The organism is Haloarcula hispanica ATCC 33960 (assembly GCF_000223905.1).
GTDB lineage: Archaea > Halobacteriota > Halobacteria > Halobacteriales > Haloarculaceae > Haloarcula > Haloarcula hispanica.
The window spans coordinates 384,504-439,304 of sequence record NC_015948.1 but is presented as its reverse complement, the minus strand read 5'-3'; the positions used below and the strand labels follow the sequence as shown (position 1 = coordinate 439,304).

The 54,801-nt window shown below is 64.3% G+C and carries 59 protein-coding genes (1 of these 59 cut by a window edge); 23 read left to right on the top strand and 36 right to left on the bottom strand.

What is annotated here, in order from left to right; genetic code table 11:
- Positions 1-501, top strand: partial view of a ribonuclease HII gene (gene rnhB, locus HAH_RS02265; protein WP_014039450.1) — the 3' portion only. The gene continues 135 nt to the left of window position 1, outside the view; the window shows 501 of its 636 coding nt (coding positions 136-636); its start codon lies beyond the left edge, outside the window; its stop codon occupies positions 499-501.
- Positions 502-556: 55 nt separating this feature from the next.
- Here rnhB and HAH_RS02260 read toward each other — a convergent pair whose 3' ends face one another.
- Both HAH_RS02260 and secF read right to left on the bottom strand, forming a co-directional pair.
- On the bottom strand, positions 557-2,191 hold the full coding sequence (locus HAH_RS02260) for a preprotein translocase subunit SecD family protein (RefSeq protein ID WP_014039449.1): 1,635 nt from the start codon (positions 2,189-2,191) through the stop codon (positions 557-559).
- Positions 2,188-3,075 (bottom strand): protein translocase subunit SecF, encoded by an 888-nt coding sequence (gene secF / locus HAH_RS02255; RefSeq protein ID WP_014039448.1) that lies wholly within the window; start codon positions 3,073-3,075, stop codon positions 2,188-2,190. The genes HAH_RS02260 and secF overlap by 4 nt, the downstream gene beginning before the upstream one ends.
- A gap of 101 nt (positions 3,076-3,176) precedes the next feature.
- Here secF and HAH_RS02250 point away from each other — a divergent pair, with 101 nt between their 5' ends.
- Positions 3,177-3,491 (top strand): hypothetical protein, encoded by a 315-nt coding sequence (locus HAH_RS02250; protein WP_014039447.1) that lies wholly within the window; start codon positions 3,177-3,179, stop codon positions 3,489-3,491.
- Between the two features lie 26 nt (positions 3,492-3,517).
- On the opposite strand, the gene HAH_RS02245 is transcribed toward HAH_RS02250, so the two are convergent.
- Entirely contained in the window at positions 3,518-3,985 is a 468-nt protein-coding gene (locus tag HAH_RS02245) for a DUF5812 family protein (protein WP_014039446.1), read from the bottom strand.
- 85 nt (positions 3,986-4,070) lie between these two features.
- A complete protein-coding gene (locus HAH_RS02240) occupies positions 4,071-4,619 on the bottom strand; it encodes a hypothetical protein (protein ID WP_014039445.1) in 549 nt (182 codons plus the stop codon).
- 126 nt (positions 4,620-4,745) lie between these two features.
- Here HAH_RS02240 and HAH_RS02235 point away from each other — a divergent pair, with 126 nt between their 5' ends.
- From HAH_RS02235 to HAH_RS02225, 3 genes are read left to right on the top strand one after another with little or no spacing between them, the layout of a single operon-like run.
- Entirely contained in the window at positions 4,746-6,056 is a 1,311-nt protein-coding gene (locus HAH_RS02235; RefSeq protein WP_014039444.1) for a hypothetical protein, read from the top strand.
- A 23-nt stretch (positions 6,057-6,079) separates the two neighbouring features.
- Positions 6,080-7,222: a CPBP family intramembrane glutamic endopeptidase gene (locus HAH_RS02230; RefSeq protein ID WP_014039443.1), complete on the top strand. Its 1,143-nt coding sequence runs from the start codon at positions 6,080-6,082 to the stop codon at positions 7,220-7,222.
- 56 nt (positions 7,223-7,278) lie between these two features.
- Positions 7,279-7,425 (top strand): CopG family transcriptional regulator, encoded by a 147-nt coding sequence (locus HAH_RS02225; protein WP_014039442.1) that lies wholly within the window; start codon positions 7,279-7,281, stop codon positions 7,423-7,425.
- Here HAH_RS02225 and HAH_RS02220 read toward each other — a convergent pair.
- Together HAH_RS02220 and HAH_RS02215 are read right to left on the bottom strand one after the other, a co-directional pair.
- Positions 7,422-7,880 carry an NOB1 family endonuclease gene (locus HAH_RS02220; RefSeq protein WP_014039441.1) on the bottom strand — a complete coding sequence of 153 codons (459 nt, stop codon included), beginning with the start codon at positions 7,878-7,880 and terminating at the stop codon, positions 7,422-7,424. The genes HAH_RS02225 and HAH_RS02220 overlap by 4 nt on opposite strands.
- A complete protein-coding gene (locus HAH_RS02215) occupies positions 7,881-8,120 on the bottom strand; it encodes a PRC-barrel domain-containing protein (RefSeq protein WP_004518435.1) in 240 nt (79 codons plus the stop codon).
- Between the two features lie 176 nt (positions 8,121-8,296).
- On the opposite strand from HAH_RS02215, the gene HAH_RS02210 reads away from it, so the two are divergent.
- The 3 genes from HAH_RS02210 (at position 8,297) to HAH_RS02200 (ending at position 10,989) form a co-directional block, all read left to right on the top strand.
- On the top strand, positions 8,297-8,824 hold the full coding sequence (locus HAH_RS02210) for a plastocyanin/azurin family copper-binding protein (RefSeq protein ID WP_014039440.1): 528 nt from the start codon (positions 8,297-8,299) through the stop codon (positions 8,822-8,824).
- A 94-nt stretch (positions 8,825-8,918) separates the two neighbouring features.
- Positions 8,919-10,724, top strand: a complete 1,806-nt coding sequence (gene infB / locus HAH_RS02205; protein ID WP_014039439.1) for a translation initiation factor IF-2 — start codon at positions 8,919-8,921, stop codon at positions 10,722-10,724.
- Between the two features lie 70 nt (positions 10,725-10,794).
- Positions 10,795-10,989 carry a hypothetical protein gene (locus tag HAH_RS02200; protein WP_014039438.1) on the top strand — a complete coding sequence of 65 codons (195 nt, stop codon included), beginning with the start codon at positions 10,795-10,797 and terminating at the stop codon, positions 10,987-10,989.
- A 56-nt stretch (positions 10,990-11,045) separates the two neighbouring features.
- Here HAH_RS02200 and HAH_RS02195 read toward each other — a convergent pair whose 3' ends face one another.
- The 6 genes from HAH_RS02195 to truA all read right to left on the bottom strand — a co-directional run bounded on the left by HAH_RS02195 (position 11,046) and on the right by truA (position 17,511).
- Complete coding sequence (locus tag HAH_RS02195; protein WP_004518427.1) at positions 11,046-11,399, bottom strand: DUF5811 family protein; 354 nt, start codon at positions 11,397-11,399, stop codon at positions 11,046-11,048.
- Between the two features lie 84 nt (positions 11,400-11,483).
- Positions 11,484-11,954 carry a pyruvoyl-dependent arginine decarboxylase gene (locus HAH_RS02190; RefSeq protein WP_014039437.1) on the bottom strand — a complete coding sequence of 157 codons (471 nt, stop codon included), beginning with the start codon at positions 11,952-11,954 and terminating at the stop codon, positions 11,484-11,486.
- 42 nt (positions 11,955-11,996) lie between these two features.
- Positions 11,997-13,211, bottom strand: a complete 1,215-nt coding sequence (locus HAH_RS02185) for an outer membrane protein assembly factor BamB family protein (protein WP_014039436.1) — start codon at positions 13,209-13,211, stop codon at positions 11,997-11,999.
- A 260-nt stretch (positions 13,212-13,471) separates the two neighbouring features.
- Positions 13,472-14,692 carry a proteasome-activating nucleotidase Pan2 gene (gene pan2, locus HAH_RS02180; protein ID WP_023843116.1) on the bottom strand — a complete coding sequence of 407 codons (1,221 nt, stop codon included), beginning with the start codon at positions 14,690-14,692 and terminating at the stop codon, positions 13,472-13,474.
- A gap of 148 nt (positions 14,693-14,840) precedes the next feature.
- Positions 14,841-16,631: an oligoendopeptidase F gene (gene pepF, locus HAH_RS02175; RefSeq protein WP_014039434.1), complete on the bottom strand. Its 1,791-nt coding sequence runs from the start codon at positions 16,629-16,631 to the stop codon at positions 14,841-14,843.
- 52 nt (positions 16,632-16,683) lie between these two features.
- On the bottom strand, positions 16,684-17,511 hold the full coding sequence (gene truA, locus HAH_RS02170; protein WP_014039433.1) for a tRNA pseudouridine(38-40) synthase TruA: 828 nt from the start codon (positions 17,509-17,511) through the stop codon (positions 16,684-16,686).
- A gap of 95 nt (positions 17,512-17,606) precedes the next feature.
- On the opposite strand from truA, the gene HAH_RS02165 reads away from it, so the two are divergent.
- A complete protein-coding gene (locus tag HAH_RS02165; RefSeq protein ID WP_014039432.1) occupies positions 17,607-18,113 on the top strand; it encodes a GNAT family N-acetyltransferase in 507 nt (168 codons plus the stop codon).
- Between the two features lie 122 nt (positions 18,114-18,235).
- Entirely contained in the window at positions 18,236-18,442 is a 207-nt protein-coding gene (locus tag HAH_RS02160; protein WP_014039431.1) for a hypothetical protein, read from the top strand.
- Between the two features lie 63 nt (positions 18,443-18,505).
- On the opposite strand, the gene HAH_RS02155 is transcribed toward HAH_RS02160, so the two are convergent.
- Entirely contained in the window at positions 18,506-18,928 is a 423-nt protein-coding gene (locus tag HAH_RS02155; RefSeq protein WP_014039430.1) for an SHOCT domain-containing protein, read from the bottom strand.
- A 61-nt stretch (positions 18,929-18,989) separates the two neighbouring features.
- Positions 18,990-20,297, bottom strand: coding sequence for a histidine--tRNA ligase (gene hisS / locus HAH_RS02150; protein ID WP_014039429.1), 1,308 nt, complete (start codon positions 20,295-20,297; stop codon positions 18,990-18,992).
- A gap of 246 nt (positions 20,298-20,543) precedes the next feature.
- Between hisS and HAH_RS02145 the strand changes: the two genes are divergently transcribed.
- Positions 20,544-21,209 carry an RAD55 family ATPase gene (locus HAH_RS02145; RefSeq protein ID WP_014039428.1) on the top strand — a complete coding sequence of 222 codons (666 nt, stop codon included), beginning with the start codon at positions 20,544-20,546 and terminating at the stop codon, positions 21,207-21,209.
- A 37-nt stretch (positions 21,210-21,246) separates the two neighbouring features.
- Here the strand turns inward: HAH_RS02145 and HAH_RS02140 are convergent, their stop codons facing one another.
- The 4 genes from HAH_RS02140 to HAH_RS02125 form a co-directional block, all read right to left on the bottom strand.
- On the bottom strand, positions 21,247-21,864 hold the full coding sequence (locus HAH_RS02140) for an alpha hydrolase (RefSeq protein ID WP_014039427.1): 618 nt from the start codon (positions 21,862-21,864) through the stop codon (positions 21,247-21,249).
- The gene (locus tag HAH_RS02135) at positions 21,865-22,209 is read right to left on the bottom strand and encodes a DNA-binding protein (protein WP_014039426.1); all 345 of its coding nucleotides are present in this window, start codon (positions 22,207-22,209) and stop codon (positions 21,865-21,867) included. It abuts the gene before it with no gap.
- Between the two features lie 87 nt (positions 22,210-22,296).
- Entirely contained in the window at positions 22,297-22,758 is a 462-nt protein-coding gene (locus HAH_RS02130; protein ID WP_008311072.1) for a 30S ribosomal protein S19e, read from the bottom strand.
- Between the two features lie 113 nt (positions 22,759-22,871).
- Positions 22,872-23,903 (bottom strand): lysylphosphatidylglycerol synthase transmembrane domain-containing protein, encoded by a 1,032-nt coding sequence (locus tag HAH_RS02125; RefSeq protein ID WP_014039425.1) that lies wholly within the window; start codon positions 23,901-23,903, stop codon positions 22,872-22,874.
- A gap of 95 nt (positions 23,904-23,998) precedes the next feature.
- Between HAH_RS02125 and thiL the strand changes: the two genes are divergently transcribed.
- Positions 23,999-24,865 (top strand): thiamine-phosphate kinase, encoded by an 867-nt coding sequence (gene thiL / locus HAH_RS02120; protein WP_014039424.1) that lies wholly within the window; start codon positions 23,999-24,001, stop codon positions 24,863-24,865.
- 30 nt (positions 24,866-24,895) lie between these two features.
- On the opposite strand, the gene HAH_RS02115 is transcribed toward thiL, so the two are convergent.
- Both HAH_RS02115 and HAH_RS02110 read right to left on the bottom strand, forming a co-directional pair.
- Positions 24,896-26,143 carry a site-2 protease family protein gene (locus HAH_RS02115; RefSeq protein ID WP_014039423.1) on the bottom strand — a complete coding sequence of 416 codons (1,248 nt, stop codon included), beginning with the start codon at positions 26,141-26,143 and terminating at the stop codon, positions 24,896-24,898.
- Between the two features lie 178 nt (positions 26,144-26,321).
- Positions 26,322-26,570 (bottom strand): DUF7123 family protein, encoded by a 249-nt coding sequence (locus HAH_RS02110; RefSeq protein WP_004518404.1) that lies wholly within the window; start codon positions 26,568-26,570, stop codon positions 26,322-26,324.
- Between the two features lie 419 nt (positions 26,571-26,989).
- Between HAH_RS02110 and pyrH the strand changes: the two genes are divergently transcribed.
- Together pyrH and lysS are read left to right on the top strand one after the other, a co-directional pair.
- Positions 26,990-27,676, top strand: a complete 687-nt coding sequence (gene pyrH / locus HAH_RS02105) for a UMP kinase (RefSeq protein ID WP_014039421.1) — start codon at positions 26,990-26,992, stop codon at positions 27,674-27,676.
- Positions 27,677-29,314, top strand: a complete 1,638-nt coding sequence (lysS, locus tag HAH_RS02100) for a lysine--tRNA ligase (protein ID WP_014039420.1) — start codon at positions 27,677-27,679, stop codon at positions 29,312-29,314. It abuts the gene before it with no gap.
- A gap of 53 nt (positions 29,315-29,367) precedes the next feature.
- Here lysS and HAH_RS19835 read toward each other — a convergent pair whose 3' ends face one another.
- Positions 29,368-29,544, bottom strand: coding sequence for a hypothetical protein (locus HAH_RS19835; RefSeq protein WP_014039419.1), 177 nt, complete (start codon positions 29,542-29,544; stop codon positions 29,368-29,370).
- Between the two features lie 62 nt (positions 29,545-29,606).
- On the bottom strand, positions 29,607-30,503 hold the full coding sequence (locus HAH_RS02095; protein ID WP_014039418.1) for a universal stress protein: 897 nt from the start codon (positions 30,501-30,503) through the stop codon (positions 29,607-29,609).
- A 96-nt stretch (positions 30,504-30,599) separates the two neighbouring features.
- Here HAH_RS02095 and HAH_RS02090 point away from each other — a divergent pair, with 96 nt between their 5' ends.
- Both HAH_RS02090 and argS read left to right on the top strand, forming a co-directional pair.
- A complete protein-coding gene (locus tag HAH_RS02090; RefSeq protein WP_023843115.1) occupies positions 30,600-32,366 on the top strand; it encodes a site-2 protease family protein in 1,767 nt (588 codons plus the stop codon).
- 72 nt (positions 32,367-32,438) lie between these two features.
- On the top strand, positions 32,439-34,178 hold the full coding sequence (gene argS / locus HAH_RS02085; RefSeq protein WP_014039416.1) for an arginine--tRNA ligase: 1,740 nt from the start codon (positions 32,439-32,441) through the stop codon (positions 34,176-34,178).
- Between the two features lie 65 nt (positions 34,179-34,243).
- Here argS and HAH_RS02080 read toward each other — a convergent pair whose 3' ends face one another.
- On the bottom strand, positions 34,244-35,035 hold the full coding sequence (locus tag HAH_RS02080) for an alpha/beta fold hydrolase (RefSeq protein ID WP_014039415.1): 792 nt from the start codon (positions 35,033-35,035) through the stop codon (positions 34,244-34,246).
- A gap of 94 nt (positions 35,036-35,129) precedes the next feature.
- Between HAH_RS02080 and HAH_RS02075 the strand changes: the two genes are divergently transcribed.
- Positions 35,130-35,864 (top strand): helix-turn-helix domain-containing protein, encoded by a 735-nt coding sequence (locus HAH_RS02075; RefSeq protein WP_044951653.1) that lies wholly within the window; start codon positions 35,130-35,132, stop codon positions 35,862-35,864.
- Positions 35,865-35,931: 67 nt separating this feature from the next.
- Here the strand turns inward: HAH_RS02075 and HAH_RS02070 are convergent, their stop codons facing one another.
- Positions 35,932-36,750 carry a MinD/ParA family ATP-binding protein gene (locus HAH_RS02070; RefSeq protein WP_008311088.1) on the bottom strand — a complete coding sequence of 273 codons (819 nt, stop codon included), beginning with the start codon at positions 36,748-36,750 and terminating at the stop codon, positions 35,932-35,934.
- Between the two features lie 272 nt (positions 36,751-37,022).
- On the opposite strand from HAH_RS02070, the gene prf1 reads away from it, so the two are divergent.
- Positions 37,023-38,279, top strand: coding sequence for a peptide chain release factor aRF-1 (gene prf1, locus HAH_RS02065; RefSeq protein WP_014039413.1), 1,257 nt, complete (start codon positions 37,023-37,025; stop codon positions 38,277-38,279).
- Between the two features lie 27 nt (positions 38,280-38,306).
- Here the strand turns inward: prf1 and HAH_RS02060 are convergent, their stop codons facing one another.
- From HAH_RS02060 to ahaH, 11 genes are all read right to left on the bottom strand, one after another.
- Entirely contained in the window at positions 38,307-38,699 is a 393-nt protein-coding gene (locus HAH_RS02060; protein WP_014039412.1) for a DUF6276 family protein, read from the bottom strand.
- A gap of 56 nt (positions 38,700-38,755) precedes the next feature.
- The gene (locus HAH_RS02055) at positions 38,756-39,448 is read right to left on the bottom strand and encodes a V-type ATP synthase subunit D (RefSeq protein WP_004593983.1); all 693 of its coding nucleotides are present in this window, start codon (positions 39,446-39,448) and stop codon (positions 38,756-38,758) included.
- A gap of 108 nt (positions 39,449-39,556) precedes the next feature.
- Entirely contained in the window at positions 39,557-40,309 is a 753-nt protein-coding gene (locus tag HAH_RS02050; protein WP_023843114.1) for a bacteriorhodopsin, read from the bottom strand.
- Positions 40,310-40,402: 93 nt separating this feature from the next.
- A complete protein-coding gene (locus tag HAH_RS02045) occupies positions 40,403-41,821 on the bottom strand; it encodes an ATP synthase subunit B (RefSeq protein WP_014039410.1) in 1,419 nt (472 codons plus the stop codon).
- A 2-nt stretch (positions 41,822-41,823) separates the two neighbouring features.
- A complete protein-coding gene (locus tag HAH_RS02040) occupies positions 41,824-43,584 on the bottom strand; it encodes an ATP synthase subunit A (RefSeq protein ID WP_014039409.1) in 1,761 nt (586 codons plus the stop codon).
- A gap of 2 nt (positions 43,585-43,586) precedes the next feature.
- Positions 43,587-43,910: a V-type ATP synthase subunit F gene (locus HAH_RS02035; protein WP_014039408.1), complete on the bottom strand. Its 324-nt coding sequence runs from the start codon at positions 43,908-43,910 to the stop codon at positions 43,587-43,589.
- A complete protein-coding gene (locus HAH_RS02030; protein WP_014039407.1) occupies positions 43,907-44,980 on the bottom strand; it encodes a V-type ATP synthase subunit C in 1,074 nt (357 codons plus the stop codon). Before HAH_RS02030 ends, HAH_RS02035 begins: the two co-directional genes overlap by 4 nt.
- The gene (locus HAH_RS02025; RefSeq protein ID WP_008311110.1) at positions 44,977-45,561 is read right to left on the bottom strand and encodes a V-type ATP synthase subunit E; all 585 of its coding nucleotides are present in this window, start codon (positions 45,559-45,561) and stop codon (positions 44,977-44,979) included. The genes HAH_RS02030 and HAH_RS02025 overlap by 4 nt, the downstream gene beginning before the upstream one ends.
- Positions 45,562-45,583: 22 nt before the next feature.
- Complete coding sequence (locus tag HAH_RS02020; protein WP_008311113.1) at positions 45,584-45,847, bottom strand: F0F1 ATP synthase subunit C; 264 nt, start codon at positions 45,845-45,847, stop codon at positions 45,584-45,586.
- Positions 45,848-46,065: 218 nt separating this feature from the next.
- Positions 46,066-48,318: a V-type ATP synthase subunit I gene (locus HAH_RS02015; protein ID WP_023843113.1), complete on the bottom strand. Its 2,253-nt coding sequence runs from the start codon at positions 48,316-48,318 to the stop codon at positions 46,066-46,068.
- Positions 48,305-48,637 (bottom strand): ATP synthase archaeal subunit H, encoded by a 333-nt coding sequence (ahaH, locus tag HAH_RS02010; RefSeq protein WP_014039405.1) that lies wholly within the window; start codon positions 48,635-48,637, stop codon positions 48,305-48,307. Before ahaH ends, HAH_RS02015 begins: the two co-directional genes overlap by 14 nt.
- A gap of 115 nt (positions 48,638-48,752) precedes the next feature.
- On the opposite strand from ahaH, the gene HAH_RS02005 reads away from it, so the two are divergent.
- On the top strand, positions 48,753-49,373 hold the full coding sequence (locus tag HAH_RS02005; RefSeq protein ID WP_008311118.1) for a methyltransferase domain-containing protein: 621 nt from the start codon (positions 48,753-48,755) through the stop codon (positions 49,371-49,373).
- A 185-nt stretch (positions 49,374-49,558) separates the two neighbouring features.
- Here the strand turns inward: HAH_RS02005 and HAH_RS02000 are convergent, their stop codons facing one another.
- Positions 49,559-50,791: a DUF7096 domain-containing protein gene (locus tag HAH_RS02000; RefSeq protein ID WP_023843112.1), complete on the bottom strand. Its 1,233-nt coding sequence runs from the start codon at positions 50,789-50,791 to the stop codon at positions 49,559-49,561.
- 154 nt (positions 50,792-50,945) lie between these two features.
- Between HAH_RS02000 and HAH_RS01995 the strand changes: the two genes are divergently transcribed.
- From HAH_RS01995 to HAH_RS01980, 4 genes are all read left to right on the top strand, one after another.
- On the top strand, positions 50,946-52,043 hold the full coding sequence (locus tag HAH_RS01995) for a helix-turn-helix transcriptional regulator (protein ID WP_014039403.1): 1,098 nt from the start codon (positions 50,946-50,948) through the stop codon (positions 52,041-52,043).
- Positions 52,044-52,128: 85 nt separating this feature from the next.
- Entirely contained in the window at positions 52,129-52,920 is a 792-nt protein-coding gene (locus tag HAH_RS01990) for an electron transfer flavoprotein subunit beta/FixA family protein (RefSeq protein ID WP_008311121.1), read from the top strand.
- Positions 52,920-53,870: an electron transfer flavoprotein subunit alpha/FixB family protein gene (locus tag HAH_RS01985; protein WP_014039402.1), complete on the top strand. Its 951-nt coding sequence runs from the start codon at positions 52,920-52,922 to the stop codon at positions 53,868-53,870. Before HAH_RS01990 ends, HAH_RS01985 begins: the two co-directional genes overlap by 1 nt.
- 61 nt (positions 53,871-53,931) lie before the next feature.
- Positions 53,932-54,774 carry a polyprenyl synthetase family protein gene (locus HAH_RS01980; RefSeq protein WP_004594002.1) on the top strand — a complete coding sequence of 281 codons (843 nt, stop codon included), beginning with the start codon at positions 53,932-53,934 and terminating at the stop codon, positions 54,772-54,774.
- Positions 54,775-54,801 lie beyond the last annotated feature (27 nt).

The following is a 54,801-nucleotide window of genomic DNA, read 5'->3' as shown; positions in this document are numbered from 1 at the left end:
CGACTGGCCGGCGACATCCGCGAGTCGGCCGACGCCGTCGGTGTCGCCGAGATTCCGGTCGAACGTATCGATGCCGACAGGACGGATATGAACACGCTGACCGTCGACGGGCAGGCAGAGGCGCTATCGGCAGTAGCCCGAGACGGTCTATCGGGCACAGTCGACGCCGGCGACACCGACGCGGCGCGGTTCGGTCGCCGGGTCGCGGACGCGGTCGATACTGACGTGGCGGTGACCGCGGAACACGGCGCAGACGAGACGGACCCACTGGTCGGTGCCGCCTCGATTGTCGCGAAGGTCGCCCGCGACGCACACGTCGCGGACCTAGCCGAGGAGTACGGCGATGTGGGGTCGGGCTACCCCAGCGACCCGACGACGCGGGCGTTCCTGGCGGACTACGTCGACCGCCACGGCGAGCTACCGGCGTGTGCTCGCCGCTCGTGGTCGACGTGTGACGACGTGCTGGCGGCGGCAGAACAGGCGTCGCTGGGCGACTTTTGAACGGGTACAGTTCGACAGCGAACGTGGGGTGTGTCAGTCAGAAAGCAAGAGCCGCTCAGTCCTCGTCCAGCACGAGGTTTCGCAGGATATCACCGTAGGCCGGGCGCGTCACGAGTACGCCGATGAGGACGCCCACGATGGTGATAATGGCGAACCCGGAAAGGTCCCCGAGTGGTAGGACCATCAGCGGACTCATCGCCATGATGGTCGTCGCCGCGGCCGCGCCGATGACCCAGAACGCCTTGCGGAAGCGGCTCTGGAACACGCGTCCCGTCTCGACCTCTCCCTGCTGGAGAATCTCGTCAGCGATGATAATGAGGTCGTCCACCCCCGTGCCGATAACCGCAATGAACCCGGCCAGATGCGAGAGGTTCAGCGGATACTGGACGAAGGCGACGAACCCGAGGAGGATGAACACCTCCGACAGCGCCGTGACGACCATCGGGACGACGACCTCAACCCGTTTGTATCGCACGTAGACCACGAGACTGACTGCGAGGACAGCCAGCAATCCGGTCAACAGCGAATTCTGCTTGAACCGCTCTGCAAGCGCCGGGTCGAGCGACGAGCCGGAGTCTTCAGAGAGGTCGAGCGGCGCCGGAAGCTGTCCAGCACGAAGGTTCAGCTCGATTTTATTGGCCGTCTCAGCGGGGTTTTCCGAGCTTCCAGTTTGCATCACGTACACAGGGTCGTTGGCGAACTCGCCACTGGCGAAGCTCTCGCCGAGGCCCGGCGTCACACCCCGGGCTGTGACAACCTCACCGTTTAACGTATGGACCAGACAGCCAGGTTCGTCGTTTGCGAGTGCTGGGTCTGCCGACCCACCGGCAGTCGTTTGCTGAATATCCGAATGGTTGTAGTTTCCACACGGAGCCCCGTCGCCGAACCCGGCATCGACCATTCGTTGTGAGAACTCGTCGGCGGCATCCGGGCTGACTGTGATGTACACAGCCCAACCGACGCCTTCCCTGTCCGCAGCCGAGATATCACTCATCTGAGACCGCTTGAGCACTTCTTCGCGGACGAAGGTCCCGTTTTCACCGCCGGGATACACGGCGTATATTTTGACGGTCCCGCGCTCGTTCAGCAGGTCGACGAGCTCTTCTCGGTCCCGGTCTGGGGCAGTAATACTGACGAAGTGTTGGCCACCGGGAACGTTGACGATCTGGACTGACGCACCGCTGAGCGCTGAGGTCCGGAGTTTCTCGTCAACAGCTTCGACCATCTGTTGACGCGTCTCCGGGGTCACGCCGTCACGTACGGTAGTCGGCTGATACCCGTTGTTCTCGAGTGCCGTTCGGAGTTCTTGATGCGTGACGTTCTTTGTAACGACCTCCACAGCCCCCGTGCTTCGCTCGGAGGTGATAGGTCGGACTCGGACGTCTACCGTGTCGAGGTCAAGTTCGTCGGCCACTGTTTGCTCAAGCTGTGTCGAATCCGCCTGTGTCACGTTGACGTTCTCGGCAGTGATGCCGACGATAGGGGCGCGAAGTCGGGTTCCGCCACTGAGCTGAATACCGTAGTTGAGGTTTGTCAACTGTTCGGCTTCGCCCGCTTCTGGGGCAGATTCGTCGGTCGGTCCATCGGCACTCGTTCCCGGCGGGACACCGGGAACGAATAGCGCGATAGCACTGGTCAGGAGAAGCACGACCAGTAGAGCGACTCGCCAATTTTCTCGAAGAGTACTCATCGGTTTACCCCCTCATATTTGTACCAGCGAAGCAGCGTAACGTTGAGTAAATACGTATTCATTAGGTCTGCCGTCAGTCCGAGAACCAGTATCAGACCGATATCGGCCATCAGGCCAATCCCGAATAGTGTCGCTGTGACCGCCATCACGGTCATCGCTGCAATAGACGTTAATGTCATCGTCACACCGGTTCGCATCGCACGGTACGTCGATTCGTAAAACCCGCCTGAACGTCTGAGAACATGGTTATTCAACAGAATATCCGAGTCGACAGAGTACCCGATCAGCATGAGGAACGCTGCGACGATTCCCAGTGAAAGCTTGATTCCAAGGAGGTTCATTATCGCGAGCGGAATCATGATGTCGGAAAACGCCGAAATAACAATGGCGATACTCGGGACGAATGTACGGAAGAAGGCGAAGGCGAGCAGGCTCATCCCGAGGAACGCAACTCCGACACCGATGACTGCGAGACGCTGGTTTTGTCCGCCAAACAGCGGCGATGTCGTTCCGCTCCCCAACAGCGTCAGTTCCTCTGCCGACTGGGCAGCGGACCGAACCGAAGACACGTTGGCCGAATTATCGAACGTGACGACATATTGATTCTCGTAGGTGGATTCCGAAGTCGTCGTGATACCCTGCACCGAAACAACCGGCTCATCGAATGTGGCTTTGATGTCTTCGTTTGTGAGCGTCGCGTTTGTCCCTATCGTTAATTCCGTCCCGCCAGTAAAGTCGATGCCCCGGTCGACTGGTGCCCCGGTGACAGCCCACCAGCCACCGATGACCGCGAGCGAGAGCGCAAGCACCACCAGCGGAACCGCCACCAGCTGGCGGTTCGAATACTGGGTGTAATCGACTTCCGGGACCTCGAACTCGAACATGACGGAACGGTGTGAGACGGGGGCGAATAAGCCTTCTCAATCACTGCCGCTGACATCCGCCGTGCCGTACATCTATGGCAGTTTATCACGTATATCCGACTATGCCCGAGAGCGCAACCAGGGTCGAACTCTCCTATCCGGCGGACCTCAGCGGCTGGGGTCGCGACAAAATAGACGGGTCGCCGTTCCGCGCGTACCTCCGGAAGACACACAACACCGCCACACCGGGCGACGTGTGGACAGAGTTTGTCGGCGTTGGCTGCTGTGGCGACACGCTAGATTTCCCGCTCCGGGTCGAATCCGTCGACGGCGGCTCCGCGGTGACCGAAGACACCGCGTTCGTCTACACCGAGCGCGAGGCCTGCGGAATCGCCGGCGGCTGGCAGGTCCAGAGCGCCGCCGGACCGACCGAATAGGAAACTGGAGCGGACGAGAGAACGCGTCAGTCCGGCAGGTAACGCACGCTGACGACGCCCTCTGCCGTCCGAACCTCGACGCGGTCGACGCCGAGCCTGGCCGCCCGCGAGAGGGTGGCCTCGTCGTCGACGACATCCGCCGCCGCCTCGTCCGTCTCGTCGTCCGGAACCGTCAGGACGTGAACCTCGCCCTCGCCGGCGCGTTCGACCGTCGTTAGCTCGCCGGGGGCCTGTTCGGCCGCGATTTCGGTCGTCTGCGCCGTCGGCGCGAGGTCGACCGTCTCGACGGGAATGCGTCGCCGCTCGGCGACTTCAGTGACGGTGTACGTGACCTCCATCGGCGGCTCCGGCTCGACTGTCCCCTCCACGACCTCGCCGGCCTCGACGCCGGGGTTGTCCGACAGTGTCAGCACTTGCGAGTCCGCGACGTTCCGAAGCGTCGCCGACGCGTCATCAGCATTCGTGACCAGAAATGTCCCTTCAGTGGCTGTCATAGAGATACGTTCGGCACGGGCGTTCTTGCCCGTTTCGACCCGGGGACGGACTGCAGTGTCGCCCCGTGGCAGTGGGCCGGCAGCGCTACTTCAGCAGCCGGTGGGTCAGATAGATCACCAGCGTCGCGAGCAGCGGCGGGGCCAGGCCCGCAAGCGGGGGCAGCGAGTAGAAGAACCCGACGACGGCGCTCTGTGTCGGCTCGCGAAGTTCCGCCGGCGCTGAGGTCAACAGCGCGAGGTATATCGACCCGATGAACAGGAACGCCGAGAGCGCGAGGGCGCGGTCGTAGGCGACCGAGGACGCGGTCCGTCGGTGGCGGCGCGCGACGGAGAGCACTGGGGCCAGCAGCGGCGCGACCAGCAACAGTCCGATGAACAGGAAGAAGCTCCGCGAAAAGGTGAACGTGCCGCCGCGGACGCTCCCGGTTTCGGCGAGTTGCGTTATCAGTCCGAACGAGAACACGAGCGTAATCGCCACAGACAGCAACAGCGCAACCGGGACGTAGGCTTTGAACAGCAGCGAGTCGCTGGCCCGGAACGCGTATGGGAACGCACCCGGCAGGCCGTTGTACGGTTCGGGCCGGTCGTCGTCGGCGTCGGCTGTGACGGACTGCTCTGCCGTCGCGTCTGTCATGCCGATGGGTTAGGCGAGCGCGTGGTTAAGCGCGGTGTTGTCCGACCGGCGGTGAGAGCGGACCCGCGTCCGCTACCCACCGCCTCCTTCGGGAGTTGTTTGTACCCGCCCGTCGACACCCCGAGTATGCACATCGATATCGGAGCCGCGCTTGCCAGTGCCGCCGACCCGGGCGTCGAGCGGGCGACACTTGACGACCTGGACGAGCGGGTGGCCGCGGCCCACGAGCGAATCGAGCAGGGACGGGAGGAGGGCGAGTTCGGCTACGCGTCGCTGAACCTCCCCGAAGCAACCGACGCCGAGACCATCCGCGACGCCGTCGCGCCAGTCGCCGACGCCGAGTCAGTCATCACCGTCGGTATCGGTGGCTCCGCGCTGGGGGCGAAAACCATCACGGAGGCACTGGCAGAGGACCCGGGCAGTCACGTCGTGCTGGACAACGTCGACCCGGAGCACGTCCGGCGGACGCTCGACGGCCTCTCCCTCGCCGACACAGCCATCAACGTCGTCTCGCGTTCTGGGACGACGGCGGAGACGCTGGCGAACTTCCTCGTCGTCCGCGAGGCCTACGAGGACCGGGGCGTCGACTGGACCGAGCGCATCGTCGTGACCACGGGCGAGTCCGGCCCGCTCCGGGCGCTCGCTGACCAGCACGACCTGCCGACGCTGCCGGTCCCCGAGGGCGTCCCCGGCCGCTTCAGCGCGCTCTCGGCGGTCGGGCTCGTCCCGCCAGCCATCCTCGGCATCGACATCGAGGGGCTGCTTGCCGGCGGTCAGCAGGCGGCTGACGACCTCGCGCCGTCGCTGTATGACTCGCCGGCCTACGCCTACGGCGCGATGGCCTACGCACTCGAAGAGGAGGGCGCGAAAGTCAACGCATTCATGCCCTACGCCGAGCGGCTGGAGTCCTTCGGCGAGTGGTTCGCACAGCTCTGGGCCGAGAGCCTGGGCAAGGACGGGCGGGGCCAGACGCCGGCGCGGGCGCTGGGCGCGACCGACCAGCACTCCCAGCTCCAGCTGTACCGCGCCGGCCACCGCGACAAGGTCGTCACGTTCGTCCGACCGCGCGAGCGCGCCGACGTGGCGATTCCCGACCCGGACCACGATGACCTCTCGTATCTCGCCGGAACCGACCTCGGCGGCCTCATCGACGCCGAGTACGAAGCGACGGTGGCGAGCCTGCCGGCGGCTGACCGGCCGGCGCTGGAAGTAGAGATCGACCGACTCGACGCAGAGAGCGTCGGCGAACTGCTGTACGCGATGGAGGCGGCCTGCGTCCTCGTCGGCGAACTCGCGGACGTGGAGACATTCACCCAGCCGGCCGTCGAGTGGGGCAAAAACGCCACGCGGGCGCTCATCCGCGGCGAAACGACGGACGAGACGGCGGTTATCGACGAGCGCGAGCGGCTGCGGATCGGCGAAACGGAGTCCCTTTAGGCCGGCGCAACGGACTGCCGATAATGGACGACACTGCCGCGAACTGGGGTGTTCTCGCCGCTGGCCTCGGTCTCGTCGTACTCGTCGCCACGGAAACCGGCGTCGTTAGCTGGATGACACCGGCGACGACGGTCGGCCCGGTCACCGCCCGACAGATAGCCGTCGCCGGCTTCGTCGTCGCGGCGCTCGCCTTCTCACTCGTCCGTCACGGCGCACTCGACCGCCGACAGGCGGGCCTGGGCGCGACGGGCGCAAGCGTCGTCGCAACGCTCGCGACGCTCGTCGCCTTCTTCGGACCGGAGTTCCGTACCAGCGTCGAAGCGACCGTCGGAATCGCCGTGTATCTCACGGTGCTGGCCGGCTGCGTGACGATTGCGCTGGGTTGGGCGCTGGCGTCCGACGTGCCGAACGACCGGCTGTACACGGTCGCCAGAGCGCTCTCGGTCGCGACAGGAATCGGGCTGGCCGGCTTCCTCGTGGGCACGCTGTTCGCCCAGTTCGTCGTGCTCGGAGCCGCGGCCGCAGGGCTTGTCAGCGCCGCGGCGCTCGACGGCGGAACCGTCACCGGCCCAGTGTACATCACGCTCACTATCGGTATCGGCGTCGGTTTCGTTGGTTTCGGGGCGGCCGTCGCCAACCGGCTAGACCGGACCTGGGCTGATCTCGATTTGCGGCGACCCAGTCTCCGCGACGTTGGCTACGGCGTCGGCGGCGTCGTCGTCCTCATGGTCGCGCTGTTTGGCTTCAGTTACCTCATTCAGGCGCTCGGACTCGAAGCGGCTCGGAGCAGCGTCGAAGAGCTAGCCAACAGAGACCCGTCGTTCCTGCTTGTGATGGTGCCGCTGGCGTTTCTCACTATCGCGCCGAGCGAGGAGTTCATCTACCGAAACATCATCCAGAAGTACCTCTACGACGATTTCAGTGATCTGCAGGCGATTATACTCACGAGCGCCGTCTTCGGCGTCGTCCACTTCGGACAGTACGCCGCTGGCACGCCGACACAGACCGCCCTCTCGCTGTTACTGGTGTTCGTCCTGTCGACGCTGCTGGGCCTGAGCTATCTCAAGACCGAGAACCTGCTCGTCCCCATCTTTATTCACGGGGCGTTCAACGCCATCCAGTTTCTCACATTGTACATCGAGATTACAGGGAATCTGGCAGTCTGAGCCGTCTGACTGCTGTCTGACGGGTATTTATGCGAACTACCGTTGTAGGCGATGGCATGGCTCGGCGGTTCACCATCGTCTGTGATGACGACCAAGCGCGGCTCATCGAAACGCTTGCGCGGCGCTACGGCATCACAGAGGAGGAAGTGCTTTCACAGTTGGTCGAGCTCGGACTCGAAGCCCGGGACGAACAGACCGTCTAAGCCGGGTTCTTCCGCGATAGTGAGCTGCCACAGATGGGACAGCGGTCGCGGTTCTCGTCGAACTCACGGCCGCAGCCGGCACACTGGAACAGCCAGTCCCGCTGTTCGGTGATACCGTCGCGGGCGATTACCTCGACGCTCACGTCGAGTTTCTCCGCGACGTTCTGCATCGCGTAGTCGTCTGTGACGAGTCGACTGTCGAGTTCGAACGCGGCCGCGATCAGCCGGATGTCGGTTTCCGAGAGTTCCGCGAGGTCACCGGTTTCGCTGGCAGCGCGCTCGATGCGCTCGACGGTGTTGTCCTCGGGAATGTGGAGGTGCATGCCCGAGCCTTCGAGGGCGTCGAAGCGATAGGCGGCCTCGTCTTCCAGTTCCTCTCTGACGAGCGGAATCGTTGCGATCTGCTCGTCGGTGTGATACTCGTTGATAAATGCCGAGGAGTCAAGAACGTACATCTAGCGTTTGACGATCATGTGGTCTTTCACCGCCTTGACCCGCTCAACCGGGACAAGCAGGCGGCCCTGGTCACTGTACTCGAAGTTCGTGTTGCGGAGCGACTCCGCAGGGTCAATAACGAGGTTGTGCAGCGCGCCCGACGAAAAGTCCATCGTGATGTTGTAGAGACTGCCGATCTCCGCGCCGTCAGTCCCCATCACGTCTTTCCCCGACAGGTTTTCTGCGAGTATTGCAGCCATACCCCCTTGTTCCGAACGAGGTTACATAAACGCCACGGGGATGTCCGACAGGTGAGCGGCGATGGGGACGGATGGATACCAGTATCGGCGGCCATGGTGCCGTCCTCGACCGTCCCACGCCCCGGAACATCTACAGCGAGCCACAACCCTATGCGAGAGGCGGCCGATGGGGACGTATGGACAGTAACAGGCGGCAGTTTCTCGGGGGCCTCGCGGCCGCCGTCATCGGTACCGTGGCAGGCTGTAGTGGCGACGGAACACCGTCACCGACAGCCACCGCCACAGAAGTGCCGACTCGAACCGCGACGGCAACTGAAACGGCGACACCGACTCCGACTGAGTCGCCGACACCGACTGCTACGGCCGCCCCGACCGAGACAGCGACGCCCACGCCGACCGGAACGCCGGTGGACGCCGACCAGGAAGTCGCCATCGCGCCGGGAAGCTTCAGTTTCGATCCGGAAACCTTCGAGGTCCCGGCCGGTAGCACCGTTCTGTGGGTCTGGAAGGCCGGCGGCCACAACGTCAAACCGACCGCGACGCCGGAAGACAGCGACTGGTCGGGGACGCCCGGCGACGATGGGACGACGTACAGTTCGGGCTACGAGTACGCCTATCGGTTCGAGGTCCCCGGCGAGTACGAGTACCACTGCGTCCCCCACCAGAGCGTCGGCATGACGGGGTCGTTCACTGTAACCGAGTGACGCCCGCTTAGCCCTACGTTCGGTCGCGCGCGTCTGATGACGACGAACTTAACTGCCACCGACGACTCGGTTCTGACAACTTCTGGAGCCATCTATGTCTGACACGGACCCCACCACAGCCACCGACGACACCCTGCGGACGCCCATCGTCGCCGTTTTGGGCCACGTCGACCACGGGAAGACGAGCCTGCTCGACAAGATCCGCGGTTCGGCCGTCACCGCCGGCGAATCGGGCGCGATTACGCAGCACATCGGCGCGACAGCCGTCCCGCTGGACGTGATTTCCGAAATCGCCGGTGACCTGGTCGACCCGACTGACTTCGACCTGCCCGGCCTGCTGTTCATCGACACACCGGGCCACCACTCCTTCTCGACGCTTCGCTCCCGGGGCGGCGCGCTCGCCGACATTGCCATCCTCGTCGTCGACGTCAACGACGGCTTCCAGCCACAGACGCTGGAGGCCATCGACATCCTCAAGCGAACCCAGACGCCGTTTATCGTCGCCGCGAACAAGATTGACACCGTCCCCGGCTGGAACCCCAACGAGGGACAGCCGGTCCAGCAGACGATGGACGCCCAGTCCGACCGCGTCCAGTCCGACCTCAACGAGAAGCTGTACGAGATCATCGGCGAACTCTCGGACAACGGCTTCTCGGCGGACATGTACTGGCGCGTCCAGAACTTCCAGGCTAACATCGGCGTCGTGCCGGTCTCGGCCGAAACCAGCGAGGGCATCCCCGACCTGCTGACGGTGATGATGGGGCTGTCCCAGCGGTACATGAAAGAGGAGATGGAGATCGACACCAGCGGTCCCGGTGTCGGGACCGTCCTCGAAGTGAAAGACACCCAGGGCTTCGGGACGACGCTCGACGCCATCATCTACGACGGGACCATCCGCAACGACGACACCATCGTGGTCGGCGGCCTTCAAGGGCCAATTGTCACTGACGTCCGCGCGCTGCTCCGGCCACGCCCGCTCGAAGAGATACGGACCGAACAGGAGTTCGAGCAGGTCGAGCAGGTCGCCGCCGCCGACGGCGTCAAGATCGCCGCGCCGGACCTCGGCGACGCGATGGCCGGTGCGCCGATCCGCGTCATCCGCGACCGCGACCGCAGCGAGGTCATCGCCGAGGTGGAGGAGGAACTCGCCGAGATCGAGGTGACGACCCAAGAAGAGGGGGTCGTCATCAAGGCCGACACGCTGGGCTCGCTGGAGGCGCTTTCAAGCACCCTCGAAGAGGAAGAGATCCCCGTCATGCGCGCCGAGGTCGGCGCGGTCGCACCGCGGGACGTGCGAGTCGCCGAAACGGCCGGCGAGCCGACCAATCAGGCGATTCTGGCGTTCAGCGTCGAGGTGCTCGACGACGCTCGGGACCTCGCCGAACAGGAGGACGTGGAGCTGTTCGAGGACGACGTCATCTACCAGCTCGTCGAGTCCTACGACGACCACGTCACCGCCATCGAGGAGGCCCAGCAGGAGCAGATTCTGGAGAACATCACCCGCCCGGCGAAGTTCCAGATTCTGCAGGACCACACCTTCCGCCAGTCCGACCCCGCCGTCGTCGGCGTCGAAATCCTCTCAGGTGAACTCCGTCGGAACGTCAACGTCGTCAGGTGGGAGAACGGCGAGGCAAACCGCGTCGGGACCCTCAAAACGATTCAGGACGAGGGCGAAGACGTCGACTCGGCTCGCGCCGGCGAGCGCATGGCCGTCTCCATTCAGGGGCCGACCGTCGGCCGCCAGGTCGAGGAAGGCGACGACCTCTGGGTCGAAATCCCCGAAAAGCACGCAAAGATTCTCGAACAGGAACTCAAGGAAGACATCTCCGTCGACGAGCGCGAGGCGCTGTCGATATATCTGGAGAAACACCGGAATCGCGACCCCTTCTGGGGCAAATAGGCGGTACTCGGTGCGCTGTTTGCGCGAGTAATAATATTTAATTAGGAGGCGTGTCTCCATACAGACACGAATGCCTGGGTCCCTGTCGATGCCTGACCTCGTGCTTGCCAGCATCGCCCTCTCGATGCTACTGGCGTCGCTCGGTGCCGTGGTTACTTCGCTTAGTTTCGTCACGGCGCTGAGTGCCGGCAGCCTCCCGGCGACCGGCTCCATCGGCTACGCGCTGTTCTACAATCCACCGGTCGCCAGCGGCGGTCGGGCTTGATATCAGCGACTACGCGTCACCACGACTGTTCTGCAGAAAACTGAGAGCAGCGACTGTTACTGCGCTGTCGGCGACGTGTCGTCGCCCATCACTTGCTTGACCTGCAGGGCGGCGGAGGCGGCGATGCCCTGCGCGAGGTCGTCGCGTTCGGCGTCGGAGATGCTCGCGCTCTCCGGGTCCTCGGGCGTGTAGTCGGCGCTGACAACCGATCCGACGGGCGGCTGGACCGCGATTGTGGCCCGCGGTCCAGTCGTGCTGTTGCTGATTTCCGAACCGACGACGAACTCGCCGGGCAGGAGTTCGCGGGTCCGGGCGGCGACGCTCGAGAGGTCCCGACGGAGCTCCTCACGCTGTTCCGCGGTCAGCGTCACTTCTTCCGTCTCCCCACCAAACGACGTATTACCGTACATGAACGTTCTCTGTCTCTATGGGGGGGAGGACTAAAAACCCAGGGTCGAACACAGTTCTGACCGGAACCGTCGGTGCAACGCCGCTTACACGACGGGGTGGCTCTCGCCGTAGGTGGCGAGCACGACGGCGCTGGCGTATTGGGCATCGTCAGTCGCCGACTCGACGTACACGTTCTCCTCGACGAACTCCCAATCCCGGAGGTCCCGGCCGGCGGCCAGTCCTTCGCGGATTTCCATCCGGACCGCGTCCTCGCTGGTGCCGTCGACCTCGTAGAAGATGCCCGGCCCGTCCTCGCTGCGGGCCCAGCCGATACCAGCGGCCACGCTCTCACCGGGCTCGGCTGTCGCCGAGGACTGGACGACCTCTAGCGCTTCGCCGGGCGGCCCCAGATCCGGTGCCGTCCCTGTCACCTCGATAGCCGGCTCGGTAGGAATGACCGACGAGAGCGAGATGAGGTTGTAGTTGTGGACGCCTGCCTCGGCGAGTGCCGCGTCGTACGCGGCCAGTGCGGTCGGGCCGGTCGCAGTCCCCCACACGACCCGGATGGTACTCATAGGCGATTCTCGACGGTCCGCGGGGTAAGGGGTTTCGCTTCGTTATGCCGGAACGAGTCTGTAGCACATTCCCGGTCGGTTCGGGTCGCCCTCGGCCGCACGCTCCGCGTAGTAGATGGCGTCGGCGGTCACCAGCGGAGCACTCGTCACATGGCCGCGGTTGTCGGTGGTCCAGGCCACTGCACCGGTGTCCCGCTCCAGCGCGTACAGTCGCCCGTCGTAGGACCCGACGAGGACGTGGTCTCGGGTGGCGACAACGCTCCCGATAATCCACCCGCCAGTGTCGTAGCGCCACTGCTCCTCGCCGCTTTCGAGGTCGAGCGCGTACACCCGGTCGTCGTGGCTGCCGACGTAGACGGTGCCGTCGTGGACCGCCGGCGCACACATCACGTCGGCGTCGGCCTCGAAGGTCCACTGCTCCGAGCCGTCGGTCACGTCGACGGCGGTGACCGTCTCGGCCCACGACGGCACGATGGCTGTCCCGTCAGCGACGGCGACGGGGGCTTTCACGTCGCCGCCGGTGTCGTATCGCCAGACTCGCTCTAAGCCCGGGAACGACCACGCGTAGCAGTAGCCATCGTTGGAGCCAAACAGCAGACGACCGTGTTCGCGGTCCAGCGCCACCGTCGAGTGCGGATGGTCGGCCGGCCGACTGTCCCGCCACTGCACGTCGCCGGTCGCGGCGTTCACCGCGACGACGCTCCCGCTCGGTGCGGCGTGTTCGACGGCGACGTACAGCGACCCGTTGTAGTAGGTCGGACTTGCGCCGATGGCATCACCGAGTTCCGTCCGCCAGCGCCGCTTTCCGGTTTCGAGGTCCAGCGCCGACAGCGCGCCGTCGTAGGCCCCGATGTAGACGGTGTCGTTGGCGATGGCCGGCGTGCCGTGGCTCCCGCGCGTCGCCTGCGTGATGGTCGTCGCCCACTGGACCTCGCCATCAGGTGCGATGGCCCGCACGCGGCCGGTATCGTCGGCCAGAATCAGGTCGCCAGTCGGTGCCAGCGCGGGACTCCCCTTTGCCGCGGTGTGGTCCCCGCGGTTGGCCGGGAGTTCCCAGGCCCGCTCGACAGCGTCCGGAACCGATACGTCCTGATACCCCTGGTTCAGGAGCCCCTGCCGGAACTGCGTGGCAGCGTGTTCGTCAAGCGCCGTCGACGCGAGCGGATTGAACTGTGACTGACACCCCGCGACCGACCCGACCGTCGTTGCCGCGAGCGTCCCCAAAAACGCCCGCCGCGTCCGTCCGCGCTCTGTCACGGGCGCTGATACCGGGCGGGGTGGCTTAAATCGCGTGGGGACGGGAGGCAGTCACGATAAGAACGGAAACGACCGAACACAGTTATCGCAGAATAGACAATGAGAATCGGTGCGGTTAGCATACCGCGGCCGAATGGCCGCGGTTTCCCCGGCCGCGAGCAGCGTGAGCGGCCGGCTTTTTCCCCCACGTTTTTCAAGGAGCCTTCCACAGCGCGCTCTACGAGCGCGCGAGGAAAGGCGACGCTAAAAAAGGTGGGTGGTTAGGCGAACGCGACGGGGACACTGCTGGCGTCGTCGTCGGCTTCGATTTTCTCGTAGGCGTCGTGGAGGTCGGACTGCTTGACCGTCGTCCGGCCGTCGCGGATGGCAAACATCCCGGCCTCTGTCGCCAGCGAGGCCAGTTCCGCGCCGGAGAGGCCGTCGGTCTCGGTGGCAAACGCGCCAAGGTCCACGTCGTCATCGAGGTTCATTTCCTGGGTGTGGATCTCGAGGATGCGCTCGCGGCCCTCGACGTCGGGGTTCGGGACTTCGATGAGGCGGTCGAAGCGGCCGGGGCGGAGGATGGCCCGGTCGAGCATGTCGAAGCGGTTCGTCGCGGCGATGATGCGGATCTCGCCGCGCTCGTCGAAGCCGTCCATCTCCGAAAGCAGTTGCATCATCGTCCGCTGGACCTCGGCGTCGCCGGAGGTCTTCGACTCCGTCCGCTTGGCCGCGATGGCGTCGATCTCGTCGATGAAGATGATAGCCGGTTCGCGCTCGGCGGCGAGCTCGAACAGGTCCCGGACCAGTCGCGCTCCCTCGCCGATGAACTTCCGGACCAGTTCGGAGCCGGCCATCTTGATGAACGTCGCGTCGGTCTCGTTGGCGACGGCCTTCGCCAACATCGTCTTCCCGGTGCCGGGCGAGCCGTGCAGCAGGACGCCGCTCGGCGGTTCGATACCGACCTCGCGGAACTGTTCGGCGTTGACAAGCGGCTCCTCGACGGCTTCCCGGACCTCGCGGATCTGTTCTTCGAGGCCGCCGATATCCGAGTAGGAGACGTCCGGCGAACCGTCGACCTGCATCGCCTGTGCGCGGGCGTCGGTCTCGGGGTCGAGGATCTGCTTGACGCCGAAGGAGTCGTTGATGGCGACGCGGTCGCCGGCCTCCAGGCCGTCACGGATGGATGGCGAGACTTCGGTCAGCACCTCCTGGTTGTTGCCGTGCTGTTTGACGACCACGCCGTCGTCGGTCAGCTCCTCGGCTGTGGCGATGTACAGCGAAGACGTCTTGAGCGTCTCGTTTTCCCGTTCAAGCTGGTCGACCTCGTCCGTGAGATCGTGCTGCCGGTCACGGGCGGCGTCCAGTTGCTCAGTCAGCTGTTCGTTGACCTGTACTATCTCTTTGAAATGTTCCCGGAGTGCCTCCAGACGCTCGTCAGGCGTCATATCGGGATCAAGTTCCAACCGTGGTCGTTCCGGAAGCGAGGGACTGCGCGACATTTGGATGGTCGGTACTATACGGTTGAGACACAAAGTGCCTTCGGGTCACAGGGGGTGAAACAGTTATCCGTGTCGAGACGGGGCTGTAGCGTTCGGTTAGACCGGTGGCTCGAACAGCCAGACAGGCACCGGATAGCTACTGGCCGCCCTACAGCAGCTCGGCGAACTCGTCGAGGTACTCGCTGTACGTCGAGAGGGCGGACTCGACGGGGTCAGGACTGGCCATGTCGACGCCGGCGTCGCGAAGCAGCTCCAGCGGGTACTGCCGCGACCCGCTCCGGAGGAAGTCGACGTACCGCTGGGCGGCGGGTTCGCCCTCATCGAGGATGCCGTCGACGAGTGCGACGGCCGCCGAAATCCCGGTCGCGTACTGGTAGACGTAGAACGCCCGGTAGAAGTGCGGGATGCGCATCCACTCGCGGGCGATGCGGTCGTCGAGTACCGCCGGCTCGTAGTAGTCGCCCTTGAGGTCCCGATAGAGGTCGTCCAGGCGGTCGGGGGTCAGCGGCTCGCCGGCCTCGGACATCTCGTGGGTGCGGTGCTCGAACTCGGCGAACATCGTCTGGCGGTACAGCGTCGACCGGAACCGCTCGAGGTACTCGTTGAGGATATGTCGGCGCAGGCGTTCGTCCTCGACGGTATCCAGCAGGTGGTGGGTCAGCAACGTCTCGTTGACGGTGCTCGCGACCTCGGCGACGAATATCTCGTAGCCGGAGTAGACGTAGGGCTGTTCCTCGCTGGTGTACTCCGAGTGCATCGAGTGGCCGAGTTCGTGGGCCAGCGTGTACATCGACTCCACGTCGTCCTGGTAGTTCATCAGGATGAACGGCTGGGAGTCGTAGGTCCCGCCGGAGTACGCGCCGGACTGCTTGTGCTCGGTCTCGTAGACGTCGACCCACCGCGAGTCCAGCCCGTCGGCGAGCCGGGACTGGTAGTCATCGCCCAGCGGCGCGACGGCCTCGGTGACGTACTCGCAGGCCTGTTCGTACTCGATTTCGGGGGATTCCTCCTGGACGAGCGGGACGTAGAGGTCCCACATCCGGAGTTCGTCGGCCCCGATTGACTGGCGCTTGAGGTCGGCATGGCGATGGAGCGTGTCGAGGTTATCGTGGACGGTGTCGACGAGCGTATCGTACACCTCGACGGGGACGTTCGGGCCGTCCAGTGCTGCCTCGCGAGCGGTGTCGTAGTCCCGGGCGTTGGCCATCTTCACGTCCGTTTTGACGGCGTTCTTGTAGGCCGTGCCGACCGCGTTTCGGACCGTCTCCCACTCGTCGTAGAACGCCCTGTAGACGCGCTGGCGGAACTCCCGGTCGGGGTGTTTCTGCAGCGTCGTGAAGTTGTTGAGCGTGATCGGCTGCTGGTCGCCGTCGGGGTCCTCGACGGTCGGGAACTCCATGTCGGCGTTGGCCAGCATGTTGTACACCTCGCCGGGCGCGCCGGTGACCTCACCGAGTTCCGCAAGGAGATTCTCGACCTCGGCCGAGCGAGTGTGGTCTTTCATCCGGAGCACGTCGTCGAAGTAATGCTCGTAGGGCTCCAGCCCCGGTTCCGCGTCGAGCATCGCCTCGATATCGTCGTAGTCCAAATCCTGCAGTTCCGGGTCGAGGAACGAGGCAGCCGAACTGGCCTCGGATGAGAGGGACTGCGAGCGGGCAGTCAGCGCCTGGTACGTGTCGTCTGTCGTGTCCTCGTCCCGGCGCATCCGGGCGTAGGCGGCGACGTTCGACACCGTCCGCATCAGTTCCTCGTAGGTCTCAAGGGTTTCTAACAGCGTCGCAGCGTCCTCGGTGGCCCGTCCTTCGTAGGCGGACAGGTCCTCGATCAGTTCCTCCGCCTCCTCGTAGGCGGCTTCCCAATCCTCGTCGCTGGCGTAGAGGGAGTCGAGGTCCCACTTGTACGCCTCGTCGATGTCGCTCCGTGCGGGTACCGAACTCATAGCCCGCTCTTGGGACGGGGCCGAAGTAAGCCTTCGTTTCAGCGACGAGGGACTACAGCCCGTCGGTTATGTGGTCGGCGACTCGCGCTGTCGTGCGGGCTTCGGTGCGTCGGTGTTCGAAGACCGCCCGTGCGTCCGCAGCGGCGTCCTCGTCCCGAGAAAAAGTCACATTCGGGTAACGGACGTCGGTCAGCACCAGTGGTTCGGGCGGGGCAGGCGGGACGCCGTCGGGGCCGCTGGCGGACTCCGGCGAGAGGATACGGTCGACCTTCGACAGCTGGGCGGAGCCGTCCGCGACAGCCGCCGCGAGCGAGACGAGCCGACGAACCAGCTGGCGGCAGAACCCGCCGGCCGTGAGCCGAACGACGAGGAACTGGCCGTCTCGCGTCCAGTCGATGTCCACCGTGCGCTCAGTGCCGGTGTCGTCGGACGTGAGATTGTGGAAGTCGTGGCTCCCGGCGAGTGCGTCGACGGCCTCGCCCCACCGCTCGTCGTTGACCGGTTCGCGTCCGAGTCGGTCTGCGTCCGTCGGCGCGTACAGGTAGTAGGTGTAGGTGCGTTCGGTGGCGTCGTGGGTCGCATGGAAGCCCTCGGAGACATCGACACTGGCCCACACACGGATGTCGTCCGGAAGTTCGCCGTTGAATGCCGCCGGTGAGAGCCACGCCGGCGCGTCGAAGGCGACTGTCTGTGCCCGCGCGGACACACCGGCGTCAGTCCGACCAGCGGCCGCGTAGCACTCGGGCAAGCCGTCGCCGCGCTCGCAGACGCCGAGGCGGACGAGCGCCGAGCGCAGTCGCCCCTCGACAGTGTCGACGTCGGGCTGGCGCTGGAACCCGTGATACGGTCGGCCGTCGTAGGCCACGCGATAGGCGCGCATACCGATTTGTCGACTGCGAGCCACTTGTCTCACCCGAATCTCAGTCGCTGGGAAGGATAGACGAACTTAGGCATGCTGAGAACAAAGGTGGGAGTATGTCCAACGCCGCCGCGGCGGATCACGACTTCCCCCGCCCGCCCGAAACGTTCACCGACAACGACGGGCGGACGGTGACAATCGAGGCCTATGACGGCGCCATCGACCCGCTGGTGGAGATGTATGTTGACTTCGGGCCCGACTCCCGGTCACAGGGCGTCCCACCCCGGACGGAAGCGGACATCCGCGACTGGCTGCCGAATCTCGTCGAAGACGGCCTGAACGTCGTCGCTTGGCACGAGGAGCAATCCGTCGGCCACGCCGTCCTCGTCCCCTATCAGGACACCTCGGAACTGGCGATTTTCGTCCATCCGGACTACCAGCACGCCGGGATCGGCTCACAACTCATCCGCGTGCTGCTTGGCTACGGCCAGGAGAACGGCCTCGAACGGGTCTGGCTCTCCGTCTCGAACACCAACCACGTCGCACGAGCGCTGTACGAGTCGGTCGGCTTCGAGACGATCGCCAAAGAGCGCGTGGAAATGGAGATGGAACGGGCGCTCTGACCGGGAAATTCACGAACAGCCGCACACAGCGATAAGTAGCGGCTACGCGAAGGCGGAGTTATGGACCCCCCTCGCATCCAGAGACACTGACCTGCACGGCGTGTGACACGGCAATCGAGGGCGTGGGCTACCTGCTGGCGACCGAGCGGGACGGCACTTATCACCGGCTGGTCGACGCGGTGATCTGTGGCGCCTATGGCTTCAACGACCTCGGAATGACCGGCTGTGCGCCCGAACTCGACGACGTGGTCGATCCGGGCCCGGACGATGCGCTTCTGCACGTTCGCCTGACCGACAGTGATCTCGAGGTCGTTAGCTCGAAGGAGTGAGGCCGCAAGTGCCTCGGCTGCACACGCACCCGCGGTACGGCCAGATGGCGATGACTCGCCAGTTCACTCGGTTTCGAGGCTGACTTCCCTGTCGGCCTCACCGGTCGTGTTCTCTGCCTCGCTGGTCGCTGAGAGCGATTCGGTCTCCAGCAGGCGGTCCAGCCGCCGCTCGAACTCGCTGTCTGTCAGTTCACCGCGGGCGTAGCGCTCTCGGAGGTGATCGACCGGGTCCACCGTCGGTTCCGTTGCGTTGGGTGCATCGGTTTCATCCTGGGCTGTCTCGTCTTCCGGGGACTCGATCATCGGTAGTTTCGAACCCAGAAGGGCGACGAGCGGGGCCAGAATGAACCAGCCGAGGATGATCGACACCGGTGCAATCGACCCGCCAAGGCCGGCCGCACCTGCGAGCATAGCAAGGCCCGTCGACAGTATCGCGATGGTCGCGACGAGCTTCCACCTCGGGAGGGCGATGGAGGGGAGCTGCATGTCGACTACTCGACACGGTGGTCGCAAAAAGCTACTGTCGCGGACCGATGGCTCGGTCGCGTTACTCCGCGAAGTCCTCGAACGTCGGCCGGTCGTGGTCGCCCGGGAACGCCGAGAGCGGGACGCTGATCTGCTCGCCGTCGTCCATCTCCTTGAGCGTCACCTCGTCGTTTTCGAGGTCCTGCTCGCCGACGATGACGACCGTCTCGGCGTTGATGCCGTCTGCGTAGCCCATCTGCGCGCCAAAGGAGCGGTCGGCGACGTCGCTCTCGACGACGTGGCCGCGCTCGCGCAGGTCGCGAGCGATGCGGGCCGCGGTCGGGCGCGTGTCGCCGACCTGCAGGACGTAGTAATCCGTCGATAGCTCCTCAGCGGGCCAGACGCCGGCGCGCTGGCAGAGCAACTGAAGGGTGGCGTGGCCGGGCGCGAAGCCGACGGCCGGCGTCGGCTGGCCGCCGAAGCCCTCGATGAGATCGTCGTAGCGGCCGCCGCCAAACACCGAGCGGGACACCTCGCCCGTCGAATCGAAGCACTCGAAGACGACGCCGGTGTAGTAGTCCAGCCCGCGCGCGGTCGTCAACGAGACGGTGAGGTGCTCGCGGACGCCGAAGTCCTCGGCGGCGTCGAGCACCGCCTGAAGATTGTCAGTCGCCGCGCGGACGTCCTCGGAGCCGGTGAGGTCCGCGAGCGTTTCGATTTCCTCGGCATCGATCTGCAGCATCTCGTCGAATTTGTCGGCCTGCCCGTAGTTGAGCCCCGCCTCGACGAGCGCGTCAAGGTAGTCGTCGTGGTCGACTTTCGCCCGCTTGTCGACTGCGCGAATCGCTTCGGGCACGTCCACGTCGGCCCCGAAGGACTCCAGCACGCCCGCGAGGATGTCCCGGTGGGAGACGCGGATTTCGAAATCCTCGGCGGTGAGCCCGAGGTCGGTGAGCATGTCCACGGCGACGGCCAGAATCTCGGCGTCGGCCGTCGGCTCCGCCGACCCGAAGATGTCGACGTTAGTCTGGTAGAACTCCCGGAACCGGCCCTGTTGGGGCTCCTCGTAGCGCCAGAACGGCCGCGTCGACACCCACTTGATTGGCTTCGAGAGTTCCTGTTGCTTGGCGACGAACATCCGTGCGACGGTCGGCGTCAGCTCCGGCGTGAGCGCGACCTCGCGCCCGCCCTTGTCCTCGAAGCTGTACAGTTCCTCGACGATCTCCTCGCCGCTCTTGTCGACGTACATCTCGGTCGGCTCGAGAGCCGGCGTGCCGATCTCCCGGAAGCCGTAGCGCTGTGCGACGTCTTCCAGCGTGTCCATGGCCCACCGCCGAGCCTGCATCTCCTCGGGGTAGAAATCACGAAAGCCCTTGACGGAGTCGTACATGTCCGCGTCTACAGCGAGGGCGCGCTTGAACCTGTTCGTTCACGCTGGCCGTGACCACCAAATCGCGCCCAGTAGAGACTCACTACGACAGGGGCTCGCTGCTGCTTTCGCCAGTAGTCCGTCCGTGACAGACCGGCGTGGCCGGCACGCGCTGGCGTCAAAAGGGTAGTGGCCGGCTACACGGGGAACGGTCCGTGTTAGAGAGGGGACAACAAAGACGCGGTCTATCGAGGGTGGCCCTATGGGATGGGCAAGGCATCGGTGGACGCCGCGCGGGGTGAGACAGTGACACAGCGATTCGAGACGGGGGTTCGAGCACTCGACCGGAAGCTCGACGGCGGCATTCCGACAGGGAGCCTCGTCACGCTGCTCGCCGAACCGGCGAGCCAGGCGGAGCTGTTTCTCTCCGAGTTCGTCGCCCAGCAGGAGACGGTGTATCTCTCCGGCGAACAGGCACCGACAACAGTCACGTCGGCGCTGCGGTCCCAGCGGGGGACGTACGACGATCTCGCAGTCAGTCAACTGGACCGCAAAGCCCCGATCAGCGACGCGCTCGCCCACGTCGAGGGAGTCACGGAGGAGTCGCTCCTCGTCGTCGATCCGGTCGAACCACTTGAGCGCGCCGACATGGGGGAGTTTCGGGCCTTCCTCGAAACGCTGCAATCCAGACTCACACAGACCGACAGCGTTGCGGTTCTGTACGCGCTCAAACACGGCTCCACGCCGTCACAGCGCCACCGGACAGAGTACACGAGCGACATCGTGTTCGATCTCGAAACGAAGCGAAACGACGACGCCATCGAAAACAGGCTCTTCGTCCCGAAGTTCCGCGGGGGCCGAGCGCTCACCGAACCGATATTCCTCGACCTCACCGACCGGATCAACGTGGACACCAGCCGGGACATCGCCTGATCCGACGAACGCACGCGCAGGACCGAACCGCTGACGGCTACCGCAGGCCCCGCACGCGTGACTGCGTGTGCTCGGGGAACACGTCGGTCACGGCACCCTCGCCGTAGCGCTCCCGCAGGAGCGCGCGGAGTTCGACCTCGTAGTCGGCCTTCGGAATCTCGGCGCTGGGGCCGCTCTCGACCACGAGTCGGTTTGCAGCCATCGCGTCGATAGCGCCGCGGCCGATACCCGCAAGCGGCGCGAGGTAGTCCACGCCGAAGCGGTCCTCGACGCTCTGGGCGAGCGGGCGCTCGATGGTCGGTACCCGGTCGTCGCGACGGGTGCCGTCGGCGACGGCATCGAGTGTGTCGATGTCGTCAGCCTCGGCGACCCAGTCGCCCCGGGCGACGGTTTCGACGGCGTGTTCGTGGACCTGCTGGATGCCGTTACGCGGGTAGCCGTCGTCGTGCATCTGCTCGACGGCGTCGTGGGCCACGTCCGGGTCTAGATCGACCGTCGCGTGGTCGAAGCCGACAGCCGACGCGCTCTCCCGAGCGGGGTCGGTGTCACGGACGCCGAAGGAGCCGCTGACGAGCGTTACGTTGTAAAAGGGGTCGAGCAAGAGCGCCGCCAGCGTCGAGTCCTTGCCCCCGCTGTACAACAGGGCACAGCGCATCTACCGGCGCTTAATGTCGAAGCTCTTGGAGTCGGGCGTCAGCTCCGAGAGGAGCTCCTTCATCTGGTCCTCGTCGATCCGGCCCTGCACGCGGCCGCTCTGGGCCAGCGCGACGACCTGCTGTTCGATCTGCTCCCCGACCTGCGGTTTCGACATCTTGACCGTGTTGAGCCGCTTGCGTGCGCCGTCGGTGAGGTTCTGCTTGAGGACTGCCTGCTTCTGGGCGTCGGCCTGCTGCTTGGCCGCCTCCTGCGCCTCGCCCTCGTCGCCCTGCTGTTCCTTGAGCTGCTCCATCTTCTGTTTCCGAAGTTCTTCGAGCTCCTCCTCGCTGGGGTCGCCACTCATAGTTGTATTAGAGTACTGGAGTCGGTCGGAAAACGATTTCGGAGCAGGAGCTACGGGCCGGCTGAAAAACAGCGAGAAAGGCGTCAGTTACGCGTAGCGTTCGAGCTCCGGACGGTCGAGTTCCGTCAGGAGGTCGCCTGCGGTGTCGTCGAGGAGGCTGCGGCCGTCACCGGTGACACGGCGGCCGTCGTTCTCGCTGGTCTCGACGTAGCCGGCGTCTTCGAGCTGCTGGAGCGCCGTCCGGATGATGTTGCCCGAGCCCTTGGTCTTGTGGTGGGGGCGGACGCGGTAGCGGGTCGTTCCCTGCTTCGAGGTGCCGTACTCGGAGCGGAGGGCGTTGACGCCGACGGGGCCGTCGACGGCGACCTTTCGGAGCAGGCTGGCCGCGCGTCGCGCCCAGAAGTCTTCCTGCTCGGGTGGGAGTTCGCGGTCGACGCCGGTCTTGGTGTACTCGGCCCAGTCCGGCGCTTCGATGTCGTCTTCGTCTGCGAGCGTCTCCGTAAGTGCCTCGATGAGTTCCTCGGGGGGAACGTCGTAGAGTGTAGCCATTGCAGATTTCTTTCCGTCGCCGTCATTTAAACGCGTCGTTCGCAGTCGGCGGGCGTGAACCGTTCACTCGCCCATAGGGCAGCGATGCTCTCTCCCGTCAGGAACTGTGAGTGTCACTCCTCGGACGCGGCCCGGTCGACACTGAGGGCGGCAGCGACGCCGCCGCCGATAACCGTCGGCAGCAGGTAGCTCCCGACGCGGTGGATCAGCACCGCAGAGGTGGCGAGGGCGGCCGAAATCGGGGCCGTCGAGACCAGCAGCGTCACGAGTACCGTCTCGATAGCGCCCGACCCACCGGGAAGCGGGACGACGCTGGCGATGCTCCCGACGGGAACGACAAGCAGGACGACTTCGACCGGGACTGGTGCCCCAACGGCGTACAGCGACGTCCACAGCGACGCCGACAGGCAGAGCCAGCCAAAGGCCGAGAGCCCGAAGGTCTGGAGGACTGTCCGCCGGTCCGTCGCGATGCGTTCGATGGCCGAAAAGAACCCCTCGATTCGTGTCTCGATGTTTTCGGCGGACGGCGGGGACCACCGGGGAACGACCTTCGACACCGCGGCGAGGGCGGGTGCGACACCGCGAACGACCGCCGCCTGAATGCGGTCCCGGTGTCGCCAGCCCAGGACGGCGGCGATGGGGATGCCGACCGCGAGCACCGCGACAGCACCGGCGGCAAACGCCAGGTTTCGGGTCAACTGGACCGCTCCGGCGGCGACGAACGTGAAGCCGACGATGGCATACCCGACCGACGGCAGGAAGTGGACCGTGTCGACGGTAGCAATAGCCGCCAGCCCGGTCTCGTACTCGGTGTCGGCGGCTGTCGATATCAACAGCGCGCTCACGGGCTCGCCGCCGGCCTGGCCGAAGGGCGTGACGTTGTTCGAGAACACGGCGGCGACGAACACGAGAACGGCTGTGTGTGGCGCAACCGGTGCGTCAAGCGCTCGGAGGACCGTCCACAGCGCCAGCCCCCACGAGACGAGCCAGAGCATGGCGATGCCCGCGACAGCGAGAAGCGCCCACGGGTCCGCCGTGGTGAGCGCATCCAGCGTCTCGTCGATGCCGACAAACCACACCAGCCCCCCAAGGACGGCCAGTGCTGCCGCGAACCCGACGACCGTCGCCATCCGGTTCCCATCCATGTGGATGGGATTGGCAGTCTCCGGTTTCAACCCACCGACCCTGTCCCGCCGACCGATACCCCGAGGGTTTTGCCCCGGGACACCGACGACCGGGTATGGACGAGCGGGCTGCACTCGCCGACCTCGCCGACCGACTTCCCGACGCGGGCGACGACTGCGCCGTCGTGGACGGCCAGGTCATCACGACGGATATGCTCCACGAGCGGACGGACTTCCCGACGGGGACGACCCGCTACACGGCGGGCTGGCGGGCCGTCGCCGCCTCGCTGTCGGATGTGGCCGCGATGGGGGCCGACGCGACAGCCGCGGTGGCCGCGTACGGCGCGCCGTCGTTCGAAGCGGACGAACTCGCGGCGTTCGTCGACGGCGCACAGGACGTGTGTCACGCGGTCGGCGCGGAGTACGTCGGCGGTGACCTGGACAGCCACGACGAGTTCACCGTCGCGACGACGGCCATCGGGGCGGCCGCGGACCCGATCCGGCGCTCGGGCGCGTCGCCCGGCGACGCGGTCTGTGTCACCGGCACGCTGGGCCGGTCAGCCGCCGCCCTCGAACTGTTCGACCGGGGCGACACCGACCGGGCGAACGAGCTGTTTCAGTTCGAACCCCGCGTACGTGCGGGTGTCGCGCTCCGACCGCACGCGACGGCGATGATGGATTCGAGCGACGGGCTGGCCCGCTCGCTGCACCAGTTAGCCGAGGCCAACGGCTGTGGCTTTGCTGTCGAAGAGCCGCTCCCGATAGACGCGCAAGTCGACGCGCTCGCGGAGACGCCACAGGAACGACGGGAGCTGGGCGTGTTCTTCGGCGAGGACTTCGAGCTGGTCTGTACGCTGCCCGAGTCCGACGTGTCCGAGGCCAGACAGGCCGTGTCGTGCCCGCTCCATCGGATAGGGTCAGTCACCGAGCGCGGCGTCACGCTCAACGGGGAGACGCTTCCGGACCGCGGGTACTCACACTGAGAACGGCCAGACCGCGACGCGAGCTAACGGTCAAATCGCACTTATCTCGAACGGAACCGGCGTGAAACAGGCCAGCCCCAGTAGGAACGTAAACAGGCCGAGCAGCGCCCGCCGTCGGTCCAGCGTCGTATCCACGGTCGGGCGGGCCGGACCGGCGTACGCGAGTCCGGTGGCGAACAGGCCCCAGAACACCCACAGGCCCCAGACGCCGAAACCGACCGGCGGCGGGTCGCGGGTGAAATACAGGTAGCCGGCGAGTGCGAACAGCGCTCCGGGAACGGCGGCGGCGACCGTCTCCTGGCGCTGCCCGACGATTGACCGAACGATGTGGCCGCCGTCGAGTTGCCCAACCGGGAGCAGGTTCAGGAACGTAAAGAACATCCCGGCCCAGCCGGCGAACACGATCGGGTGGACCGATTCGCCGGGGCCGACCTCGGTCCCGAGTCCCAGCGTGTTCACCAGGGCCTCCAGCGCCTGGAACAGCAGCGGATAATTGAACGTGATGATGACGCCGGTGTCGCTGTTTGCCACGCGTTCCGGCACCGTAATTGGGTCTATCGAGAGGCCGATGACCGTGACGATGGTCGTCGCGACGAGCCCAGCGAGCGGGCCAGCGACACCGATATCGAACAGCGCCGTCCGGTCGGGGATGCGTCCGCGAATGTTGATGACCGCCCCCATCGTTCCGAGAAACGACGGAAACGGGATGAAATACGGGAGCGTCACGTCGACACCGTGGTATCGGGCCGCGGCGTAGTGGCCCAGTTCGTGGATACCGAGCACGCCGAGCATCGCGACCACGAACGGCCAGGCCTCGAAAATCCGAAGCGGGTCCTCCGCGACCGGGATGTAGTACCAGGCGCTCGCGCCGACGTAGAGGGTCGACGCGATAGTCGCGAACAGGAGCCCGATGTTGAGCCACGGGATACCGCCAGTGTCCGTGTCGGCGGGCTCCGCGATCAGTGCGTACTGGTTCGGGCGCGCGTTCAACGCACCACCGGTGGCGGTCATCGAGTCATCGACCGCCGGACCGCCGACGACAGTAGTGCCACCGTTGCTCGTAGTGGCTGCTGTATCGCCGGATTCCGGGCCGAGTTCTTCGAGCCGAACGTCGTAGCCCCGCTGTCGAAACAGCGGTCTGAGTTGCTCGACAGCGGCGGCTGGTGGCACTAGCGGGTCGCCGAGATACTGGACAGTTCCATCCGTCCGCCGCATTGACGAGACGGAGAACACGCCGGCCAGTCGGTCAGGCGACGGCGGGTCCGCGGAGCCACTCATCAGCTACTCGTAAACGATGCGGGCACAAATACTCCGCGAACGATCACACAGCTATAGTAGCCGTTGAAAATCAATGCACACCTGATCGCACGATGGCAGTGCGATCAGTGTATAAATCGTTTCAATTGTTACTATAGCAGGTACTATCGTCCGAGAACTGTACGCGGGGACCGGTCGTCTACGCTGGCTCGATACGCCAGGTGGTCGCGCTCGTGTACGACCACTTCTCGACGTTGATCTCGGACGCGCTGTCCTTGAGCTTGACCATCAGGGCACCGATCTCTTTCGGGGAGAGACCGACTTCATCAGCGATGAACTTGCTCTTGAAATACATCTCGCCGTCACTTGCCTTCTCTGCGAGGAACGACTTCAGTCGCTCTTCTTTGGAGGGCTCTTCCTCGCCGGAGGGCGTTGCGGTAGCGCTCATCTTTGTCACCTCACTTCTTCGTAACCCCGCCGGGAGTATATAAAGGAAGGAACCTTCAGGTCACTTCGGTCACTTTCAGGACAAATCGAGCTAAAACGCATTTTTTACAACCGGTTCAGATTCTTTTAGACATTTCACAAAGCCTTCTTAGACCGTAAATCGACGCAAGTTTCGTGGTGTTTTGAGCGGTCTGTGAAAGAGAGATATCACCATCTGTAGCGCCAACAAGCGGCGCATTTCACCGTTAGTTTTCCAGAAGCGTCAGACACGCGTCAGCACGTCGGGCACGCGTCAGACGGACATTCTCGCGGGGACGCGACCGACAGCGATTGCAGTGGGTACCAGAAAGGGCCGACTAGAGAGACAGCAGTCAGTGGCCTTGACAACCCTTAAGAGTGCATCGCGGTTACGGCGGGCTAATGAAAGTCGTCGTCTCCATTGGCGGAAGCGTACTGGCCCCGGACCTCGACGCGGAACGGGTCGCCGACTACGCCGGCGCCATCCAATCGCTCGATGCACAGGGACACACGCTCGGGACCGTCGTCGGCGGCGGACCGACCGCACGCGATTACATCGGCACCGCCCGCGACCTCGGCGCAAACGAAATCGAGCTCGACCAGCTCGGTATCGCCGTCACGCGGCTGAACGGCCGGCTACTGATCGCCGCCCTGGACGACCGCGCCGCGCCGACACCCGCCGAGAGCTACGACGAGGGCCGGGAAGCCATCCGTCGCGGGGACATCCCTGTCCTCGGGGGCATCGTCGCCGCACAGACCACCGACGCCGTGGCGGCCGCCTTCGCGGAGTACGTGGGCGCGGACCTGCTCGTGTACGCGACGTCTGTCCCGGGCGTCTACGACGCCGACCCGAACGAAGACGACGACGCGACGCGGTTCGACGAACTCGGCGCGAGCGAACTCGTCGACGTGATTGCCGACATCGAGATGGACGCTGGCAGCAGCGCACCCGTCGACCTGCTGGCCGCGAAAATCATCCAGCGGTCCGGCATCCGGACGATAGTGCTCGACGGTACCGACCCCGAACACGTCGTGCGCGCGGTCGAAGATGGTGAGTTCGACGGGTCCGAGATTCTCCCGGAGGCATAGATGGCGGAAGACCCCTACGAGGTTGGCCGCGGCGGCGGCCGGGCGTTCTGGGCCGACTCCGTCGCCGACGCTATCGAAGCGCGCGACCCCGACGACCCAATCGTCATCAAGGGCGGCGTCTCCCCGTCGGGTGTTCCTCACATCGGCCACTTCAACGAGATCATGCGGGGCTACTACGTCGCCGAGGCCCTGCGGAACCGCGGCCACGAGGTCCGGCAGGTGTTCACCGCCGACGACAAAGACCGGCTTCGGGCGGTGCCCCGCCAGCTCGCCGACCTCGACTGGAACGTCGTCGGCCTCGGCGAGGTCGACGCCGGCGCGCTCGGGCGGAACCTCGGGAAACCGTACACCGACATCCCGGACCCCTTCGGCTGCTGTGACTCCTACGGCGCGCACTTCACGACACTCCTGCGAAAAAGCGCCGAGCTGGTCGGGGTGGACGTGGAGTTCGTCTCGAACACCGAGCTGTACGCCGACGGCGAGTTCGAACCCGTGACCCGCCGCGTGCTCGAACGCGCCGACCGGGCCCGCGACGTGCTCGCCGAATACCAGAACAAGGTCGGCGACGACTACGTCCCGTTCCTGCCCCAGTGCGAGGAGTGCGGCAAGCTCACCGAGGGCGTCACCGATGTCGACCTCGACGCCGGCGAAGTCGAATACGTCTGTGAGGACGTCGAAGCCGGCGACCAGACCATCGAGGGCTGTGGTCACGAGGGAACGGCGACGCTCCGGGACGGGAAACTCCCGTGGCGGTTCGAGTGGCCCGCCCAGTGGGAGATTCTGGGCGTCGACTTCGAGCCGTTCGGCAAGGACCACGCCGAGGGCTCCTGGCCCTCCGGCGAAGACGTCGCCGAGAACGTGCTGGACATCCAGCCGCCGGTCCCGATGGTGTACGAGTGGTTCACGCTCGACGGCGAACCGCTCTCCTCGTCCTCGGGCAACGTCATCACCGTCGACGAGGTGCTGGATATCCTCGAACCCGAGGTGTTCAAATACTTCTTCGTGAAGGACCCGCGGAAGCAGCGGGACTTCTCCGTCGAGAACGTCGACCAGCTCGTCGACGAGTTCGACCGGTTCGAGCGGCGGTACTTCGGAGAGGCCGAGGCCAGTGAGGACGACGCCGAACTTGCGGAGCAAGCCTATCCGATGGTCGTGGACGAACCGCGTGAACAGCGGGTTCGAATCCCCTACACGTTCGCCGCCGTCCTCGGGATGACCGACGACCCGGAACAGCGGGAGCAGATCGCCCGGAAAGAGGGCCACATCCCGGACGATGCGCCGGAGTGGGCCGTCGAACAAGCGCTCGCCCGCGTCGAGCGCGCCCAAGAGTGGGCCAGCCGCACTGACAACGAGTTCAACTACGAACTCAAGCGAACCGAGATTCCGGACGTGTCCTTCGACGACGAGACGGCGGCCGCGCTGGACGAGCTGGCCGATTTCATCGCCGAGGGCCACGATGGCGAGGCGATTCAGTCGGAGATATACGAGACGGCGAAGCGAAACGACATCGATATCGGCGAGTTCTTCTCGGCCGGCTACCAGCTCCTGTTCGACGACACCGAAGGCCCACAGCTCGGGACGTTCATCGCGAAACTGGACCAGGAGTTCGTTGTGGAACGGTTCCGCCGGAACGAGTAGTCCCGGGGTAGGCGGGTCCTACCCACCCGTAACAGGCTATTGAAACGGCGACTTCAGGGCGACTGTTCCTGCGTGTCGACCCGTTCGAACATCGGTCCGAGACGCTCGTCGTAGCAGTCCTGACAGACGTACACGTCGATGACGCCCGTCTCGCTGTGCGTGTGAATCATCGCGTGGACGGTAGCGTCGAAGGGGACCGTCTCACCACAGATACCGCAGGTTTCTGGCATTGTCCGGCACCGTCTTGCGATACGTTCCCACGATACATAGAACGGGTGGTTCGTCCATCCGCTCAGGTCGAACGGGGCGTCACTAGCACGGGGACATCGACAGTTCGGAGCAGTTGCGACGTGACGCTACCGAGCAGCTGGCGCTTCAGGTTCGAGCGCCCGTGTGACGCCATCACGACGAGGTCGATGTCCCGATCGGAGACGTACTCGCGGATGCCAGCGGCGACGCCATCGAGCGAGTCCGTCCGTTCCACGGCGGTTTCTACCGATACGTCCGAAGCCGCCGTTTCGAGGTCGTCGGCGGTTGCTGCGACGGCGTCATGCCCGTCCGCTTCCAGTCGTTCGATGAACGCCTCGTTCAGTCCGCCAGCGTTGAACGCTCCGCCGGCGGCCTGGATATCGACGACGTTGAGGACGTGTACTGTCGCGTCGTACCGGTCTGCTACCGCCGCGCCGTGTCGCGTCGCCGTGTTTGCGTTCTCGCTCCCGTCAGTTGTGACGAGGACTCGTGAGTAGTCGAATTCGCGCCTTTCCGCCTGTTTCTCCCCCGAAACGACGAGCACGGGCACCGCAGTTCGATGCAGGAGCTGTTCGGTGACGCCACCGAGGAGTCGCTTCCCGAGACCGGTCAGTCCCTGTCGACCGAGGACGATGAGCCCTGCGTCGGTTTCGCGGGCGTACTTGTCGATCTGTACGCTCGGTTTCCCCTCCAGAAGCTCCGTCGTGACGGGCTGGCCGATATCGGCGGCGAGCGACTCGATGTCAGCGAGGACGGACTCACCGTGTTCGCGGAGGCGTCCGCTCTCGCGGTCCGTTCGCGTGAGCCTGCGTGCTCGCTGGTCGACGACGTGAACCGCCTCGGCAGTCGCGTCGAAGTCCTTGGCCAGTGCGAGGCCGCGCCGTGCGGCTGCCGTGGATTCGTCGCTCCCGTCGACGGGAATGAGAACGCGGTCGTACATTGTGTGGTCGTTTGCAGCGCGGTCACTTCACCGTTGGCTGCTGGCGGTGTGTCCCAAACCAAACCCTCTTGCTTGGCTAAACCTAGTTTCGGGTAAATGGTGAGTACGCTGACGTGGGTCCTCGCGGGCCTTGTCGCTTACACCCTCCTCGCGATGGCGCTACGGACCCGCGGCGTTGTCCCCGAGTATATTCGTTTTAGCGGCCCGATTACGACGATTCACACGCAGAAGGGCAAAGCTGTCCTCGACTGGCTCGCACGGCCAAAGCGGTTCTGGCGGGCCTGGGGGAACCTTGGCGTCGGGTTCGGACTCGTGGTGATGGTCGGCTCCTTCCTCCTCGTTGCGCTCGGGGCCTACCAAGCGCTCGTCAACCCACAGCCCTCCGCACTGAACGAGCCGCGGAACGCGCTGGCGATTCCCGGCGTCAACGACTTCCTCCCGCTGTCGGTCGCACCCGAAATCGTGCTCGGGTTGTTGCTCGGCCTCGTCGTCCACGAGGGCGGCCACGGGCTCTTCTGTCGCGTCGAGGACATCGACATCGAGTCGATGGGGCTGGCCTTGCTGGCGATCATCCCCATCGGCGCGTTCGTCGAACCCGACGAAGACGAACTCCTGCGCTCCGACCGCGGCGCCCAGGCCCGGATGTACACGGCCGGCGTGACCAACAACTTCGCGCTCGCGATCATCACGCTCCTGTTGCTGTTCGGGCCGGTCGCCGGCGCTGTCGCTGTCGTCGACGGCGTGCCGGTCGGAAGTCCGATCAACGGAACCCCCGCCGCCGACGCGGGTATCGAGTCAGGCGACGTTATTACGGCGGTCAACGGCCAGTCGGTCGAGAACCAGCAGCAACTCGAATCGGTGCTCGTCGAAAGCGACGCACAGACTGTCGAAGTGGCCCGTAAGGATGCCGAAACAGTCACCGTCGAGCGGTCCGTCGTCGTCTCGGCGGCCCTCCAGAGCGCGCCGCTTGGAACCGGTGAGACGATTGTTTCGGTCAACGGGACTGCCGTGGCTACCAGCAGTGAGTTCGAACAGGCGGCTCGAAACCATCCCGTTGCGACAGTCGAAACTGAGTCCGGGGAGACGGTCACGACACCGCTCGGCGCATACGTCCTGGTCGCCGAGGACGGCCCGCTCGCCGGGGAAGGGGCACCGAGCGGCGAGGGCATGATAATCACCGAGGTCAACGGGGAGCGAACGCACAGCGGGACGGCGCTGATGCAGGCGCTTGAGGGCGGCGAACCCGGTGACCGGGTGTCGGTCACCGGCTACGTCGACGGTGCACGCGAGACCTACGAGGTGACGATGGCCGAGAGTGAGCAGGTCGACAACGGTATCATCGGCGTCAGCATCCAGCAGGGTATCAGCGGCATCCAGGTCAGTGACTTCGGCATCGACGCCTATCCCGCCGCCGCGTTCCTGGAATTCCTCGGCGGATCGCCTGACACCCCCACGTCAGTCTCCGAGTTCTCGTTCGCCCAGCGGATTTTCAGCACGCTCTTGCTCCCCTTTATCGGCGTCGCCGGCGGCTTCGGCTACAACTTCGCCGGCTTCACCGGCATCGCGACGAACTTCTACACCGTCCAGGGACCGCTCGGGGCGCTCGGAACGACGCCGGTGTTCCTGCTCGCGAACGTCCTGTTCTGGACTGGCTGGATCAATCTCGTCATCGGCCAGTTCAACCTCATCCCGACGTTCCCGCTCGACGGCGGCCACATCCTGCGGGCATCGACCGAGTCGTTCGTCTCGCGGCTCCCCGTCTCGGACGGGCGGCGGGTGACGACGGCCGTCTCCATCGCGATCACGGTGTCGATGATCGGCGGCCTCCTGTTGATGGTGTTCGGCCCGCGGCTCCTGACCTGAGACAGACAGGAATCGGTCTAACGTGGCTGGGGTTTCGTTACCCATTTACTCCCCGCCGCGAAAGCCCGGCGTATGTTCCTGCAGCTCCGTGCGGAGGTCGAGGACGCCCTCGCCGACGCACTCACAGCCCTCGACCTGCCGGCCGAGGACCTCGGTATCGAGGAACCACCGGAGGACGTCGACGCCGTGTTAGCGTCGAGCGTTGCCTTCCGGCTGGCCGGCGAGGTCGGTACTGCGCCGCCGAACGTCGCCGGCGACATCGCCGAGGCGATTGACACGGACGACCTCACCTACGTCAGTGCTGTGACGACACAAGGGCCGTACGTCAATTTCCTCCCGAGCGAGGCGTACTTCGCCGAGACCCTGCAGTCAGTCACGGAGAGCGAGTTCGGGCGGCTTCCCGACCGCGACACCAGCGTCGTCGTCGAGCACACCTCCGCGAACCCGACCGGCCCGGTCCACGTCGGGCGAGCACGAAACCCTATCATCGGTGACGCCGTCGCCCGCGTGCTCGATTACGCTGGCTACGACGTCGACCGCCACTACTACGTCAACGACGCCGGCCGCCAAATTGCCGTGTTCACCTGGGCCTACGAGACGTTCGACGAGTCCGACCTGCCCGAACCCGAGCGAGAGTCCCCGGAGTACGAGATGGTTCGGTACTACCGCAAGGGCAATACTGTCCTCGAAGAGGGCGACCCCGACGAAGTCGAGGCAGCGGAGGCCGAGGTCCAGTCGATTTTGCAGGGCCTCGAAGACGGCGACGAAGAGACGTACGAACGCGTCGCCGAGGTCGTCGACACTGTGCTGGGCGGAATGCAGAACACGCTCGGTCGCCTCCCTGCGGAGTTTGACGAGTTCGTCAAAGAGACGCGGTTCATGCGCAACGGCGACACGGACGACCTGGTCGACCGGCTGAAGGACCTCGACTGCGCCGTCTACGAGGAGGACGCCTGGCAGCTCGACCTGCCCGACTTCGAAAAGAACCTCGTGTTCCTGCGTTCCGACGGCACATCGTTGTACACCACCCGCGACCTGGCCCACCACGAGTGGAAGTTCGATACCTACGACCGCGCCGTCACGGTGCTGGGTGAGGACCACAAGCTCCAGGCCGACCAGCTCTCGGCGGCCCTGGAACTGCTGGACAACGACACCGACCAGCTCCGACAGGTGTTTTACTCCTGGGTGAACCTTCCCGAAGGCGGGATGAGCACGCGGGAGGGGACCGGCATCGACCTCGACGACCTGCTCGATGAAGCTATTGACCGCGCGCGCGAAGAGGTTGAGTCCCGACTGGACGACCGGACCCGCGGCGACCTCGACGCGGACGACATAGACCGTATCGCTCGTCAGGTCGGCATCGGCGCGGTGCGCTACGACATCGTCTCGAAACAGCCGACGAAGGGCATCACCTTCGAGTGGGACCGCGCGCTGGACTTCGAGGCCCAGTCCGCGCCGTACGTCCAGTACGTCCACGCGCGCTGCTGTGGCATCCTCGGCGACGTGGAGGCTGACATCCCAGCCGAACCCGACCTCGATCCACTGTCGGAACCGGAAGAGCGGGACCTGCTCCGCGAACTGGCCCGGTTCCCCGCCGTCATCGAGGCGGCCGCGGACGACCTGACGCCGCACACCGTCGCCACCTACACCCGCGACCTCGCCGAAACGTTCAACGCCTTCTACCGGGAGTGTCCGGTTCTCGACGCCGACGACGAGACCCGCGCCGCACGGCTGGCCCTCGTCGACGGGACCCGGACCACGATTGCGAACGCCCTCGACGCGCTGGGCGTCGAAGCGCCGACCTCGATGTAGGAGCGGTCTGCGTCGGGAATCCGATGTGACAGGCGCGATTGCCGCGAAAAGTCCGTCGAGCCGGCCTAATTCTGCAGGAACGCGTCGACTTCCGCCGCGATTAGTGCAGGTGCCTCGGCGGGGCCGCTGTGGCTGACCCCATCGAACTCGACGAATCGGCTGTGTGGGAGTGCGTCGTGAACGGCCCGGGCACTCTGCCGGAGGAAGTCCGGCCCGCCGGTGCCAGACAGAACGAGAGTCGGTGTGTCGACATCCAGACGGTCGGGGAGCCGGTACTGTTCGACGGATCGGTTCATCCGGACGACCTCCTCGGCGAGGGCCACGCAGTCGGGCCAGACGGGCCACTCCGCCAGCCAAGCGTCGAGGTCGTCGATACCGTCGGGGTGGAGGACCTGTTCGATGTAGCGTTTCACCGCTTCTTCTGGCTCCCCGTTCTGTACGAGCGATGCCATTCGGTCAGCGAGGTCAGCGTCGGCCCGGTACTCGGCGGGAAGTACCGCCGGTTCGTACGCGATGACAGCCTCGACTTCTGTAGCCGTCGCGGCCTCGATAGCGGTGAGCGCGCCGTAGGAGTGCCCGAACAGGATCGGGTCGCCGTCGACAGCGTCGGCAAGCGCCCGGACATATCGGACCTCACGATCCAGCACCTCGTCGGCGTTTGTTTCCGCCGGGGAGTCGAGACAGGTCCCGAACCCCGGACGCTGGGGGACGACAGCACCGTAGCCCTCGAACTCTGGGATAACCGGTCCCCAGTACTCCGTGGGGGCCATCCCGCCGTGCAGGAGGAGGAGTGGCTGGCCGTCGCCGTAGCGCTCGAACTCGACTCCGATCTCATCTGCGGATTGTGTCGGCTGCATACAACATACGGTCGAACGCAGTCGGGCTAAGCCGTTCTCTCAGTGATTGGGCCGTTTAAGTAGGGTGTCGAAAGCAGGACCGACAGCCACACCGATGCTCTGTTTCGACAGGCGCTTCAGCACTGGCAGCGAGCGATGCCGTACGGGGCTTATCGCAGAATTTCAGATCGATTGCGACTCATTGCCGCTCGTGTCGGTCGCGGCTGCGGTACCCGAAGCGACGATCACCCTCTCACTGCAGTACAACCACGGTCGTCGCCCGCTGTTTATTGGGACCGTGACGGGTGGCTCCGAGCAGGCCATCGAGCGGGCGTTCACTGATGCCCACGATATCGAGGAGTGGACACGCATCGGGACGGCCGGCGACACCCGTCGGTATCAGGCAGTGCCGGCACTGAGCTTCGAGGAGCAACTCGGTGGCCAAATCGACGACTTGGACGGACTCGAAGCACTCGCCACGGCAGACGCCATCATCGAACGGATAACCGTGACCGCAGACGGGTGGGAGCAACTGGGATGGTTCGCCGACCGAGCGGCGTTCACCGAGTTCGCCTCGTTCTGGCAGCGAAACGCGGACTTCGGACTTGAGCGGCTGACCCGGGATGCGGAGCCGAAGTCGCCCGGCAACGGGCTCACTGACCGACAACTGGAAGCGCTACGGACGGCGTACGAGATGGGGTATTTCGAGATTCCGCGGCGCACGTCGCTGGACGCCGTGGCCCAGGAACTGGACATCTCTGCGTCGTCGCTCTCGGAGCGACTGCGCCGGGCACAGACTCAACTCATTCAGGAAACGGTCGCGACGCTGTGGCCGCCGCTTCCGGAATGAGTCAGAGACAGCGAGATGCGGTCGGAGCGGCGGGCTGAGACCGGACCGGCTGGCGGGTACAGAGCCGTCAGTTGAAGAGTCCGAACACACCGCCGGAGTCCTCGTCGTCGTCGACATCGGAGTGATCCTCGGTGTCGTCGAGGAACCACTCGTCGTCGAGTATCGTCTCGATATCCGTTTCGGGGCTCTCGCCGCGGAAGAACACACCCTCCAGCGCCTCGGTCAGCCGCTGATAGGCGTCGGCAGCCGTGCTCTCGGGGGCGTTGAGCACGAGCGGTTCCTCTGTCGTCGCCTGCGGGTCGTCCGGAATGACCGCAAGCAGCGGGAACTCCATCTGCTCGGCGATGGCCGCGACGTCAGTGTGGCGGGTCGCGCGGTTGATGATCGAACCGAGAACGGTCCCGTCGATTCGGTTCGCTAGCTGGGCCGTTTTGACCGTATCGCCCACCGCAACGTCGTCGGGGGTCGTGACGAGGACGATTCCGTCGGCCAGCCCAAGCGGCACGGCGACTTCGTGGCTCAGTCCAGCCCCGGTATCGATCAACACCACGTCGTAGGCATTTCGGAGCGTCTTGATGACTTTCCTGAGCTTTGCGGGATCAGCGTCCGCGAACGCCTCCAGCGACTGTTCACCCGGAATCACCGTGAGTCCACCCGGCGCATCAGTCAAAGCCTCACTCACGGCAGCCTCACCGGCCAGAATCTCGTGGAGGCTCTTTTCGGGCTCTACAGAGAGCATCGAGCCGAGGTTCGCCATCCCCAGATCCGCGTCGACGACGGCGACATCGTAGCCCATCTCCTGAAGCACAGCCCCGAGATTTACCGCGGTCGTCGTCTTTCCGACGCCGCCCTTGCCGCCCGCAATCGTACACACATACCCCGCCATAGTCTGATTGCTTGGGTACAATGCAGGCAGTCATATAAATGCGACTGTCATTTGTTGGATCGTGACGGGCCAGGCGACGTTCAGAATAGGTGGTTTCACGGCCAGTCAGGTATCTCGGTTGTCACGTCTGTCGTATCGGCCTCACGGCTTTGCCGCTTCGCTCCCTCCCTCCACGGCTCCCGATGGTCGCCGTTCCGGTGCGAGGGCCGCTCACTTCGTTCGCGCCCCTCGCTGTCAACAGGTTCTTACGCCACCTCGGCCAACATAGAGTAATGAGCGAGCAGCAGGAACAGGAACAATCTGACAAGCAGAAATACGAGTTCCGGAAGGTCATAGAGGAACTCAAAGGGTACCAGGGCTCGGGAACCCAACTCGTCTCTATCTACGTGCCCGAGGACAAGCTGATCAGCGATGTCGTCGCTCACGTCACCCAGGAGCACTCCGAAGCCTCGAACATCAAATCGAAGGACACCCGGACGGCGGTGCAGGACGCACTCACTTCAATCAAGGACCGCCTCCGGTACTACGACGTGCGACCTCCTGACAACGGGCTGGTCGTGTTCTCGGGTGCATTCGACACCGGCGGCGGTCGGACCGACATGGTAACGAAGGTACTCGAATCCCCGCCGGACCCCATCGAGTCGTTCCGTTATCACTGTGACTCGGAGTTCCTCACCGAGCCCCTGGAGCACATGCTGGCCGACAAAGGGCTGTTCGGCCTCATCGTGCTCGACCGACGCGAGGCCAACGTTGGCTGGCTGAAGGGCAAACGGGTCGAACCCGTCAAATCCGCCTCCTCGCTGGTCCCGGGCAAACAGCGAAAAGGTGGTCAGTCCGCCCAGCGTTTCGCCCGCCTCCGTCTCGAAGCCATCGACAACTTCTATCAGGAAGTCGCCGGCATGGCCAACGACCTGTTCGTCGCCGACCGCCACGAACTGGACGGCATCCTCGTCGGCGGGCCCTCACCGACGAAAGACGAGTTCCTCGACGGCGACTACCTCCACCACGAACTGCAGGACATGGTACTGGGGAAGTTCGACGTGGCCTACACCGACGAGTCAGGGCTGTACGACCTCGTGGACGCGGCCGATGACGTGCTGGCCGAACACGAGATGCTCCGTGACAAAGAGCTCATGGAGGACTTCTTCAAGCAGCTCCACAACGGGGACAAAGCCACCTACGGCTTCGACCAGACGCGCCAGAACCTCAACATGGGCGCGGTCGAACAGCTGCTCATCTCCGAGGACCTCCGGAAGGACGTGGTCGCCTACACCTGCGAGAACGGCCACGACGAATACGAACTCATCAACAGCAACGCGAGCACCGACGACCACGACTGTTCCCGCTGTGGCGCCACCGTCGACGCCGAGGACGGCGAGCGCGACGACGCCATCGACCACCTGATGGAACTGGCCGACCAGCGCGGCACCGAGACGGTGTTCATCTCGACGGACTTCGAGAAGGGCGAACAGCTGCTGACTGCTTTCGGCGGCGTCGCCGGCCTGCTGCGCTACTCGACGGGCGTCTAACGACCGTCGTTCGCACTTTCAGTTCTGTTATAACAACTGTTCCAGTTGCCGACGACGACGGCCGAGGTCGACGTGGGCCGCCTCCCCGTAGCTGGCGTCGAGGCGGTCCAGTACCAGTAGCGGGTCGACGCCCTCACGCTCGATTCGTTCCAGCAACGCAGTGATCTCCGCCCGGTGCATCGCCAGCGAATCGAGCAGCCCGACGAGCAACACCAGCGGGACCGCTGCGCCGTCGTTATCGGGGATGGAACTATCGAGACCAGTAAAGTCCGGGACAGCAGTGGGTGGCTCCGTCTCCGGTTCGAGAGTTAAACAGGACTGGCAGACGCTGGCCCCCGGTGCGTTCCCGGGGAGAAACTGCTGGAGATCGGCCGGGACTGGGAACGAAACGAGGTCGCCACCGCAGTCGGGACAGGACATACTCAAGCACGAACCTGAAAGCGCAAAAACGATACCGGTCAGGACGGACTCCCCGATCAGTCGTCAGCAGTGACCGCTTCGGGCTCTTCTTGTGCTTCCTCTTCGGCCGCGAGCGCGTCCTCTTCCTCTTCTTTCTTGGCTTTGATCTTCTTCATGCGGAAGATCTCTTCGCGCTCCTGCTCTTCGAGTTTCTGCTCGATGTACTCCTGGTTGTCGTAGAGATCGGGCAGGAGTTTGAATTCGAGGGCGTTGACACGCCGTTTCGTCGTCTCGATCTCTTCGAGCATCTTCTTCATCGCCGTCTCGACTTCGGCGGCGAGGATGATGTTCTCGAGCAGTTCCTCGTAGGCCTCGGCGGCCTCGTCGATGCGGGCCGAGGTTCCCATGACGCCGTAGCCGCGTTCGTCCAGTGACTTCCGGACCTTGCTGGACTCGATCTGCGGGACGACGACGCCCATGATGTTTTTCGACTGGGTCGTCAGTTCCGGGTGTTCTTTCAGTGCTGCGGCGGCCCCGCGGACGGCCACGTCGCCTTCCATCGCCCGGGCCATGTTGATCGCGCGCTGGGCCCGTTCGTAGGAACCGTCGAGGTCTTCACGGACGTCCTGAGCCTGGTCCAGAATGTCCATGAACTCCATGATGAGGCCGTCACGCTTCTTCTCCAGCGTGTCGTGCCCACGCTCGGACAGCTCGATGCGGTCCTCGATCTGCATCAGATTCTTGCGCGTGGGTTTGACGTCCTTAGCCATTACGGGTCTTTTTTCGACGTAGGCAGTTAACGGTTTCCAGTTATTTCGGTTCGAGCGCCGCCGCTTCCGGATCGACACCCAAAAAACGAAGTCGGCGAACGGCAGTCGTTAGTCGTCTGCAGGCGTTGCGCCGGTGCTGGTCGACTCCGCAGCACCGTCAAGCACGCCGTGGCTACGGAGCAGGATGATACCGAAGCCGACCTTGGCGACGAGGTCGATGACCATGAAGCCGGCCGTCTCGATCCCGATACCGACGAGGCCGAGTCCTTCACTGCCGACGAGCCACCAGACCGGGTAGACCAGCCACACGACCGTCACGAGGTTTCGCAGCGTCTTGAACGTGCTCCGCGTGTCGCTGGGCAGGTCTGCGACCCGACCGGACAGCGAGGCGAACAGGAAGTACAGCAGGACCAGCAGGAAGGCGGTGCTGATACCCCACCAGACCAGCCGTTCCGCGCCGGCCGACAGCACGCCGCTCCCTGCGCTTAGCGTCGCGACCACACCGGTACCGATCATCAGCACGTCAAGGCTGACGAGCGAGGCGATGGTGTTGCGGTCTGCCCCTGCAAGCAGTCCGAGGTCATACAGCAGTAACGGCGTCGTGAACAGCCAGTCGGTGTATCGCGCCCAGTAGATGGGGTGTTCCGACCCGCCGAACTCGATGAACGTCAGGCCGAACCCGAGTGCCATCGCGAGGTAATTCACGAACGCGATTGCCGTGATCAGTATTGTCGCGATGTAGAACTTCTGACGCCTGCTGTCGGTTTCACCCCAGCCACGCGCGATGAAGTATAGCATGCCGAGGAACATGCCCGCTGTACCTAACCACAGCCATATCGCTTCACTCCCTGGTTCTGGCATAGTGCACTCTAGTATAGGAGGTCAACGCTAAACAGTCGCGTACCCAAAATATATGGTAAAAATTGCGAAGAGCCGTGAGATATAGGGCCGTTGTCAGGCTTCGGCTTCGACAGTTTCGGCGGTCTCGTCCTCGCGGTAGTGCTCCTCGATGAGGTCCTCGTCGATGCGGTTCAGCGCATCCTTCGGGAGCATCGAGAGCAGGTCCCAGCCGAGTTCGAGCGTCTCGTCGATACTGCGGGCCGTGTCGGTCCCCTGATCGACGAACTCCTCCTCGAAGCGGTCGGCGAAGTCCAGGTACTTGTTGTCCAGTTCCGACAGCGCCTCGCGACCGACGATGTTCACGAGGTCGCGCAGGTCCTCACCTTCCGCGTACGCGGCGAAGATCTGGTCTTTCACGTCGGCGTGGTCGGCGCGAGTCAACCCCTCGCCGATACCGTCGTCCATCAGCCGCGACAGGCTGGGCAGAACGTTGATCGGCGGCTGGATGCCCTGGCTGTTGAGGTCGCGGTCGATGTAGATCTGGCCTTCGGTAATGTACCCGGTCAGGTCCGGAATCGGGTGCGTATCGTCGTCGCCCGGCATCGTCAGGATCGGGAGTTGAGTCACGGACCCCTCGCGACCCTCGATCCGACCGGCACGCTCGTAGAGCTGTGCCAGGTCAGTGTACATGTATCCGGGGTAGCCACGCCGGCCCGGGACCTCCTCACGCGCGGCACCGATCTCGCGCAGTGCCTCGCAGTAGTTGGTCATGTCCGTCAGGATGACCAGGACGTGGTAGTCCTTCTCGAAGGCAAGGTACTCGGCGGTGGTCAGCGCCAGCCGCGGCGTAATCGTCCGCTCGACGGCCGGGTCGTCCGCGAGGTTCATGAAGACGACGGAGCGTTCCAGCGCGCCGGTGCGCTCGAAGTCGTCCATGAACTCGTTTGCCTCTTCGGCCGTGATACCCATCGCGCCGAAGATGACAGCGAACTCTGACCCTTCGTCGTCTTCGCCGTCCTCCTCTTCCGGCACCGTCGCCTGTCGCGCGATCTGCAGCGCCAGGTCGTTGTGCGGCAGGCCGGAGGCTGAGAAGATCGGCAGTTTCTGGCCGCGGACGAGCGTGTTCATGCCGTCGATGGCCGAAACACCCGTCTGAATGAACTCTTCGGGGTACTCCCGGGAGTAGGGGTTGATCGCCTCGCCGACGATGTCGCGGCGTTCGTCGGGGACGATCTCGGGCCCACCGTCGATCGGCTGACCGGTCCCGTCCATGACCCGCCCGAGGAGGTCCTCGGTGACGGGCATCTTCATCGTCTCGCCGAGGAAGCGAACAGAGGCATCGCGGTCGATACCCTCGGTCCCCTCGAACACCTGGATGGCAACGTAGTCGCTCGCGGATTCGAGCACCTGGCCACGGCGGGTCTCGCCGTCGCTGAGCTCGATTTCGACGATGTCGTCGTAGCCGACCGGTTCGTCGGTTTCGACGAACACCAGCGGTCCGCTGATCTCCGTGATTGTCTGATACTCTTTCATTGTTAGTACAGCTCCCGCAGTTGAGACTCGATGTCGTCTTCGAGGTCGTCGATGTACTCGTTGTAGTCTTCCTGCACGCCGATACGGTTGAGCCGCGGCGCGGCGTCGATGTCGGTGATCTCCTCGACGGGGACACCGGCATCCAGCGCCTCGAAGGCCGCATCGTTGTACGTCTTGGCGGCGTCCATGATGCGGTAGGTCTTCTCGGGCTCACAGAACGTGTCCACGTCGTGGAAGGCGTTCTGCTGGAGCCACGCCTCGCGCAGGTAGCGGGCGATCTCGAGCGTCAGCTGCTGGTCTTCCGGCAGCGCGTCCTTCCCGACGAGCTGGACAATCTCCTGCAGTTCCGCTTCCTCGTCCAGCGTGTCGATGGCCCACTGGCGCGTCTCCGGCCAGTCGGCCCGGACGTTGTCCTCGAACCACGGATCGAGCTGGTCGCGATACAGCGAGTACGACTCGTTCCAGTTGATAGAGGGGAAGTGCCGGCGTTCGGCCAGGTCCGCGTCCAGCGCCCAGAACGTCTTGACGATACGCAGCGTGTTCTGGGTGACCGGCTCGGAGAAGTCCCCGCCAGGCGGCGAGACGGCCCCGATAACTGAGACAGAGCCCTCGGTCCCGTTGATGTTCTCGAAGTACCCGGCACGTTCGTAGAACTCGCTCAGGCGAGCGGAAAGGTACGCGGGGTACCCCTCCTCGCCCGGCATCTCCTCGAGTCGGGAGGAGATTTCGCGCATGGCCTCGGCCCACCGGGAGGTGGAGTCGGCCATCAGCGCCACGTCGTACCCCATGTCGCGGAAGTATTCCGCGATGGTAATCCCCGTGTACACGCAGGATTCACGCGCCGCGACGGGCATGTTCGACGTGTTGGCGATGAGGCAGGTCCGGTCCATCAGCGCGTTGCCGGTGGTCGGGTCCTCCAGTTCCGGGAAGTCCTCGATGACCTCGGTCATCTCGTTGCCACGCTCACCACAGCCGACGTAGACGACGATGTCCGCGTCGGCCCACTTGGCGAGCTGGTGCTGGGTGACCGTCTTCCCGGACCCGAACGGACCGGGAATGGCGGCCGTCCCGCCCTTCGCAATCGGGAACAGGCCGTCGAGTACGCGCTGGCCCGAGATGAGCGGTTCCGTCGGGGTCTCCTTGTCGACGGTCGGGCGCTGCTGGCGCACCGGCCACTCCTGGTGCATCTGGATCTCCTCGCCGCTGTCCAGTTCGACGACCGTCTCTTCGACGTTGAAGTTGCCCGATTCGATGGCGACGACCTCGCCACCCTCGGAGTCGGGCGGGACCATCACCTTGTGGTCGATACTCGGCGTCTCGGGGACGGTGCCGACGATGTCGCCGGCCTCGACCTCGTCGCCTTCCTCGACTTCAGGGGTGAACTCCCAGGTCTTCTCCAAGTCGATACCCGGCGCGTCGACACCGCGGTCGAGGAACGCCGACCCCATCTTCTCTTCGAGCACGTCGAGCGGGCGCTGGACACCATCGTAGATGGCGTCGAGCATGCCCGGCCCGAGGTCCACGGAGAGGGGCGAGCCCGTCCCTTCGACGGGTTCGCCGGGGGAGACACCGGAGGTCTCCTCGTACACCTGAATCGTGGTGATGTTTCCTTCGATCTCGATGACCTCGCCCATCAGCCCTTCCGAGCCGACGTAAACGACGGCGTTCATCCGGGCGTCGAGGTCCCGAGCCGTTACGACCGGTCCCGAGACGCTTTCGATAATGCCGTCCTCGCGGACGTCTGTGTCTGTTGCTTGACTCATGGTTAGTCCTCGTCCATCAGGTCGATACCGATGGCTCGCTTGATCTGTTCACGCAGTCCGCCGCTCCCAGTGCCGCCGCCGAGTGTGACCATCACCGGTTCGACACTCGTCTCCGCATCCTGCCTGACACCGCGTGAGAGATGCGACAGGTCGTCGTCGTGCATCACGACGATACCGACGTCGTCGTCGTCGAGCATCTCCTCGACGGCGTCGTCGAGCTGCTCGTCTTTCTCGTCAGCAGGCACGTCCGCGAACTTGCGGACGCCAGCCAGCCGAAAGCCCGTCGTGAACTCCGGGCTTCCGATGACAGCTATCTCCTGGCTCATAGTATCACCAGCTCCTGTTCGATCTCGTCGGGGCCGAGGCCGGCCTCGCGACCGCGGGCGATGGCCCGGATGTTGTCGACCTCGCGCTCCTTTTTGAGGATGTACGACAACACCGGACAGACCGACAGCGGATAGCGGTTCGAGAGCCGGTCGGCGTATTCGAGCAGCGCCGCGTCCAGCGCCCGCTCGAAGTCGATGAGGTTGTCGGCCTCCTCAAGCGCCGACAGCGCCTGATCGAGGTCGTCGCCGTACTTGCTCTCGCGAACGGCACTGACCAGTTGGTCGAGATTCGTCGACAGCTGTGCGACCTCCTGTGCGTCGAACAGCTGGCCGCCCTCGATGAAGTACTCCGAGGGGTCGAGGTCCGCGCCACTGCGGGCCAGCCGGAGCGCGTTCCGGAGGTTGCGGAAGTCGACTTCCGTCTCTAGGAACTCGACGTACAGCCCGGTCGGGCTGTCGATCTCCGGATTATCCGGCAAGCCGGACAGCAGTGTTTCGTAGAAGGCGCGGTCGAGCGCGTTCTCCAGGGGCACGAGGACGCCGCTTTCCTCGTACACGTCGAACGCCTCGGCCATCGTGTCACCGAAGATAGTGTCGTCGAGCTGCTCGACGACCTCCTCGATAGAACCGGCGTTCAGCAGGTCCTCGATACGCCGGTCGGTGAACTCGCCGGCCCGGATGAGGTCGTCCTCGACCTCGGTCCGCTCCGCGTCCGAGTAGAGCCCGCGAATGACGGTCTTGACGTTCCACACGTCGAATTTCCGCAGGTAACGGGCAATGTAGTCGTACAGCGCGCCCTCAGACCAGCGAAGCAGGTCGTCGAAGTGTTTCGCGAGGTTGCGGTTCAGCGCGTACTCGACGAGGTCGACGCCGTCGTACCGGGAGCCGAGCGCGTTCATTTCGGTCTCGTACTCCGTTTCCTCCATGAAGCGGGCGATTTCGCCCGTCCCCATGCGGACCAGTTTCCGGTAGTCGTCATCGTCGAACAGGGACGCACTTCGGGCACGAACCCGTGCGATGACGTACTCGTAGTTGCTTCCCTGGCCGCTCGTTCCCGTTCGCGAACTCATTGGTCTTCGAACAGGCGGTCGCTGATTGCTTTCAGGTTGTCCTCCCAGACGTCCTCCAGGATGGAATCGAACGTGTTGTTCACACGGACTCGTGACTCGCCGCTCTCGACGACAACGCCGCCGAGGCAGTCCCGCTCACCGGCGTACGTCGCGCCGTCGTAGTCATCGAGTACATCCTCGAGAAGCGACTGGTCCGACGCACGGCCGTACACCGACAGCTCGTCGCTGTCGTCGAATTCATCGACGGCGGCGTCAAGCAGTGCGCGTGTCAGTTCCTCTCGTCGGTCCCCTTCGAGGGCCGCAAGCGCGTCCTCTACGTCGCCGTGAACGTCTTCGAGGATGTCACGCCGGGCGTTGAGTCGAGCCTGTTTGGCCTCGAGCTTCGCGGAGGAGAGTCGCTGCTCTCGCTCCTGCTCGATGGTCCGCTCGACCTCGGCCTCGCGTTCCTCGTGGATCTGCTCGGCGTCGGCCTCGGCGTCGGCGATAATCTCCTCGGCACGTTCGTCGGCCGCGTCGCTAATCTCCTGAGCACGCGCGCGGGCCTCGTCGCGGATGTCCTCTACGACTGTTTGAAGGCTCATTATTGGAAAAGGGAGAGAGTGGTTAACCGAGGATGAAGACGACGACCAGCGCGAGAATGACGAGCGTTTCCGGCAGGACTGTCAGGATGAGCCCACGGCCGAACATGCTCTCGTCTTCTGCGATTGCGCCGACGGCGGCGGCCCCGATCCCACGTTCCGCGTATCCCGAACCGAGCGCAGCCAGCCCGACAGCGAGGGCTGCAGCAGCTTCTCCCGGGATAGCCGGAGCAGCGGCGCCACCTTCTTGCAGTACAGCGTTGACAACGAGTGCGATAGTTTCTATCATGTTGTTGAGATCCTCTCTGAGGTTGCTCGTGTCCGAACAGGCGTATGTGACTCCACGGACTTCATAAAGCTTCCCAAAACACTTCGTCAAGATGCTGTTCCGTGGGTTTAGCCGCGCTCTCAACCACGGTTGTCATCTGGTACCAGCCCCCGAGTACGCGACGGTAGGGCAGTAGCTACCGGAGTACCGACAAATATCGGAAGTAAGGTCGATAGCGGTCAGTCGTCAGTGGTGTAGGTCCGCTCGTAGCCGAACGGGTTGTACCGCTTGCCGCCGCCCTCGAAGAACTTGCCGAAGAACTCCACGTATTCGAGACGCACACCCTGTAGTCCGGCACTGGTGATACCCAGTACGAGGACGAGGAGGTGCCCCAGCACAAGGACGAGCAGTCCACCGACGAGACCAGCGATGCCCGAGTGCATCAGGCCTCCGAACATGACCTCTGTGACTTCGTGGCCGTGGTAGACGCCTTCCTCGAGGTAGTAGCTCGGTGCGTGACTGATACCGAAGTGCCACGCTCCGTCGTCCGTGACGAACACACCGAAGAACAGCAGATTGACCACGAAGGCCATCCCGGCCTTCGCCAGGAGTACTGCTGCCAGTCGCGTGTACGACAGCACGTTCACGAACACGTTGAGGAACTCGACGACTTCGATGGGGTCAGCGAGCGCCAGCAACACGAGGCCAGCGAAAAACACCAGCAACCACGCTGATATCGGGAACCCACCGACACTGAACAGGTCGATAGCCGGGAGCCCGGCGAAGCCGAGCGGGAACGGGTTCCCGGCAAAGATGCCTTCCTCAGCGGTGTAGAGGAAGTCCGGTGCCGAGCCCGCTGCGCCGGAGAACACCCAGGCCCAGAGGCCAAACAGCATCAGGAGCCAGGAGCCGCTCTCGGTGACGGCGTCCCAGAGGCCGTGGTTCAGGTTCTCGATGAAGTCGAACGTCCACCCCACAGCGAGGTGGAGCATCCCGGCCAGCAGGCTCAGCGTCAGCCACCCGATCGCGTACTCACCGTACGCCGGCTGCAGTCCCTTGTGGAACGGCGCCCCTTCGAACCCGAGGGCAGGCCACACGACGTTCGAGATTGTGTGCAGGCCGAAGATCTCGCCGTACAGCAGGCCAAACAGCATCGTGAATCCACCGGCCCACATTCCGACACCCCCGAGGCTTTTCAGCACATCGCTGTCAACCGCTGAGTACAGCCCGTAGCCGAGCGCGAGGTACAGCAGTCCATACCCGACGTCACCGATCATGAACCCGAAGAAGGCCGGGAACGTCAGGAAGAAGGCGACCGTCGGGTCGAACTCGCCGTACTTCGGCCGGTTGACGACCTCGACGAGGTCCTCGAACGGCTTGACGCCTTTCGGGTTGTCCTGAATGACTGGCGGCGCGTCGTCACCCATCGTGATGACGCCACCGTCAGCGACAGTTTCCTGCGGTTGGCGCTCGCTCTCCGGTTCGGGAGCATCGACGGAGCTTCCGACGGGTTCGCCGCCGTTGCCGCCTTCCCGCTCGACTTCTTCGTGGGACTCTGCGTGCCCCTCGCTGTCGTACTCGGCGATTTCGATCCTGTCGATGTCGACAGCGTCGCCGACAGTACTCGAAAGGGCCCGCTCGAACTCCTCGTAGCGCTCGTTCGGAATCCAGCCCTCGGCGATGAAGGCGTTTTCCGTCGTTGCGAAGGTGAGCGGCGCTTCGCCCTTCTGGGCCTCGATAGCCAGTTTCTCCTCGGCCGCGAGCAGGAACCCGGCGTGGTCGAGTCGGAGTTCGTTGAGTTCGTCCTCGACGGTCGAGAGCTTCGATTCGAGCTGCTGTTTCTCGTGTTCCAGCTCTTCGAGATACGCCGTCGGGTCGCCGTCGCCGTCGGGGATTTCGAGTCGGGAGAACGTCGCCCCGACGAGCGCGTCCTGCAGGGCGTCTTCGTCGGCCTGTGCGAACACGGCGACGATGCCGTCCTCGGTGAACAGTTCGAACGTCCCGACGTCGCTGTCTGCGAGGACAGCCTCGATCTCGTCGCTGTCGCCCTCGCCGACAACGACGGACAGCGAGTCGTAGCCACGGAGCAGGTCGAGGTCGATGCCGAGCGTGACGAACGGCGCCATCGTGTTGATACGGTCCTCGACGGCCCGGAGTTCGTCACGGACCTCGTCGCGTCGGTCGTCGAGTTCGTTGACCTCGGTTCGGACTGTTTCGAGTTGGTCCTCGATCGCGTCGTCTGTGACGACCCGCGTCGGACCGGCGTCCTCCTCGCTGACACCCAGAATGGACTGCAGCGAGCGAACCGTGACGAGCTTGTCCGAGACCTCGTTGGTTCCGTCGAGCGAGTTCCCGGGTTCGAATCCGTCCCAGGAGCCGTCATACTCGGTGACGTGGAGCATATCGAGGTCGTGGACGGCCTCAATAGTCTGCTCCATCGCGCGTTTCGACCCCGTCACCGAGACGCGGCACATCTTCTCAGGTCTGAGCATGCACCGCCTCCTCGAACAGGTCTGTGACGTATTCGACTACCTCGTCGATCTGTTCACTGGCCTGCTGTTCGAGGTCGTCGCGAGCGCTCTCACCGTCTTCGATGATCTGCTCGCGCTCGGCCTCGATCTCTTCGCGAGCCGCTTCGAGACGGTCTTCGGCGGCCGCCTCGGCCTCTTCCCGCGCGGATTCGCGGATCTCCTCGGCCTCCTCGCGAGCCTCCGAGATGCGGTCTTCGCGGTCTTGTTCGGCCTCTGCGACGATCTCGTCGGCCTCCTGCTCGGCCTCCTGTATCCTGTCAAGAACTTCTGGCCGTGGCATTCTCTAATCATGTGAGCGTTGCCAGAGCGGCTATTTGGTAGTTGCGAAGTTTCCCCGTGTGATAGAGCGGCCAAAATCCGGGGAATTATGACCGCCAAGTCCTAAGCTGGCAGTAATGGGAGTCCTCGAGAACAAGGCCCGCGCGCGGACGTTTTACAAGTATCTCTCGAAGGTGTACGACCAGATCAACCCCTTCATCTGGGACGAGCGGATGCGCGACGAGGCGATTGCGATGCTCGATCTTTCGCCCGACGACAAGGTCCTCGATGTCGGCTGTGGCACCGGCTTCGCCACCGAGGGGCTGCTCGAACACGTCGATACGGTGTACGGGCTCGACCAGAGCCCCCACCAGCTCTCGAAAGCGTTCGAGAAGTTCGGCAAGTTCGGCGACGTGCGCTATCATCTCGGTGACGCCGAGCGACTCCCGTTCAAGGACGACAGTTTCGATGCGGTGTGGTCCTCGGGGTCCATCGAGTACTGGCCCAACCCCGTCGACGCGCTTGCGGAGTGTCGCCGACTGACCAAACCCGGTGGCAAGGTCCTCATCGTCGGCCCCGACTACCCGAACTCGACTGTCTTCCAGAAGATGGCCGACGCCATCATGCTGTTTTACGACGAAGAGGAAGCCGACCGGATGTTCACTGAGGCCGGATTCGAGGAGTTCGAACACCACATCCAGCAGTCCCGACCAGGTAGTCCGCGAGCGATTACGACGATTGCAGAAGTACCCGAGTAAGCCCTTCAGCCACGAGCAAAGCGAGTAGCCGCTTTTTCGCCCACGTTTTTGCGGTGAGCGGTAACCGGAGGTTACCCGAGCCGGAAAAAGGTGGTCCGGCAGTCCCGACCAGGTAGTCCGCGAGCGATTACGACGATTGCAGAAGTACCAGAGTAACAGCGACCATAGAGCCGCTTTCTTCCGTGCTACGCCGATCCACTGACGGGAACCCGTACTCGGTCGCCGTCCTGTGTGGTGACGGTAACCGTGTACTCTCCACGGGGTTCGACAGTCCAGAGAGAGCCGTCTGTACCGGTCGTCCCGATCCGTTTACCGTTTATCCTGACAGTCGCATCCGCCGTGGATCCCGTACTGTTGTCGCTGACCGTGACGAGCAGCGGTCCGGACTCGAAGGACTGCTCGACTCGGACGCGAACTGACTGGTTCACGTTCGTCGCTACTTCCGACCGGTCGACTGTCGTCAGTTCGAGGTGCTGGGTTTCGTAGAAGACATTCGTCGTGCCGCCGTCGAGATAGGCCGTTAGCTGTCCGTTCGAGTGATCGGCCTGAATCTGGTAGATGGCACTCCGGCCGTACGTCTGGACGGACGGGTACTGTTCGCTGTAGAGCCACGGGTAGAGAGTCTCCGCCCGCGTGTTGACCGCACGGAGGGAGTCGTTGGTCCGGGCGAACTGGTCGATTGCCGTCTGTTCGCGGTCCTGTCCGAGATACGTCTCACGCGTGTACCGACCGTCTGCGACCGTCGACAGCATGTACCCCTCGGACGAAACCTCGACGTATACCGTGTTCGGCTCGGTATTACCGGCGGTTTCAGCGCTGATACGCTGACTAATCGGGCCACGGGACGTCTTGAGCACGCCCCTGTTGTTTTCCAGCCGGAAGCGCTGGTTCGGTGACAGTGAGTAGTCCGGTGCGGTACCAGCGGTCGCCCGAATCCGGTCGAGTCGGGTGGCCAGTTGACGTGACTCTGCGTCGAGCAGCGCCCGCTGTCGCAGGAACTCCCTAGCGGTTATCGCACCGTTTGCGTACTGCTGGATCGCGATCTGATTCCGTTGTTCCAGACTCGTTCGCTTGCTTTCGATATTGGTCAATGTCTCGTCGACGAGGCGGTCGCGGGCGGCCTCGCTGTCCTGCTGGAAGAACTTCCGTTCGAACGTCGTCGTCGCGTAGTCGCTCCGCAGGTCACTGGATCCGGCTGCAACCGCGACGCCGACATCGATCGACGATTGGTTGTACGTCGTCGACCTGACGTCGCTGGCCGGGATAGTGAGATGGTTCGTCGTGTTGTCGACAACCGTGATCTGTGGCAACTGATCGCTGCCGTCAGCGGTCTGGGCCGGCGAGGCGAACCCAGTCACTGGGGCAGCCACGGAGACGACCATGAGGAGGATCACACCGACTGCGGGGAGGGGACGCATCAGCATCGAATACTCGCCCACCGTACAAAAATCTCCCCATTCTCCATGTATCAATAATGACCTGAGAAGCCACGAGACCTTTCAAAGCGTCCGCTGACGTTTTATTCTCGGATGGAAAGGGTTTTGCCCCCAGAACGTTCATCGGTGAACGAGAATGACCCCGCGGGTATCAGGTGCCCTCCTCCTCCTTGTCCTGTTTGCCCTGTTGGCGACCCCGCCGCTTGCGACAGCGGCGGCAACAGATACCGTCCCCGCCCAGCAGACGACCGGGACGCCGACACCGGTCGCGGAGAACACGACGTTCGCTCTCCAGATCCAATCGAACGGCGATGCCAAGTGGACGATAACAGACACCTACGCGCTCGACGAATCCGAAACTGAGTGGTTTAGGAACACCGGTGAGCAGTTCGCCAGCGAGGACACCGAGGCAGTGTGGCTGCCGTCGTTCCGGGAAGCGAGCGACGAGGCCAGTGCCGTCACCGGCCGCGAGATGGAGATTACCGACGTCGACCGTCGGTACGAGGTGTCAGACCGCAAGGGGCAACTGATCCTCGAGTTTACGTGGACGAACTTCGCAGTCGTCACCGGCGAGAACATCGTCGTCGGGGACGCGTTCAATTCAACGGACGGTACGTGGTTCGGGACGCTAACTGCGGACCAGCGACTCGTTATCTCGCCACCGCCTGAGTACGGGGTGGAGAGCGCCCCGAGCGCCGTCGACGACGGAAAGCTGGTTTTCGAAGGACGGCGGACGTTCGAGCCGGGGTACCTGTCCGTCGTGTACACTGGCGAACAACCGGATACCCAGACGCCGGCAGAAACCCCTGGATCGATGTTCGGCGGCGTCGACTCGACCTGGATCGGCGGGGTCGTGCTGATGGTGCTGCTCGTCGGGGCCGTCGGTTACATGTTCAAGACCGGATACACTGACGCGCTGCCATCGGTTGCTGCCGGGACCGACGACGACGGAGACGACAGTACCGGGACGGCAGCCCCGGTGAGCGACACCACAGCCTCGGACGACGTCGACGTCGAACTGCTGAGCGACGAGGAACGCGTCGAACGGCTCCTGGAAGAAAACGGCGGACGGATGAAGCAGGCTCGCATCGTCTCCGAGACCGGGTGGTCGAACGCGAAGGTGTCGCAGTTGCTCTCAGCGATGGACGAGGAGGGCCGCATCGACAAACTCCGTATCGGTCGGGAGAACCTCATTTCGTTCCCGGACGAAGAGATCACCGACTTCGACGAGTAACTGTCCGGACTATTTGACTGTAAACGAGCCGGGCGTGGTTTCTGGTTCGAAAACGTTTATTCGCTGTCCGGTCGGACGTCTCAGCATGAAAATCCTTGTCACGGTGAAGGAGGTGGCAGCCGTCGACGACGAGTTCGAGATCGACGGACTCGCTATCGACGACCGGTACGTCACAGCCGACCTCAACGAGTGGGACGAGTACGCTGTCGAAGCGGCCGTCCAGATAAAGGAGGCCCACGACGACGTCGAGGTCGTCACCGCCACTATCGGCCCGTCCGAGACGGACGAAACGATCCGGCAAGCGCTGGCGAAAGGGGCCGACCGGGCGATCCGTGTCTGGGACGACGCACTCGATGACGCCGGCCTGCTGGACCCCGAAACGAAGGCCCAAGTGCTGGCCGCCGTCGCTGCCGAGGAAGACCCCGATCTGGTGCTGACCGGCGTCCAGTCCGCCGACGACGGGTTCGGGGCGACCGGCGTCACGCTGGCCGACAAACTCGACATGGAGTGGGGCGCTGTCGTCAACGACCTCGACCTCGATCTGGAGGCAGGTGTCGCGAGCGTCCACCGGGAACTGGAAGGCGGCGTCGAGGAACTCACCGACATCGAGATTCCGGCCGTCCTGACGATACAGACCGGGATCAACGACCCACGCTACGCGAGCCTTCGGGGCATCCGGCAGGCCCAGAGCAAGGAGCTCGCGGAGTACAGCCTGGCGGATATCGGCCTCGACGCGGCCGGGATCGAGAGCCCGCTGGAACAGACCTCGCTATACGAGCCTGAAACCGAGGGCGAGGCGACGGTGTTCGAGGGGAGTCCCGAAGAGACGGCGACCGAGTTGGCTGAACTGCTCGCGGAGAAGGGGGTGACCAGCTAATGTCGGTCCTCGCTATCGCCGAACACCGGCGTGGGGAGCTCCGACCGGTGAGCTTAGAACAGTTAGCAGCCGGTCGCGATCTCGCCGACGAACTCGGCGGCGAGCTACACACCGCCGTTATCGGCGGTGACGTCGAGGCGTTCGGGGCAGAGCTGAACCGCGAGGGCGTCGACACCGTCCACACCGTCGATATCGGCGAGGAGTTCAACCACGACGTGTACACGCAGGTCGTCACCCAACTGGCCACGGAGCTGGACCCGACCGTCCTCCTGATGCCCAACAGCGTCAACGGCCTCGATTACGCGCCGGCAGTCGCCAACCGGCTGGACCGGCCGCTCGTGACCGACGTAGTCGACATCGACGCCGAGGACGGCCTCACTGCAACCAGAGAACTGTACGGCTCGAAAGCCGAAACGACAATCGACGTCCACGCCGACCAGGCGGCCGTGACCATCCGTCCGGCTGAGTGGCCGACCATCGAAGCGGACGGGGATGCTGCCATCGAGGCGTTCGACGCGACCATCGATGAGAGCGCCGTCAGGTCCACGGTAAAGGGCTTTGAGGAGGTCGGCGGTGGCGATATCGACATCACGGACGCGGACGTGCTGGTGTCCGTCGGCCGCGGTATCGAGGAAGAGGAGAATCTGGATATCATCCACGACCTCGCTGAGGCGCTGGACGCGACGGTGTCGGGTTCGCGGCCGCTCATCGATAACGGCTGGCTGGCGAAGGACCGCCAGGTCGGCCAGAGCGGGAAGGTCGTCACCCCGGACGTGTACATCGCCATCGGCATCTCTGGGGCCGTCCAGCACGTCGCCGGGATGAAGGGCTCGGACACGATTGTCGCCATCAACACCGACCCGAACGCACCGATCTTCGATATCGCCGACTACGGCATTCAGGACGACTTATTCGAGGTCGTCCCGGCACTTATCGAGCAGTTCCAGTAGCCACGATACACTGAATCGCGGGTGACAAGGTACTTTTTATGGTAGTCCTAAGGGAGCGGTAATGGAGTATCTCGAGCGCCGGCGGGACCGGGTCGAGGAGCGGTTGGAGGCTGTCCTCGACAGCGTGGAGCCGGACGAACTCGCAGACGAAGTGCGTCATGTGGCGCTTTCCGGGGGGAAGCGGGTGCGGCCGACGGTGACAGTGCTGGTGTGTGAGGCGCTGGGCGGGGAGCCGGCCGATGCTGTCGATTTCGCGGTCGGCATCGAGCTCGTCCACAACGCCTCGCTGGTCATCGACGACATCATCGACGAGTCAGAACTCCGGCGGGGGTCCCCGGCTGCCTGGGAAGCCTTCGGCCACGGCCCGGCCATCATCGCCTCCGATGGCCTGCTCGGCGAAGCGTTCAATCTATTCTCGACGGACGAGCGCGCCATGCAGACCGTCTCCGAGTCGATGGTCGAACTGGGCGAGGGCGAGGCGATGGAACTGGTTGCGGAGCCCTCCAACGAGAAGGAGTACATGGAACTGGCTCGCCGGAAAACCGGGGCGCTGTTCCGCGCTGCGGCAGAGCTGGGAGCGATTGCCGCTGACTCGGACCCGTACACGGTTGAGGCGGTCGGTCAGTACGCTGAACGGGTTGGCGTAGCCTTCCAGATGCGCGACGACGTACTCGATGCGACGGCCGACGCCGAAACGCTGGGCAAGCCGGCCGGGACCGACGCGGAGATGGAGCGGCCGTCGCTGGTGGAAGTGACGGAACTGACGACCGAGGAGGCAAACGAGCGAGCGCGGGCCGAGTCCGACGCCGCGCTGGAGTCGCTGTCGACCATCGACGCCCCGGAGTCCCAGTCGATGGAGTACCTGCGGGACCTCGCGGAGTTCGTCGTCGTCCGCGAGCGGTGAGGACCGATCCGAACGGGAGGGCTTTTG

Bases quoted from the DNA above. Each gene is read 5' to 3' on its own strand.
- HAH_RS02260 (WP_014039449.1), bottom strand. From the start codon at position 2,191: ATGAGTACTCTTCGAGAAAATTGGCGAGTCGCTCTACTGGTCGTGCTT.
- secF (WP_014039448.1), bottom strand. From the start codon at position 3,075: ATGTTCGAGTTCGAGGTCCCGGAAGTCGATTACACCCAGTATTCGAAC.
- HAH_RS02250 (WP_014039447.1), top strand. From the start codon at position 3,177: ATGCCCGAGAGCGCAACCAGGGTCGAACTCTCCTATCCGGCGGACCTC.
- HAH_RS02245 (WP_014039446.1), bottom strand. From the start codon at position 3,985: ATGACAGCCACTGAAGGGACATTTCTGGTCACGAATGCTGATGACGCG.
- HAH_RS02240 (WP_014039445.1), bottom strand. From the start codon at position 4,619: ATGACAGACGCGACGGCAGAGCAGTCCGTCACAGCCGACGCCGACGAC.
- HAH_RS02235 (WP_014039444.1), top strand. From the start codon at position 4,746: ATGCACATCGATATCGGAGCCGCGCTTGCCAGTGCCGCCGACCCGGGC.
- HAH_RS02230 (WP_014039443.1), top strand. From the start codon at position 6,080: ATGGACGACACTGCCGCGAACTGGGGTGTTCTCGCCGCTGGCCTCGGT.
- HAH_RS02225 (WP_014039442.1), top strand. From the start codon at position 7,279: ATGGCTCGGCGGTTCACCATCGTCTGTGATGACGACCAAGCGCGGCTC.
- HAH_RS02220 (WP_014039441.1), bottom strand. From the start codon at position 7,880: ATGTACGTTCTTGACTCCTCGGCATTTATCAACGAGTATCACACCGAC.
- HAH_RS02215 (WP_004518435.1), bottom strand. From the start codon at position 8,120: ATGGCTGCAATACTCGCAGAAAACCTGTCGGGGAAAGACGTGATGGGG.
- HAH_RS02210 (WP_014039440.1), top strand. From the start codon at position 8,297: ATGGACAGTAACAGGCGGCAGTTTCTCGGGGGCCTCGCGGCCGCCGTC.
- infB (WP_014039439.1), top strand. From the start codon at position 8,919: ATGTCTGACACGGACCCCACCACAGCCACCGACGACACCCTGCGGACG.
- HAH_RS02200 (WP_014039438.1), top strand. From the start codon at position 10,795: ATGCCTGGGTCCCTGTCGATGCCTGACCTCGTGCTTGCCAGCATCGCC.
- HAH_RS02195 (WP_004518427.1), bottom strand. From the start codon at position 11,399: ATGTACGGTAATACGTCGTTTGGTGGGGAGACGGAAGAAGTGACGCTG.
- HAH_RS02190 (WP_014039437.1), bottom strand. From the start codon at position 11,954: ATGAGTACCATCCGGGTCGTGTGGGGGACTGCGACCGGCCCGACCGCA.
- pan2 (WP_023843116.1), bottom strand. From the start codon at position 14,692: ATGTCGCGCAGTCCCTCGCTTCCGGAACGACCACGGTTGGAACTTGAT.
- pepF (WP_014039434.1), bottom strand. From the start codon at position 16,631: ATGAGTTCGGTACCCGCACGGAGCGACATCGACGAGGCGTACAAGTGG.
- truA (WP_014039433.1), bottom strand. From the start codon at position 17,511: ATGCGCGCCTATCGCGTGGCCTACGACGGCCGACCGTATCACGGGTTC.
- HAH_RS02165 (WP_014039432.1), top strand. From the start codon at position 17,607: ATGTCCAACGCCGCCGCGGCGGATCACGACTTCCCCCGCCCGCCCGAA.
- HAH_RS02155 (WP_014039430.1), bottom strand. From the start codon at position 18,928: ATGCAGCTCCCCTCCATCGCCCTCCCGAGGTGGAAGCTCGTCGCGACC.
- hisS (WP_014039429.1), bottom strand. From the start codon at position 20,297: ATGTACGACTCCGTCAAGGGCTTTCGTGATTTCTACCCCGAGGAGATG.
- HAH_RS02145 (WP_014039428.1), top strand. From the start codon at position 20,544: ATGGGCAAGGCATCGGTGGACGCCGCGCGGGGTGAGACAGTGACACAG.
- HAH_RS02140 (WP_014039427.1), bottom strand. From the start codon at position 21,864: ATGCGCTGTGCCCTGTTGTACAGCGGGGGCAAGGACTCGACGCTGGCG.
- HAH_RS02135 (WP_014039426.1), bottom strand. From the start codon at position 22,209: ATGAGTGGCGACCCCAGCGAGGAGGAGCTCGAAGAACTTCGGAAACAG.
- HAH_RS02130 (WP_008311072.1), bottom strand. From the start codon at position 22,758: ATGGCTACACTCTACGACGTTCCCCCCGAGGAACTCATCGAGGCACTT.
- HAH_RS02125 (WP_014039425.1), bottom strand. From the start codon at position 23,903: ATGGATGGGAACCGGATGGCGACGGTCGTCGGGTTCGCGGCAGCACTG.
- thiL (WP_014039424.1), top strand. From the start codon at position 23,999: ATGGACGAGCGGGCTGCACTCGCCGACCTCGCCGACCGACTTCCCGAC.
- HAH_RS02115 (WP_014039423.1), bottom strand. From the start codon at position 26,143: ATGAGTGGCTCCGCGGACCCGCCGTCGCCTGACCGACTGGCCGGCGTG.
- HAH_RS02110 (WP_004518404.1), bottom strand. From the start codon at position 26,570: ATGAGCGCTACCGCAACGCCCTCCGGCGAGGAAGAGCCCTCCAAAGAA.
- pyrH (WP_014039421.1), top strand. From the start codon at position 26,990: ATGAAAGTCGTCGTCTCCATTGGCGGAAGCGTACTGGCCCCGGACCTC.
- lysS (WP_014039420.1), top strand. From the start codon at position 27,677: ATGGCGGAAGACCCCTACGAGGTTGGCCGCGGCGGCGGCCGGGCGTTC.
- HAH_RS19835 (WP_014039419.1), bottom strand. From the start codon at position 29,544: ATGCCAGAAACCTGCGGTATCTGTGGTGAGACGGTCCCCTTCGACGCT.
- HAH_RS02095 (WP_014039418.1), bottom strand. From the start codon at position 30,503: ATGTACGACCGCGTTCTCATTCCCGTCGACGGGAGCGACGAATCCACG.
- HAH_RS02090 (WP_023843115.1), top strand. From the start codon at position 30,600: ATGGTGAGTACGCTGACGTGGGTCCTCGCGGGCCTTGTCGCTTACACC.
- argS (WP_014039416.1), top strand. From the start codon at position 32,439: ATGTTCCTGCAGCTCCGTGCGGAGGTCGAGGACGCCCTCGCCGACGCA.
- HAH_RS02080 (WP_014039415.1), bottom strand. From the start codon at position 35,035: ATGCAGCCGACACAATCCGCAGATGAGATCGGAGTCGAGTTCGAGCGC.
- HAH_RS02075 (WP_044951653.1), top strand. From the start codon at position 35,130: ATGCTCTGTTTCGACAGGCGCTTCAGCACTGGCAGCGAGCGATGCCGT.
- HAH_RS02070 (WP_008311088.1), bottom strand. From the start codon at position 36,750: ATGGCGGGGTATGTGTGTACGATTGCGGGCGGCAAGGGCGGCGTCGGA.
- prf1 (WP_014039413.1), top strand. From the start codon at position 37,023: ATGAGCGAGCAGCAGGAACAGGAACAATCTGACAAGCAGAAATACGAG.
- HAH_RS02060 (WP_014039412.1), bottom strand. From the start codon at position 38,699: ATGTCCTGTCCCGACTGCGGTGGCGACCTCGTTTCGTTCCCAGTCCCG.
- HAH_RS02055 (WP_004593983.1), bottom strand. From the start codon at position 39,448: ATGGCTAAGGACGTCAAACCCACGCGCAAGAATCTGATGCAGATCGAG.
- HAH_RS02050 (WP_023843114.1), bottom strand. From the start codon at position 40,309: ATGCCAGAACCAGGGAGTGAAGCGATATGGCTGTGGTTAGGTACAGCG.
- HAH_RS02045 (WP_014039410.1), bottom strand. From the start codon at position 41,821: ATGAAAGAGTATCAGACAATCACGGAGATCAGCGGACCGCTGGTGTTC.
- HAH_RS02040 (WP_014039409.1), bottom strand. From the start codon at position 43,584: ATGAGTCAAGCAACAGACACAGACGTCCGCGAGGACGGCATTATCGAA.
- HAH_RS02035 (WP_014039408.1), bottom strand. From the start codon at position 43,910: ATGAGCCAGGAGATAGCTGTCATCGGAAGCCCGGAGTTCACGACGGGC.
- HAH_RS02030 (WP_014039407.1), bottom strand. From the start codon at position 44,980: ATGAGTTCGCGAACGGGAACGAGCGGCCAGGGAAGCAACTACGAGTAC.
- HAH_RS02025 (WP_008311110.1), bottom strand. From the start codon at position 45,561: ATGAGCCTTCAAACAGTCGTAGAGGACATCCGCGACGAGGCCCGCGCG.
- HAH_RS02020 (WP_008311113.1), bottom strand. From the start codon at position 45,847: ATGATAGAAACTATCGCACTCGTTGTCAACGCTGTACTGCAAGAAGGT.
- HAH_RS02015 (WP_023843113.1), bottom strand. From the start codon at position 48,318: ATGCTCAGACCTGAGAAGATGTGCCGCGTCTCGGTGACGGGGTCGAAA.
- ahaH (WP_014039405.1), bottom strand. From the start codon at position 48,637: ATGCCACGGCCAGAAGTTCTTGACAGGATACAGGAGGCCGAGCAGGAG.
- HAH_RS02005 (WP_008311118.1), top strand. From the start codon at position 48,753: ATGGGAGTCCTCGAGAACAAGGCCCGCGCGCGGACGTTTTACAAGTAT.
- HAH_RS02000 (WP_023843112.1), bottom strand. From the start codon at position 50,791: ATGCGTCCCCTCCCCGCAGTCGGTGTGATCCTCCTCATGGTCGTCTCC.
- HAH_RS01995 (WP_014039403.1), top strand. From the start codon at position 50,946: ATGACCCCGCGGGTATCAGGTGCCCTCCTCCTCCTTGTCCTGTTTGCC.
- HAH_RS01990 (WP_008311121.1), top strand. From the start codon at position 52,129: ATGAAAATCCTTGTCACGGTGAAGGAGGTGGCAGCCGTCGACGACGAG.
- HAH_RS01985 (WP_014039402.1), top strand. From the start codon at position 52,920: ATGTCGGTCCTCGCTATCGCCGAACACCGGCGTGGGGAGCTCCGACCG.
- HAH_RS01980 (WP_004594002.1), top strand. From the start codon at position 53,932: ATGGAGTATCTCGAGCGCCGGCGGGACCGGGTCGAGGAGCGGTTGGAG.